Source organism: Kitasatospora sp. NPDC017646 (assembly GCF_044329365.1).
Taxonomy (GTDB): Bacteria; Actinomycetota; Actinomycetes; order Streptomycetales; family Streptomycetaceae; genus Kitasatospora.
Window position 1 is genome coordinate 127,811 of sequence record NZ_JBIRJC010000013.1, and the last position, 54,433, is coordinate 182,243.

At 69.9% G+C, this 54,433-nt stretch carries 63 protein-coding genes (1 of these 63 only partly in view); 7 read left to right on the plus strand and 56 right to left on the minus strand.

Annotated elements, in window-relative coordinates:
• Window positions 1-124: 124 nt before the first annotated feature.
• The 37 genes from glmM to ACH4J0_RS21850 form a co-directional block, all read right to left on the minus strand.
• Window positions 125-1,489, minus strand: coding sequence for a phosphoglucosamine mutase (glmM, locus tag ACH4J0_RS21670; protein ID WP_396242168.1), 1,365 nt, complete (start codon window positions 1,487-1,489; stop codon window positions 125-127).
• A 162-nt stretch (window positions 1,490-1,651) separates the two neighbouring features.
• Window positions 1,652-2,161, minus strand: coding sequence for a 30S ribosomal protein S9 (gene rpsI / locus ACH4J0_RS21675; RefSeq protein ID WP_380418026.1), 510 nt, complete (start codon window positions 2,159-2,161; stop codon window positions 1,652-1,654).
• A gap of 45 nt (window positions 2,162-2,206) precedes the next feature.
• Window positions 2,207-2,650 (minus strand): 50S ribosomal protein L13, encoded by a 444-nt coding sequence (gene rplM, locus ACH4J0_RS21680; RefSeq protein WP_030055846.1) that lies wholly within the window; start codon window positions 2,648-2,650, stop codon window positions 2,207-2,209.
• A 232-nt stretch (window positions 2,651-2,882) separates the two neighbouring features.
• A complete protein-coding gene (locus ACH4J0_RS21685; protein WP_396242169.1) occupies window positions 2,883-4,541 on the minus strand; it encodes an ABC-F family ATP-binding cassette domain-containing protein in 1,659 nt (552 codons plus the stop codon).
• A 41-nt stretch (window positions 4,542-4,582) separates the two neighbouring features.
• Entirely contained in the window at window positions 4,583-5,494 is a 912-nt protein-coding gene (truA, locus tag ACH4J0_RS21690; protein ID WP_396242170.1) for a tRNA pseudouridine(38-40) synthase TruA, read from the minus strand.
• Between the two features lie 89 nt (window positions 5,495-5,583).
• Window positions 5,584-6,063: a 50S ribosomal protein L17 gene (gene rplQ, locus ACH4J0_RS21695; RefSeq protein WP_380418021.1), complete on the minus strand. Its 480-nt coding sequence runs from the start codon at window positions 6,061-6,063 to the stop codon at window positions 5,584-5,586.
• A gap of 127 nt (window positions 6,064-6,190) precedes the next feature.
• The gene (locus ACH4J0_RS21700; protein ID WP_030055844.1) at window positions 6,191-7,213 is read right to left on the minus strand and encodes a DNA-directed RNA polymerase subunit alpha; all 1,023 of its coding nucleotides are present in this window, start codon (window positions 7,211-7,213) and stop codon (window positions 6,191-6,193) included.
• Window positions 7,214-7,361: 148 nt separating this feature from the next.
• Window positions 7,362-7,769 (minus strand): 30S ribosomal protein S11, encoded by a 408-nt coding sequence (gene rpsK / locus ACH4J0_RS21705; RefSeq protein ID WP_014136257.1) that lies wholly within the window; start codon window positions 7,767-7,769, stop codon window positions 7,362-7,364.
• A gap of 72 nt (window positions 7,770-7,841) precedes the next feature.
• A complete protein-coding gene (gene rpsM, locus ACH4J0_RS21710) occupies window positions 7,842-8,222 on the minus strand; it encodes a 30S ribosomal protein S13 (protein ID WP_097237495.1) in 381 nt (126 codons plus the stop codon).
• A gap of 177 nt (window positions 8,223-8,399) precedes the next feature.
• Window positions 8,400-8,513 (minus strand): 50S ribosomal protein L36, encoded by a 114-nt coding sequence (rpmJ, locus tag ACH4J0_RS21715; protein ID WP_003956441.1) that lies wholly within the window; start codon window positions 8,511-8,513, stop codon window positions 8,400-8,402.
• Between the two features lie 33 nt (window positions 8,514-8,546).
• Window positions 8,547-8,768: a translation initiation factor IF-1 gene (gene infA / locus ACH4J0_RS21720; RefSeq protein WP_003956442.1), complete on the minus strand. Its 222-nt coding sequence runs from the start codon at window positions 8,766-8,768 to the stop codon at window positions 8,547-8,549.
• Window positions 8,769-8,962: 194 nt separating this feature from the next.
• A complete protein-coding gene (gene mscL, locus ACH4J0_RS21725; protein WP_396242171.1) occupies window positions 8,963-9,388 on the minus strand; it encodes a large conductance mechanosensitive channel protein MscL in 426 nt (141 codons plus the stop codon).
• A 131-nt stretch (window positions 9,389-9,519) separates the two neighbouring features.
• A complete protein-coding gene (gene map, locus ACH4J0_RS21730) occupies window positions 9,520-10,359 on the minus strand; it encodes a type I methionyl aminopeptidase (RefSeq protein WP_207810345.1) in 840 nt (279 codons plus the stop codon).
• 116 nt (window positions 10,360-10,475) lie between these two features.
• On the minus strand, window positions 10,476-11,129 hold the full coding sequence (locus ACH4J0_RS21735) for an adenylate kinase (protein ID WP_396242172.1): 654 nt from the start codon (window positions 11,127-11,129) through the stop codon (window positions 10,476-10,478).
• On the minus strand, window positions 11,129-12,439 hold the full coding sequence (secY, locus tag ACH4J0_RS21740) for a preprotein translocase subunit SecY (RefSeq protein WP_033352689.1): 1,311 nt from the start codon (window positions 12,437-12,439) through the stop codon (window positions 11,129-11,131). The genes ACH4J0_RS21735 and secY overlap by 1 nt, the downstream gene beginning before the upstream one ends.
• A gap of 338 nt (window positions 12,440-12,777) precedes the next feature.
• Window positions 12,778-13,230, minus strand: a complete 453-nt coding sequence (rplO, locus tag ACH4J0_RS21745) for a 50S ribosomal protein L15 (protein ID WP_030280790.1) — start codon at window positions 13,228-13,230, stop codon at window positions 12,778-12,780.
• Between the two features lie 2 nt (window positions 13,231-13,232).
• Window positions 13,233-13,415: a 50S ribosomal protein L30 gene (gene rpmD, locus ACH4J0_RS21750; RefSeq protein WP_030055835.1), complete on the minus strand. Its 183-nt coding sequence runs from the start codon at window positions 13,413-13,415 to the stop codon at window positions 13,233-13,235.
• Window positions 13,415-14,035, minus strand: a complete 621-nt coding sequence (gene rpsE / locus ACH4J0_RS21755; RefSeq protein ID WP_207810342.1) for a 30S ribosomal protein S5 — start codon at window positions 14,033-14,035, stop codon at window positions 13,415-13,417. Before rpsE ends, rpmD begins: the two co-directional genes overlap by 1 nt.
• 48 nt (window positions 14,036-14,083) lie before the next feature.
• A complete protein-coding gene (gene rplR / locus ACH4J0_RS21760; RefSeq protein WP_030280785.1) occupies window positions 14,084-14,467 on the minus strand; it encodes a 50S ribosomal protein L18 in 384 nt (127 codons plus the stop codon).
• 3 nt (window positions 14,468-14,470) lie between these two features.
• Window positions 14,471-15,010, minus strand: coding sequence for a 50S ribosomal protein L6 (gene rplF, locus ACH4J0_RS21765; protein ID WP_030280782.1), 540 nt, complete (start codon window positions 15,008-15,010; stop codon window positions 14,471-14,473).
• A 22-nt stretch (window positions 15,011-15,032) separates the two neighbouring features.
• Window positions 15,033-15,440 carry a 30S ribosomal protein S8 gene (gene rpsH / locus ACH4J0_RS21770; protein ID WP_030280781.1) on the minus strand — a complete coding sequence of 136 codons (408 nt, stop codon included), beginning with the start codon at window positions 15,438-15,440 and terminating at the stop codon, window positions 15,033-15,035.
• Between the two features lie 287 nt (window positions 15,441-15,727).
• A complete protein-coding gene (locus ACH4J0_RS21775) occupies window positions 15,728-15,913 on the minus strand; it encodes a type Z 30S ribosomal protein S14 (protein ID WP_030055830.1) in 186 nt (61 codons plus the stop codon).
• 4 nt (window positions 15,914-15,917) lie between these two features.
• Window positions 15,918-16,487, minus strand: coding sequence for a 50S ribosomal protein L5 (gene rplE / locus ACH4J0_RS21780; RefSeq protein ID WP_030280779.1), 570 nt, complete (start codon window positions 16,485-16,487; stop codon window positions 15,918-15,920).
• A complete protein-coding gene (gene rplX, locus ACH4J0_RS21785; protein ID WP_030263484.1) occupies window positions 16,487-16,798 on the minus strand; it encodes a 50S ribosomal protein L24 in 312 nt (103 codons plus the stop codon). Before rplX ends, rplE begins: the two co-directional genes overlap by 1 nt.
• A gap of 15 nt (window positions 16,799-16,813) precedes the next feature.
• The gene (rplN, locus tag ACH4J0_RS21790) at window positions 16,814-17,185 is read right to left on the minus strand and encodes a 50S ribosomal protein L14 (protein WP_030232481.1); all 372 of its coding nucleotides are present in this window, start codon (window positions 17,183-17,185) and stop codon (window positions 16,814-16,816) included.
• A gap of 99 nt (window positions 17,186-17,284) precedes the next feature.
• The gene (gene rpsQ / locus ACH4J0_RS21795) at window positions 17,285-17,557 is read right to left on the minus strand and encodes a 30S ribosomal protein S17 (protein WP_030280777.1); all 273 of its coding nucleotides are present in this window, start codon (window positions 17,555-17,557) and stop codon (window positions 17,285-17,287) included.
• The gene (gene rpmC / locus ACH4J0_RS21800) at window positions 17,557-17,781 is read right to left on the minus strand and encodes a 50S ribosomal protein L29 (RefSeq protein ID WP_030232478.1); all 225 of its coding nucleotides are present in this window, start codon (window positions 17,779-17,781) and stop codon (window positions 17,557-17,559) included. Before rpmC ends, rpsQ begins: the two co-directional genes overlap by 1 nt.
• Window positions 17,781-18,200, minus strand: coding sequence for a 50S ribosomal protein L16 (gene rplP, locus ACH4J0_RS21805; RefSeq protein WP_030300385.1), 420 nt, complete (start codon window positions 18,198-18,200; stop codon window positions 17,781-17,783). The genes rpmC and rplP overlap by 1 nt, the downstream gene beginning before the upstream one ends.
• A gap of 5 nt (window positions 18,201-18,205) precedes the next feature.
• Window positions 18,206-19,030 carry a 30S ribosomal protein S3 gene (gene rpsC / locus ACH4J0_RS21810; protein ID WP_396242173.1) on the minus strand — a complete coding sequence of 275 codons (825 nt, stop codon included), beginning with the start codon at window positions 19,028-19,030 and terminating at the stop codon, window positions 18,206-18,208.
• On the minus strand, window positions 19,030-19,377 hold the full coding sequence (rplV, locus tag ACH4J0_RS21815) for a 50S ribosomal protein L22 (protein WP_030280773.1): 348 nt from the start codon (window positions 19,375-19,377) through the stop codon (window positions 19,030-19,032). The genes rpsC and rplV overlap by 1 nt, the downstream gene beginning before the upstream one ends.
• A 55-nt stretch (window positions 19,378-19,432) precedes the next feature.
• Window positions 19,433-19,714 (minus strand): 30S ribosomal protein S19, encoded by a 282-nt coding sequence (gene rpsS, locus ACH4J0_RS21820; RefSeq protein ID WP_030280772.1) that lies wholly within the window; start codon window positions 19,712-19,714, stop codon window positions 19,433-19,435.
• Window positions 19,715-19,725: 11 nt separating this feature from the next.
• A complete protein-coding gene (gene rplB, locus ACH4J0_RS21825; protein WP_030280770.1) occupies window positions 19,726-20,562 on the minus strand; it encodes a 50S ribosomal protein L2 in 837 nt (278 codons plus the stop codon).
• A 46-nt stretch (window positions 20,563-20,608) separates the two neighbouring features.
• Window positions 20,609-20,926, minus strand: a complete 318-nt coding sequence (gene rplW, locus ACH4J0_RS21830) for a 50S ribosomal protein L23 (protein ID WP_030280768.1) — start codon at window positions 20,924-20,926, stop codon at window positions 20,609-20,611.
• Window positions 20,926-21,603, minus strand: coding sequence for a 50S ribosomal protein L4 (gene rplD / locus ACH4J0_RS21835; protein ID WP_270146474.1), 678 nt, complete (start codon window positions 21,601-21,603; stop codon window positions 20,926-20,928). The genes rplW and rplD overlap by 1 nt, the downstream gene beginning before the upstream one ends.
• A gap of 5 nt (window positions 21,604-21,608) precedes the next feature.
• Window positions 21,609-22,256, minus strand: a complete 648-nt coding sequence (gene rplC, locus ACH4J0_RS21840) for a 50S ribosomal protein L3 (RefSeq protein ID WP_207810335.1) — start codon at window positions 22,254-22,256, stop codon at window positions 21,609-21,611.
• Window positions 22,257-22,270: 14 nt separating this feature from the next.
• Window positions 22,271-22,579, minus strand: a complete 309-nt coding sequence (gene rpsJ, locus ACH4J0_RS21845) for a 30S ribosomal protein S10 (protein ID WP_012785157.1) — start codon at window positions 22,577-22,579, stop codon at window positions 22,271-22,273.
• Between the two features lie 392 nt (window positions 22,580-22,971).
• Window positions 22,972-24,771, minus strand: coding sequence for a hypothetical protein (locus tag ACH4J0_RS21850; RefSeq protein ID WP_396242174.1), 1,800 nt, complete (start codon window positions 24,769-24,771; stop codon window positions 22,972-22,974).
• 320 nt (window positions 24,772-25,091) lie between these two features.
• Here ACH4J0_RS21850 and ACH4J0_RS21855 point away from each other — a divergent pair, with 320 nt between their 5' ends.
• The gene (locus ACH4J0_RS21855) at window positions 25,092-26,852 is read left to right on the plus strand and encodes a hypothetical protein (RefSeq protein WP_396242175.1); all 1,761 of its coding nucleotides are present in this window, start codon (window positions 25,092-25,094) and stop codon (window positions 26,850-26,852) included.
• A 75-nt stretch (window positions 26,853-26,927) separates the two neighbouring features.
• Here ACH4J0_RS21855 and ACH4J0_RS21860 read toward each other — a convergent pair whose 3' ends face one another.
• The 6 genes from ACH4J0_RS21860 to rfbB all read right to left on the minus strand — a co-directional run bounded on the left by ACH4J0_RS21860 (window position 26,928) and on the right by rfbB (window position 32,226).
• Complete coding sequence (locus ACH4J0_RS21860) at window positions 26,928-27,830, minus strand: glycosyltransferase family 2 protein (RefSeq protein WP_396242176.1); 903 nt, start codon at window positions 27,828-27,830, stop codon at window positions 26,928-26,930.
• A 5-nt stretch (window positions 27,831-27,835) separates the two neighbouring features.
• On the minus strand, window positions 27,836-28,234 hold the full coding sequence (locus tag ACH4J0_RS21865; RefSeq protein ID WP_396242177.1) for a DUF2304 domain-containing protein: 399 nt from the start codon (window positions 28,232-28,234) through the stop codon (window positions 27,836-27,838).
• Window positions 28,231-28,920, minus strand: a complete 690-nt coding sequence (locus tag ACH4J0_RS21870; RefSeq protein ID WP_396242178.1) for a glycosyltransferase family 2 protein — start codon at window positions 28,918-28,920, stop codon at window positions 28,231-28,233. Before ACH4J0_RS21870 ends, ACH4J0_RS21865 begins: the two co-directional genes overlap by 4 nt.
• Before the next feature lie 68 nt (window positions 28,921-28,988).
• Window positions 28,989-30,320: a lipopolysaccharide biosynthesis protein gene (locus tag ACH4J0_RS21875; RefSeq protein ID WP_396242179.1), complete on the minus strand. Its 1,332-nt coding sequence runs from the start codon at window positions 30,318-30,320 to the stop codon at window positions 28,989-28,991.
• Entirely contained in the window at window positions 30,317-31,252 is a 936-nt protein-coding gene (gene rfbD, locus ACH4J0_RS21880) for a dTDP-4-dehydrorhamnose reductase (RefSeq protein WP_396242180.1), read from the minus strand. The genes ACH4J0_RS21875 and rfbD overlap by 4 nt, the downstream gene beginning before the upstream one ends.
• The gene (rfbB, locus tag ACH4J0_RS21885; protein ID WP_396242181.1) at window positions 31,249-32,226 is read right to left on the minus strand and encodes a dTDP-glucose 4,6-dehydratase; all 978 of its coding nucleotides are present in this window, start codon (window positions 32,224-32,226) and stop codon (window positions 31,249-31,251) included. The genes rfbD and rfbB overlap by 4 nt, the downstream gene beginning before the upstream one ends.
• A gap of 83 nt (window positions 32,227-32,309) precedes the next feature.
• Here rfbB and rfbA point away from each other — a divergent pair, with 83 nt between their 5' ends.
• Both rfbA and rfbC read left to right on the plus strand, forming a co-directional pair.
• Complete coding sequence (gene rfbA / locus ACH4J0_RS21890; RefSeq protein ID WP_396242182.1) at window positions 32,310-33,185, plus strand: glucose-1-phosphate thymidylyltransferase RfbA; 876 nt, start codon at window positions 32,310-32,312, stop codon at window positions 33,183-33,185.
• Window positions 33,182-33,781: a dTDP-4-dehydrorhamnose 3,5-epimerase gene (rfbC, locus tag ACH4J0_RS21895; RefSeq protein WP_396242183.1), complete on the plus strand. Its 600-nt coding sequence runs from the start codon at window positions 33,182-33,184 to the stop codon at window positions 33,779-33,781. Before rfbA ends, rfbC begins: the two co-directional genes overlap by 4 nt.
• Before the next feature lie 88 nt (window positions 33,782-33,869).
• Here rfbC and ACH4J0_RS21900 read toward each other — a convergent pair whose 3' ends face one another.
• From ACH4J0_RS21900 to ACH4J0_RS21940, 9 genes are all read right to left on the minus strand, one after another.
• Entirely contained in the window at window positions 33,870-34,295 is a 426-nt protein-coding gene (locus tag ACH4J0_RS21900; RefSeq protein WP_396242184.1) for a GtrA family protein, read from the minus strand.
• Window positions 34,292-35,251 (minus strand): glycosyltransferase family 2 protein, encoded by a 960-nt coding sequence (locus ACH4J0_RS21905; RefSeq protein ID WP_396242185.1) that lies wholly within the window; start codon window positions 35,249-35,251, stop codon window positions 34,292-34,294. Before ACH4J0_RS21905 ends, ACH4J0_RS21900 begins: the two co-directional genes overlap by 4 nt.
• A 193-nt stretch (window positions 35,252-35,444) precedes the next feature.
• On the minus strand, window positions 35,445-37,496 hold the full coding sequence (locus ACH4J0_RS21910) for a hypothetical protein (protein WP_396242186.1): 2,052 nt from the start codon (window positions 37,494-37,496) through the stop codon (window positions 35,445-35,447).
• A gap of 184 nt (window positions 37,497-37,680) precedes the next feature.
• On the minus strand, window positions 37,681-38,874 hold the full coding sequence (gene tuf, locus ACH4J0_RS21915; RefSeq protein WP_030280743.1) for an elongation factor Tu: 1,194 nt from the start codon (window positions 38,872-38,874) through the stop codon (window positions 37,681-37,683).
• Between the two features lie 219 nt (window positions 38,875-39,093).
• Window positions 39,094-41,199 carry an elongation factor G gene (fusA, locus tag ACH4J0_RS21920; RefSeq protein ID WP_396242187.1) on the minus strand — a complete coding sequence of 702 codons (2,106 nt, stop codon included), beginning with the start codon at window positions 41,197-41,199 and terminating at the stop codon, window positions 39,094-39,096.
• A 39-nt stretch (window positions 41,200-41,238) separates the two neighbouring features.
• Window positions 41,239-41,709, minus strand: a complete 471-nt coding sequence (rpsG, locus tag ACH4J0_RS21925) for a 30S ribosomal protein S7 (RefSeq protein ID WP_030055803.1) — start codon at window positions 41,707-41,709, stop codon at window positions 41,239-41,241.
• Between the two features lie 2 nt (window positions 41,710-41,711).
• Window positions 41,712-42,083 (minus strand): 30S ribosomal protein S12, encoded by a 372-nt coding sequence (gene rpsL, locus ACH4J0_RS21930; protein ID WP_014144289.1) that lies wholly within the window; start codon window positions 42,081-42,083, stop codon window positions 41,712-41,714.
• Between the two features lie 375 nt (window positions 42,084-42,458).
• Window positions 42,459-44,060, minus strand: a complete 1,602-nt coding sequence (locus ACH4J0_RS21935; protein WP_396242188.1) for a DUF2142 domain-containing protein — start codon at window positions 44,058-44,060, stop codon at window positions 42,459-42,461.
• A 730-nt stretch (window positions 44,061-44,790) separates the two neighbouring features.
• Entirely contained in the window at window positions 44,791-45,345 is a 555-nt protein-coding gene (locus ACH4J0_RS21940; protein WP_396242189.1) for a DUF1707 and DUF4190 domain-containing protein, read from the minus strand.
• Window positions 45,346-45,607: 262 nt separating this feature from the next.
• Between ACH4J0_RS21940 and ACH4J0_RS21945 the strand changes: the two genes are divergently transcribed.
• The 4 genes from ACH4J0_RS21945 (at window position 45,608) to ACH4J0_RS21960 (ending at window position 50,690) form a co-directional block, all read left to right on the plus strand.
• Window positions 45,608-46,444 carry an ABC transporter ATP-binding protein gene (locus ACH4J0_RS21945; RefSeq protein ID WP_396242190.1) on the plus strand — a complete coding sequence of 279 codons (837 nt, stop codon included), beginning with the start codon at window positions 45,608-45,610 and terminating at the stop codon, window positions 46,442-46,444.
• A gap of 73 nt (window positions 46,445-46,517) precedes the next feature.
• The gene (locus ACH4J0_RS21950) at window positions 46,518-48,134 is read left to right on the plus strand and encodes a transporter (RefSeq protein WP_396242191.1); all 1,617 of its coding nucleotides are present in this window, start codon (window positions 46,518-46,520) and stop codon (window positions 48,132-48,134) included.
• A gap of 90 nt (window positions 48,135-48,224) precedes the next feature.
• The gene (locus ACH4J0_RS21955; protein ID WP_396242192.1) at window positions 48,225-49,526 is read left to right on the plus strand and encodes a DUF2786 domain-containing protein; all 1,302 of its coding nucleotides are present in this window, start codon (window positions 48,225-48,227) and stop codon (window positions 49,524-49,526) included.
• A gap of 48 nt (window positions 49,527-49,574) precedes the next feature.
• The gene (locus ACH4J0_RS21960; RefSeq protein WP_396242193.1) at window positions 49,575-50,690 is read left to right on the plus strand and encodes an ADP-ribosylglycohydrolase family protein; all 1,116 of its coding nucleotides are present in this window, start codon (window positions 49,575-49,577) and stop codon (window positions 50,688-50,690) included.
• A 6-nt stretch (window positions 50,691-50,696) separates the two neighbouring features.
• On the opposite strand, the gene ACH4J0_RS21965 is transcribed toward ACH4J0_RS21960, so the two are convergent.
• The 4 genes from ACH4J0_RS21965 to ACH4J0_RS21980 form a co-directional block, all read right to left on the minus strand.
• Complete coding sequence (locus ACH4J0_RS21965; protein ID WP_396242194.1) at window positions 50,697-52,022, minus strand: serpin family protein; 1,326 nt, start codon at window positions 52,020-52,022, stop codon at window positions 50,697-50,699.
• A gap of 49 nt (window positions 52,023-52,071) precedes the next feature.
• Window positions 52,072-53,070 (minus strand): ADP-ribosylglycohydrolase family protein, encoded by a 999-nt coding sequence (locus ACH4J0_RS21970; protein ID WP_396242195.1) that lies wholly within the window; start codon window positions 53,068-53,070, stop codon window positions 52,072-52,074.
• A 19-nt stretch (window positions 53,071-53,089) separates the two neighbouring features.
• Window positions 53,090-54,304, minus strand: a complete 1,215-nt coding sequence (locus tag ACH4J0_RS21975) for a cytochrome P450 (RefSeq protein ID WP_396242196.1) — start codon at window positions 54,302-54,304, stop codon at window positions 53,090-53,092.
• Between the two features lie 67 nt (window positions 54,305-54,371).
• Window positions 54,372-54,433, minus strand: partial view of an SIR2 family NAD-dependent protein deacylase gene (locus ACH4J0_RS21980; protein ID WP_396242197.1) — the final stretch only. Its footprint extends 679 nt past the window's final position; 62 of the gene's 741 nt are visible here — the last part of the coding sequence; its start codon lies off the right edge, out of view; the stop codon is at window positions 54,372-54,374.

Genomic DNA, 54,433 nt, shown 5'->3' on the forward strand with positions numbered 1-54,433 from the left:
CCCCGGTGCGCCGCTGGGGGTGCCCCCCCCGCGGCGCGGGGGCCTGGGCGCCCAACCCGGGGCGGGCCCCCCCCGCCCCCCCCCCCCCCCCGCGGGGGGGGGGGCCCCCCCCCCGCGCCGGGGCTCAGCCCAGGTGGGTGCGCACCGCCTCGGCCAGTCGCTGGGCGACCGTCTCGGCCTGCGCCGGGTCGGCGGCCTCGACCATGACCCGCACCAGCGGCTCGGTGCCGGAGGGACGCAGCAGCACCCGGCCGGTGGCGCCCAGCTCGGTCTCGGCCGCGGCGACGGCGGCGGCCAGCTCGGTGCTGGTCCTCACCCGGCTCTTGTCGACGCCCTTGACGTTGACGAGCACCTGCGGCAGACGGGTCATCACGGCGGCCAGGTCGGCCAGCGGCTGCTTGGTGGCGGCCAGTCGGGCGCCCAGCATCAGACCGGTCAGGGTGCCGTCGCCCGTGGTGGCGTGGTCCAGCAGGATGACGTGGCCGGACTGCTCGCCGCCCAGCGCGAAGCCGTGCTCCTTCATCGCCTCCAGCACGTAGCGGTCGCCGACGGCGGTCTCCACCAGGTCGATGCCCTCGCGCTCCATCGCCAGCTTGAAGCCGAGGTTGGACATCACGGTGGCCACCGCGGTGTTGCGGCGCAGGGTGCCGGCCTCCTTCATGGCGACGGCGAGGATGGCGATGATCTGGTCGCCGTCCACCTCGTTGCCCTCGGCGTCGGCGGCCAGGCAGCGGTCGGCGTCGCCGTCCAGGGCGATGCCGAGGTCGGCCTCGTGCTCCTTCATCGCGGCGCGCAGCCGGTCGAGGTGGGTGGAGCCGACACCGTCGTTGATGTTGAGGCCGGTGGGCTCGGCGCCCAGGGTGTGCACGACCTCGGCGCCGGCCCGCGCGAAGGCCTCGGGGGCGACGTAGGCGGCGGCGCCGTGGGCGCCGTCGATGACGACCTTGATCCCGTCCAGGCGGTTGGGCAGCACGCCGATCAGGTGGGCGACGTACTTGTCGAAGCCCTCGGTGTACTCGCGCACCCGGCCGACGGCCGCGCCGGTCGGACGGTTCCAGTCCTCGCCGCCGACGGTGTGCTTGTGGTAGTGCGCCTCGATGGCGTCCTCGATCCGGTCGTCCAGCTTGTGGCCGCCGCGGGCGAGGAACTTGATGCCGTTGTCCGGCATGGCGTTGTGGCTGGCGGACAGCATCACGCCGAAGTCGGCGCCGAGCGCGCCGGTGAGGTACGCGACGGCGGGGGTGGGCAGCACGCCGACCCGCAGGACGTCGACGCCGGAGCTCGCCAGGCCGGCGATGACCGCGGCCTCCAGGAACTCGCCCGAGGCACGGGGGTCACGGCCGACCACCGCGACCGGCCGGTGCCCGTCGAACGCGCCGGCCTCGCCGAGCACGTGGGAGGCCGCCACCGACAGGCCGAGCGCCAGCTCCGCCGTCAGGCCCTCGTTGGCCACACCGCGTACGCCGTCCGTACCGAAGAGTCGTCCCACTGTCCCGTCCTCCATCACCATGCTCGGAACCCACCGATGATCCCGGCCGCCGCACGTTAGCCGGGGAACACGTCGCCCCGGAGTACACGAGGTACTCCGGGGCGACGGTTTGCGCAACCAGGGGGTGCGCCGCCAGGGCGGACCGCACCCCCGGGGACGCGATTAGCGCTTGCTGTACTGCGGCGCCTTGCGGGCCTTCTTCAGACCGGCCTTCTTGCGCTCGACGGCGCGGGCGTCACGGGTCAGGAAGCCGGCCTTCTTGAGGGCGCCGCGGTTGTTGTCCACGTCGGCCTCGTTCAGGGCACGGGCCACGCCGAGGCGCAGCGCGTAGGCCTGGCCGGAGACGCCGCCACCGCTGATGCGGGCGACGACGTCGTAACGGCCGTCCAGCTCCAGGAGCTTGAAGGGCTCGTTCACGGTCTGCTGGTGCACCTTGTTCGGGAAGTAGTCCTCGAGGGTGCGACCGTTGATCTTCCACTGGCCGGTGCCGGGGACGATGCGCACGCGGGCGATCGCCTCCTTGCGACGGCCGAGGCCGGCGCCCGGGGTGGCCTCGCCGAAGCGGCCGGCCAGCGACTCGGAGGTGTAGCTCTCCTCGGAGGTGTACTCGCCCTCGACGGCCTCAACGGCCTCGTCGAAGTCGACCTCAAGGGTTTCAGTGGTCTCGGCCACGGTGTTCCTCAGCTCTTTTCAGTGTTGGGGGGCTTGGTGGCCGAATTACTGCGCGACCTGGGTGATCTCGAACGGCACCGGCTGCTGGGCAGCGTGGGGGTGCTGGTCGCCCGAGTAGACCTTGAGCTTCGAGAGCATCTGACGGCCCAGGCTGTTCTTGGGGATCATGCCCTTGATGGCCTTCTCGACGGCCTTCTCCGGGTTGTTCGCCAGCAGGTCGTCGTAGCGCACCGAACGGAGACCGCCCGGGAAGCCCGAGTGGCGGTAGGCCAGCTTCTGGGTCTTCTTGTTACCGGACAGGTGCACCTTGTCGGCGTTGATGATGATGACGAAGTCACCAGTGTCAACGTGCGGCGCGTAGATCGCCTTGTGCTTGCCCCGGAGGAGGTTGGCGGCCTGGGAAGCCAGGCGGCCGAGCACGACGTCGGTCGCGTCGATGACGTGCCACTGACGCTGGACGTCGCCGGGCTTGGGGCTGTACGTACGCACGGTCGTAGCCTTCGCTTTTCAGTGAGTGAGTCCTGACAGGAGCACCCGGACGGAAGAGCAGCCTGGCCAACCTTGGACGCAATTCAAGGGGGACCGCTGGTCGTCGACCTGATGTCTCCGGCGTACCGACCTCTCACGTGAGATAGAGCGAGCCAATACGCACATCAAGCGTCCAGGTTACCGGGCGGGCGGGAAGCGGTCAAAAATCGCCCGCCGCCCCTCCCGCCGTCACTCAGCGTTCGCGTTCGACCCGGGTGACGTCCCAGACCGGCTCGGGCGACTCGAAGACCCGCCCGTCCGCGCCGAACACCAGGAAGCGGTCGAAGGTCCTGGCGAACCAGCGGTCGTGGGTGACGCACAGCACCGTGCCGTCGAAGGCCTCCAGCCCGGCCTGCAGCGCCTCGGCGCTCTCCAGGTCCAGGTTGTCGGTCGGCTCGTCGAGCAACAGGGCCGTCACACCGGAGAGTTCGAGCTTGAGGATCATCAGCCGGGCCTGCTGCCCGCCGGACAGCGACTCGAACTTCTGCTCCTCCTGGCGGTCCAGCTCGTACCGGCGCAGCGCGCCCATCGCGGCGCCGCGGCTGAGCGCGTGCTCCTCCTCGACGATCGACCGGACGGTGCGGCCGAACAGCTCCGGGTGGGCGTGGGTCTGCCGGAAGTGACCGGGGACGACCCGGGCGCCGAGCTTCCAGTCGCCGGTGTGCTCGACGGTGGTGTCACCGGCCAGCAGCCGCAGCAGGTGCGACTTGCCGGCGCCGTTGGCACCCAGCACCGCGACCCGCTCGCCGTAGAAGACCTCCAGGTCGAAGGGCTGCATCAGGCCCGTGAGCTCCAGCCGCTCCATGGTGAAGGCGCGCACCCCGGTGCGCCCGCCCTTGAGCCGCATGGTGATGGTCTGCTCGCGCGGCGGCGCCTCCGGCGGGCCGGCGTCCTCGAACTTCTTCAGCCTGGTCTGGGCGGCCGCGTAGCGGGAGGCCATCTCGTGGCTGACGGCGGCGGCCTGGCGCAGGGTGACGACCAGCTTCTTGAGCTTGGCGTGCTCCTCGTCCCAGCGGCGGCGCAGCTCCTCGAAGCGCTCGAAGCGGGCCTTGCGGGCCTCGTGGAAGGTGTCGAAGCCGCCGCCGTGCACCCAGACGCTGCTGCCGGCGCCGCCGGACTCCACGCTGATGATCTTGTCGGCGGTGCGGGAGAGCAGCTCGCGGTCGTGCGAGATGAACAGGACGGTCTTCGAGGTGGCCTTGATGGCCTCCTCCAGCCAGCGCTTGGCCGGGACGTCCAGGTAGTTGTCGGGCTCGTCGAGCAGCAGCACCTCTTCGGGGCCGCGCAGCAGCGCCTCCAGCACCAGCCGCTTCTGCTCGCCGCCGGAGAGGGTGTTCAGACCGCGCCACTGGGCCTTGTCGAAGGGCACGCCCAGGGCGGCCGTGGTGCAGACGTCCCAGTCGGTCTCGTAGTCGTAGCCGCCGACGTCCGCCCAGTCGGAGAGCGCCTGGGCGTAGGCCATCTGCGTCTTCTCGTCGTCCTGGGCGATCATCGCCAGCTCGGCCGCGTCCACCGCGCGGGCCGCCCTGGCGATCCGCTCGGGGGCGACCGAGACCAGCAGGTCGCGCACCGAGGCGTCGGCCGGCAGCGCGCCCGGGGTGGCGGACTGGTCCTCTCGGCCGGTGGTGCCGACGAACTGGCGCATCACGCCCAGCCCGCCGCTGATCGTCACCGAGCCGCCATGCGGCTGGATGTCCCCCGCGATCATGCGCAGCAGGGTGGTCTTGCCCGCCCCGTTGGCGCCGACCAGGGCGACCGCGGCGCCCTCGCCGACCCGGAAGGACGCGTCGTCGAACAGCACCCGCCCGTCCGGCAGGTAGTACTCCAGGTGCGAAATCTCGACGTGTCCCATGGGAAGGATTGTCCCAAGCGCACGCCCCGGGCCAAAACGGATTACGAAGCGGCGGGCTGACCGGGCAGGGTGCGCATCCGCCGGGCCTGGCGGTTCCGCTCGGCGAGCTGGTCGTCCGGCGGGTAGCCGACCTCCTCCAGGGTCAGCCCGTACGGCCGGATCACGTTGACGGCCGAGTTGCGGACCCCGCCGGCCAGCACCTCGCCGGGGAACTCCACCGGCCGGTGCCCGTCGCCGACCAGCAGCATCGCGCCGACCAGCGCCCGGACCATGTTGTGGCAGAAGGCGTCGGCCCGCACGGTCGCCACCGCGAGGGTGCCCTCCTGGCTCGCGTAGGTGTCCACCGGGACGCGGTCCCAGTGCAGCTCCAGCAGGGTGCGGATGGTGGTGGCGCCCTCGCGCTTCTTGCAGTACGCGGCGAAGTCGTGCTCGCCGAGCAGCAGCTCCGCGGCCGCGTTCATCCTCTCCACGTCCAGCGGCCGGTCGTGCCAGAGCACGTGCCCGCGCAGCAGCGGGTCGACCCCGCCGGGGTGGTCGGCGACCCGGTACGCGTACCGGCGCCAGATCGCCGAGAAGCGGGCGTCGAACCCGGCGGGCGCCTCGCCGACCCGGTAGATCCGGACGTCCCCGGGCAGCCGCCCGGCCAGCCGGCGCAGCAGCTTCTCCCGGTGCGCCTCCCACAGCTCGGCCGGCAGGTCGACGTGGGCGACCTGGCCGCGGGCGTGCACCCCGGCGTCGGTGCGCCCGGCCACGGTCAGCGGGAAGAGCTCCGGGCTGCGGGTGACGATCTGCAGCGCGGTCTCGATCTCCTCCTGGACCGTCCGGCGGCCGCCCTTCTGGCGGGCCCAGCCGGAGAACTCGGCGCCCTGGTAGGCGAGGTCGAGCCGGACCCGGACGTACCCGTCGGCCGGGCCGTCCTTCACCGGCGGCTGCTCGGCGCAATCGTTGACCACTGCTTCTCTTCTCCCGGGGACCTCGGAAACAAGGAACGGGCCCGCTCCCCCGGTGAAGGGAGAGCGGGCCCGCGACACACCTAGAGGTGTCAGGCCTGCTCGGCGGCCTCGGCCTCGTCGGCCTTGGTCTCCACGGCGGCGGCCTCGTCGGCCTCCTTGACGGCGCGCTTGGTGGCGGCCTCGGCCTCGCCGACGGCGGTCTGCGCGACGGTCAGCGCCTCGACCAGCTCGATCACGGCCATCGGGGCGTTGTCGCCACGACGGGGACCGATCTTGGTGATGCGGGTGTAGCCACCCGGGCGGTTCTCGTAGCGCGGCGCGATCTCGGTGAAGAGGGTGTGCAGCACCGAGACGTCGGTGATGGTCTTGCGCACCAGGCGACGGTTGTGGATGTCGCCCTTCTTCGCCTTGGTGATCAGCTTCTCCGCCAGCGGGCGCAGGCGGCGGGCCTTGGCCTCGGTGGTGGTGATGCGGCCGTACTGGAACAGCTCACGGGCCAGACCGGCGAGCAGCAGCGGCTCGTGGTGCGGGCCACCGCCCAGACGGGCACCCTTGGTGGGACGCGGCATGGAATTACTCCTCGAATCTCCGACTGCGGCCGTACCAGGTACCGCAGCGGGCGTACGGGCACTGTGCCCGTACGGCTTTCACGACGACGGGGGCGGTTCCGGGGAACCGCCCCCGCGGTCAAGTCTCTCAGTACTGCTCGGTCTCCGCGTAACCCGCGTCGTCCAGGTCGTCGGCGCCGAAGGCGTCGGCGGCGGCGGTCGGGTCGAACCCGGGCGGGCTGTCCTTGAGGGCCAGGCCCATGCCGGCCAGCTTCGCCTTGACCTCGTCGATCGACTTCGCACCGAAGTTGCGGATGTCGAGCAGGTCGGCCTCGGAGCGGGCGACGAGCTCACCCACGGTGTGGATGCCCTCGCGCTTGAGGCAGTTGTAGGAGCGGACCGTGAGCTCCAGCTCCTCGATCGGCAGCGCCAGGTCGGCGGCCAGGGCGGCGTCCGTCGGGGACGGGCCCATGTCGATGCCCTCGGCGTCGATGTTCAGCTCGCGGGCGAGGCCGAACAGCTCCACCAGGGTCTTGCCGGCCGAGGCCATGGCGTCGCGCGGACGCATGGCGGGCTTGGTCTCGACGTCGACGATCAGCTTGTCGAAGTCGGTCCGCTGCTCGACACGGGTGGCCTCGACCTTGTAGGTGACCTTCAGCACGGGGCTGTAGATCGAGTCGACCGGGATGCGGCCGATCTCCTGGCCCGAGGCCTTGTTCTGGACGGCGGAGACGTAGCCGCGACCGCGCTCGACGGTCAGCTCCATCTCCAACTTGCCCTTGCCGTTGAGGGTGGCGAGGACCAGCTCGGGGTTGTGCACCTCGACACCCGCCGGCGGGGCGATGTCGGCGGCGGTGACGACACCCGGGCCCTGCTTGCGCAGGTACATCACGACCGGCTCGTCGTGCTCCGAGGAGACGACCAGCTGCTTGATGTTGAGGATGAGGTCGGTCACGTCCTCCTTGACGCCCGGCACGGTGGTGAACTCGTGCAGGACGCCGTCGATGCGGATGCTGGTGACAGCGGCACCCGGGATCGACGACAGGAGCGTGCGGCGCAGGGAGTTGCCGAGGGTGTAGCCGAAGCCCGGCTCCAGCGGCTCGATCACGAACCGCGAGCGGAACTCGTCGACGACCTCTTCGGTCAGCGAGGGACGCTGAGCGATAAGCATGAGGGGATTTCCTCCAGTTGTCTTCGGCACCCACTATTTGATGCCGACAGGACCAAGAGTACGGGGTCCCGCACGCAGTGTCTGAACCGACTGCTGTGGGACCCCGTACCAGGTTTCAAGCGTTACCCGCGTGCCCGAAGGCGCTGCGTCAGACGCGGCGGCGCTTCGGCGGACGGCAGCCGTTGTGCGGGGTGGGGGTGACGTCCTGGATCGAGCCGACCTCCAGGCCGGTGGCCTGGAGCGAACGGATCGCGGTCTCGCGGCCGGAGCCCGGACCCTTCACGAAGACGTCGACCTTGCGCATGCCGTGCTCCTGCGCGCGACGGGCAGCGGCCTCGGCGGCCATCTGCGCGGCGAACGGGGTGGACTTGCGCGAGCCCTTGAAGCCGACGTGGCCGGCGGAGGCCCAGGAGATCACGTTGCCCGAGGGGTCGGTGATCGAGACGATCGTGTTGTTGAACGTGCTCTTGATGTGCGCGTGGCCGTGAGCGACGTTCTTCTTTTCCTTGCGGCGGATCTTCTTCGCGCCGGCAGCCTGACGACCCTTGGGGGGCATAAGTCTGTTCTCCTACTGAGGTGGTCGGTCCGCTGACCCGCGGGCCGGAGGGATGTCCGGTTACGGGACGGACTACTTCTTGCCCGGCTTCTTCTTGCCGGCGATCGCGCGACGCGGGCCCTTGCGGGTACGCGCGTTGGTGTGGGTGCGCTGGCCGCGGACCGGCAGGCCACGGCGGTGACGCAGACCCTCGTAGCAGCCGATCTCGACCTTGCGGCGGATGTCGGCGGCCACCTCACGGCGGAGGTCACCCTCGACCGTGTAGTTGGCGTCGATGTACTGGCTCAGCTTGACCAGGTCTTCCTCGGAGATGTCGCGAACGCGGACATCCGGGTTGACGCCGGTCTCGGCGAGGGTCTGCTGGGCGCGGGTACGGCCGATGCCGTACACGTAGGTGAGGGCGATCTCGATCCGCTTCTCACGGGGGAGATCAACGCCGGCGAGGCGTGCCATTCAAGGCTCCTGTGGTTCTTCAGAGGTCTGGCGTGCCACCTACTCCTTCGCCTCTCGACGATGGAGCCCCGGCCTCTGACCGGGGGCGGCAGTCCGTCCCGCTTCGGGACGGATCGGGTGACCCGCTTATGACGTTTTCGCGTCGCGCGAAGTACTACGAGAAATGCTGGGGAGAGATCAGCCCTGGCGCTGCTTGTGGCGCAGGTTGTCGCAGATCACCATGACCCGGCCGTGGCGGCGGATCACCTTGCACTTGTCGCAGATCTTCTTGACGCTCGGCTTGACCTTCATGTTTCAGGTTCTCCGGGTCTAGATCTGACGTTCTTACTTGTAGCGGTAGACGATCCGGCCGCGCGTGAGGTCGTAGGGGCTGAGCTCCACGACGACCCGGTCGTCCGGCAGGATGCGGATGTAGTGCATGCGCATCTTGCCACTGATGTGCGCGAGGACCTTGTGACCGTTCTGCAGCTCGACCTTGAACATCGCGTTCGGAAGAGACTCGATCACGGTGCCCTCGATCTCAATGGCGCCTTGCTTCTTAGCCATGAACTGCGAGATCCACCTTCCGGGACCGGCTACCGTATGCGGAACGCTCGTGCGAACCTGGGTTCACCCCAGCCCCGAGGGGAAGAGGGCGTGCTGAAGCACGCTACGAGTGAGCCGACGGTCCATCCTACGCCAGCGCGCCCCGCGGTCCAAAACGGGGGTACCGGAAGGAGTCCGCCGTCACACCGCGCGCCTCAGACGCCGGTGGAGACGGTCAGCGGCTCGACGTGGGCGGTGCAGGCCGAGCAGCGGCGGGCGGCCTGGGGGATCTCGGTCAGGCATTCGGGGCAGGGGCGCTTCGGGGCCTTCGGCTTCTTCGGCAGGTAGCGCTCGGTGGCCTTGGTGATGGGCAGCACGACGCAGAAGTACAGCACCGCGGCCGTCATCACGAACGCGATCACCACGTTCAGGAACTGGCCGTACGGGAAGGTCACCCCGGCGACGGTCGCCTTGTACGAGCTGAAGTCGCCGGCCGCGCCGACCACCACGCCGACCAGCGGGGTGAGGAACGCGGACACGAAGCCGGTCACCACCGCGGTGAACGCGGCGCCGATGACCACACCGACGGCCATGTCGACGACGTTGCCGCGCATCATGAAGTCGCGGAATCCCTTGAGCACGTGCTCTCTCCTGCTCGCTCGTAAGCCGTTGCTGCCACTACCAGCCGATAAAAATAGGACAAAAGCCCCGGGGGCCCAAACCCCCAGGGCCCTGATCCCCTGTCAGGAACGGCGGTCCGCCGCCGCGACGACTAGGCCAGCGGGTCCGGAGCCGCGGTGATACCCAGCTTGGCGAGTTCGGCCTTGCCGCCGTCGAAGGCGGTCAGCACCAGCGGGCCCTGCTCGGTGACGGCCACCGAGTGCTCCCAGTGCGAGGCCCAGGTGCCGTCGTTGGTGACGACCGTCCAGTCGTCCTCCAGGACGGTGGTGTGCGGGGTGCCCAGCGAGACCATCGGCTCGATCGCCAGCACGGTGCCGGGGACGAGCTTCGGGCCCTTGCCGCGGCCGCGCTCGACGTAGTTCAGCACGTGCGGCTCCATGTGCATCGCGGTGCCGATGCCGTGGCCGCCGTAGCCCTCGGTGATGCCCCACTTGCCCTTGGGCGGCAGCGGCTGGCGGCGGATGTAGCCCTCGATCGCCTTGGAGACGTCCACCAGGCGGTTGTTCTTCTTCATCTGGGCGATGCCGGCCCACATCGAGCCCTCGGTCACCCGGCTCAGCATCTCGACCTCCGGGCGGACCTCGCCGACCGCCACGGTGATCGCCGAGTCGCCGTGCCAGCCGTCCAGGATGGCGCCGCAGTCGATCGAGATGACGTCACCCTCCTGCAGTACCCGGTCGCCCGGGATGCCGTGCACGACCTCGTTGTTCACCGAGGCGCAGATCACCCCGGGGAACCACAGGCCACCGTGGTGGGCGCGGAAGTTCGAGGTGGCGCCGTGGTCGGTGATCACCTTGTCGGCGATGTCGTTGAGCTCCTGGGTGGTCACCCCGGGAGCGACCGCCTCGCGGCAGGCCTTCAGGGCCTCGGCGACGACCAGCCCGGCCGCTCGCATCTTCGCGATCTGCTCGGGGGTCTTGATCTCCACCATCAGGGTCACGCCTTCCAAGTCCGGATTACCACTGCCTACCACCGTACGACGCCGAAACGGCCGGGCCGCCCGCTCCACGGGCGCCCCGGCCGTACGTCGTACCTCGCTGAGGGACCTCAGCCGTTCTGCTTCAGCGCCTCGATCGCGCGCTGGGTGACCTCGTCCACCTTGCCGAGGGCCGGAATGGTCACCAGGAGGCCCTGCTCCTTGTAGTAGCCGATGATCGGCTCGGTCTTGGAGTGGTACTCCTCCAGCCGGACCCGCACGGCCTCCTCGGTGTCGTCCGAGCGCTGGTAGAGCTCGCCACCGCACTCGTCGCAGACGCCCTCGACCTTCGGCGGGTTGTAGGCGACGTGGAAGACGTGGGTGTCGTTCTTGCGGCACAGGCGACGGCCCGCGATCCGCTTGACGACCTCGTCCTCGGGGACCTCCAGGTCCAGCACACCGTCCAGCTTGATGCCCTGCGCGGTGAGGAACTCGTCCAGCGCCTCGGCCTGGCCCAGGTTGCGCGGGAAGCCGTCGAGCAGGAAGCCGTTGGCGGCGTCCTCCTGGAGCATCCGGTCCTCGGCCATCCCGATGGTCACCGAGTCCGGGACCAGCCGACCGCCGTCGATGTACGACTTCGCCTCGAGCCCCAGCGGGGTGCCCTGGCTGATGTTCGTACGGAACAGGTTGCCGGTGGAGATATGGGGGATGGACAGGGTCGCGGCGAGCAGGTGCGCCTGAGTACCCTTCCCGGCCCCGGGAGGACCAACGAGGACGATACGCATCAGCGGAGGAACCCTTCGTAATTGCGCTGCTGGAGCTGGCTCTCGATCTGCTTCACAGTTTCGAGTCCGACGCCGACGACGATGAGCACGCTGGTGCCGCCGAACGGGAAGTTGGTCTGCTGTCCGAAGGCGACCAGGGCGATCATCGGGATCAACGCGATCAGGCCCAGGTAGAGCGAACCCGGCCACGTGATACGGGTCAGCACGTAGTTCAGGTACTCGGCCGTCGGCCGGCCGGCCCGGATGCCCGGGATGAAGCCACCATACTTCTTCATGTTGTCGGCAACTTCTTCGGGGTTGAAGGAGATGGCGACGTAGAAGAAGGCGAAGAAGACGATCAGCAGGAAGTACGTCGCCATGTAGATCGGGTGGTCGCCCTTGACGAAGTTCTGCTTGATCCACACCGCCCAGCCCGCCTGGCTGTTGGTCAGCTGGACCACCAGGGCGGGGATGTACAGCAGCGACGAGGCGAAGATGACCGGGATGACACCGGCCTGGTTCACCTTGAGCGGGATGTAGGTCGAGGTGCCGCCGAACGCACGGCGGCCGATCATCCGCTTCGCGTACTGGACCGGGATCCGGCGCTGGGCCTGCTCGACGAAGATGACCAGCATCACGACGATGACGCCGACCGCGACCACGGAGAGGAACTCGACCCAGCCGCCGCCGATGGTGCCGGACTGCTTGATGGCCCACATCGAGGACGGGAACTGCGCGGCGATCGAGGTGAAGATCAGCAGCGACATGCCGTTGCCGATGCCGCGGTCGGTGATCAGCTCGCCCAGCCACATGATGACCGTGGTGCCGGCCGTCATCGTGACGACCATGACCGCGATCCGGAACACCGAGGTGTCCGGCACGATCTGGTTGGCCAGCGGGCAGCCCGAGAACAGCGCACCGCTGGAGGCCGTCGCCACGATGCCGGTGCCCTGGAGCACGGCGAGCGCGATGGTCAGGTAGCGGGTGTACTGGGTGATCTTCGCCGTGCCGGCCTGGCCCTCCTTCTTCAGCGCCTCGAGTCGCGGGATGACGACGGTGAGGAGCTGGAGGATGATGCTCGCCGTGATGTACGGCATGATGCCGAGGGCGAAGATCGTCAGCTGGAGGAGCGCGCCACCGCTGAACAGGTTGACGAGTCCGAAGAGGCCGTTGTTCTTGGTCTCCTTCACGCACTCGTTCACGGCCGTGAAGCTCACGCCCGGGATCGGAATGTGCGAGCCCAGCCGGAACAGCACCATGATGCCCAGCGTGAACAGCAGCTTCTTGCGCAGGTCGGGCGTCTGGAACGCCCGCGCGAACGCACTGAGCACGGTGCCTCCTGCGCCTCCCGCGCGTCGTCGGCGGGAGGGTCGGTCCTGGAATGGGGAGTTTGCGGTTCGGGCTCCCGTACAGACGGCACAGGCGAGCCTACGCGCAGCCTACAAGGGAACTCCACGGACTCTAACAGTGCGCGGCCACTCGAAAGAAGCGCGTACGGCCGCTCCCCCACTCACGGGGGTACGGGATGCCCGGTTTTGCCACACAAAAGAACGAGGGCCGGTGCCGCCGGATTTCGGCTCCGGAGTGAAAGGGCCGGTAAAAGCACGAGCCCCGCACCTCCCGGAGGAGGTGCGGGGCTCGAAGCCGGTTGTCGGCGGGTTCAGCGGGCTCAGACGAGCTCGGTGACCGTACCGCCGGCGGCCTTGATCTTCTCGGCGGCGGAGCCGGAGACGGCGTCGACCGTCACCTGCAGCGCAACCGAGACCTCGCCGGTGCCGAGCACCTTGACGAGGGAGTTCTTGCGAACCGCGCCCTTGGCGACCAGGTCCTCGACCGTGACCTCGCCACCCTGCGGGTAGAGCTCGGCCAGCTTGTCCAGGTTCACGACCTGGAACGTGATCTTGAACGGGTTCTTGAAGCCCTTCAGCTTCGGCAGACGCATGTGGAGCGGCATCTGGCCACCCTCGAAGCGCTGCGGAACCTGGTAGCGGGCCTTGGTGCCCTTGGTACCACGACCGGCGGTCTTACCCTTGGAGCCCTCACCACGACCCACGCGGATCTTGTCGGTCTTGGCACCCGGGGCGGGACGCAGGTTGTGGATCTTGATCGGGTTGTCGCCCATGATCAGTCCACCTCCTCAACCGTCACCAGGTGACGGACCGTGTGGGCCATCCCGCGGATCTCGGGACGGTCCTCCTTCACCACGACGTCGTGCATGCGCTTGAGACCGAGCGAACGCAGGGTGTCACGGTGGTTCTGCTTGCTGCCGATGTACGACTTGGTCTGCGTGATCTTCAGGCGAGCCATCAGGCGCTCACCCCAGCAGCACGCGCCCGCAGCAGAGCGGCGGGGGCCACGTCCTCCAGCGGCAGGCCACGACGGGCGGCGATCTCCTCGGGGCGGACGAGGCCCTTCAGAGCAGCCACGGTGGCGTGCACGATGTTGATCGCGTTGTCCGAGCCGAGCGACTTCGACAGGATGTCGTGGATGCCGGCGCACTCCAGGACGGCACGCACCGGACCACCGGCGATAACACCGGTACCGGGGGCGGCGGGCTTCAGCAGCACGACGCCGGCGGCCTTCTCACCCTGAACCGGGTGGGGGATGGTGCCCTGGATACGGGGGACGCGGAAGAAGTTCTTCTTGGCCTCCTCAACACCCTTGGCGATGGCGGCCGGAACCTCCTTCGCCTTGCCGTAACCGACACCCACGGTGCCCTCGCCATCGCCCACCACGACGAGCGCGGTGAAGCTGAAGCGACGGCCACCCTTGACAACCTTGGCGACACGGTTGATCGCGACGACGCGCTCGACGTAAGCGGTCTTCTCGACAGCCTGGGCGTTGCCCTGACCGTCACGCTTACGGTCGCGCCGCTCGCCACCCGTGCCGCGACCGGCGCCGCCTTCGCGGCGCTGGGGTCCAGCCATTGGAATTACCTCTCTCGTTTACGTCCGTCGACAGAGTCGACGAGCGGCTTAGAAGTCGAGCCCGGCCTCGCGGGCCGCGTCCGCCAGGGCGGCGATGCGGCCGGCGTACCGGTTGCCCGCGCGGTCGAAGACGACCGACTCGATGCCGGCGGCCTTGGCGCGCTCGGCGACCAGGCTCCCGACCTTCTTGGCCAGCTCGGTCTTGTCGCCCTCGGCGCCCTTGATGGACACGTCGAGGGTGGACGCCGACGCCAGGGTGTGACCCTTGGCGTCGTCGATGACCTGGGCGACCATGTGACGGTTCGAGCGCGTCACGACGAGACGCGGACGCACCTCGGTGCCGACGACGCGCTTGCGAACGCGGATCGCGCGGCGCTTGCGAGCGGCGCTCTTGTAGGCGTTGCCCTTGCCGATCTTGACAGAGACACTCATCGCTTACTTACCACTCTTTCCGACCTTGCGGCGGATGACCTCGCCCGCGTACTTGACACCCTTGGCCTTGTACGGGTCGGGCTTGCGCAGCTTGCGGATGTTCGCGGCGATCTCGCCGACCTTCTGCTTGTCGATGCCGTCCACGTGGAACTTGGTGGGCGACTCGACGACGAAGGAGATGCCCTCCGGCGCGGTGATCAGGATCGGGTGGCTGTAGCCCAGCGCGAACTCCATGTCGGAGCCCTTCGCCGTGACTCGGTAGCCGACACCGCTGATCTCCAGCGACTTGCGGTAGCCCGCGGTCACGCCGGTGATCATGTTCGCCACCAGCGTGCGGGTCAGGCCGTGGAGGGCCTTCGAGCGACGCTCGTCGTTCGGGCGGGTGACGAGCACGGTGCCGTCCTCGCCCTTGCCGATCTCGATCGGCTCAGCGACAACGTGGGTGAGGGAACCCTTGGGGCCCTTCACCGCGACCGTCTGGCCATCGATGGTGACGTCCACGCCAGCGGGGACCTGGATGGGCAGCCGTCCAATGCGCGACATTGCTGTACCTCCGTTTCCCGAATTACCAGACGTAGGCGAGAACTTCTCCGCCTACGCCCTTCTTGGCGGCCTGCTTGTCGGTCAGGAGGCCGGACGACGTGGAGATGATCGCCACGCCCAGGCCGCCGAGCACCTTCGGCAGGTTGGTGGACTTTGCGTAAACGCGCAGACCCGGCTTGCTGATGCGCTTGATGCCGGCAATGGAGCGCTCACGGTTGGGGCCGAACTTGAGCTCGATGGTCAGCTTCTTGCCGACCTCGCCCTCAGCGGGCTCCTCAACCTTGTAGGAGGAGATGTAACCCTCCTGCTGCAGGATCTGGGCGACGTGCGCCTTGATCTTGCTCGCCGGCATCGCCACGGAGTCGTGGTACGCCGAGTTCGCGTTACGCAGACGCGTGAGCATGTCTGCGATGGGGTCGGTCATGGTCATGATGGCCTCAGGCCTCTCTCGCCGTGGTTTCTCCGCGCCAGGTCCCCCTTCCGCACTCTCGCGAGTTCGTCAGGGGCACAAGCGCAGGGGACCTGCGACGTAGTAAGACTGGGTGCGAGCCCTCCCTGAAGAGGGCCACGGACGTCCATGGGGAAGCCGTGGCAGGGGGCCCGACCCCACTACCTTACGGGAATCCGTACGGCAGCCCAAAAACGGGCCGTGTGGGATCGGGCACCTCTGCTTCGCTGGCTGTGTGCCTAGAGTTCTGGCCCTCTACGGGGAGAGGACTACCAGGAGCTCTTGGTCACGCCCGGCAGCTCGCCGCGGTGCGCCATCTCACGGAGGCAGACACGGCAGAGGCCGAACTTGCGGTACACCGAGTGCGGACGGCCGCAGCGCTGGCACCGGGTGTAGGCCCGGACGCCGAACTTCGGCTTGCGCTCGGACTTCGCGATGAGGGACTTCTTCGCCATTGGCTCACGCCTCCTTGAACGGGAAGCCCAGAGCGCGCAGGAGCGCCCGGCCCTCGTCGTCGGTCTGAGCGGTGGTCACGACGGTGATGTCCATACCGCGCTGACGGTCGACCTTGTCCTGGTCGATCTCGTGGAACATAACCTGCTCGGTCAGACCGAAGGTGTAGTTGCCACGGCCGTCGAACTGCTTCGGGGAGAGACCACGGAAGTCACGGATTCGCGGCAGGGCCAGCGAAACCAGACGGTCCAGGAACTCCCACATGCGGTCACCGCGGAGGGTGACGTGGGTGCCGATCGGCTGGCCCTCGCGCAGCTTGAACTGCGCGATGGACTTGCGAGCCTTGGTCACGGCCGGCTTCTGACCGGTGATCGCGGTCAGGTCGCGGATCGCGCCCTCGATCAGCTTGCTGTCACGGGCGGCCTCGCCGACACCCATGTTGACCACGACCTTGACCAGGCCGGGGATCAGCATGACGTTCTCGTACGAGAACTGCTCCTGCAGCTGGCCCTTGATCTCGGAGTTGTAACGCTCCTTGAGGCGGGGGGCCACCTTCTCAACAGTCGTCTCAGACATCAGATGTCCTCACCGGTCCGCTTGGCAACGCGGATCTTGTTGCCCTGGTCGTCGAAGCGGTAGCCGACGCGGGTGACGACCTTCTTGCCGTCCTTCTCCACGACCAGCTGGACGTTGGAGACGTGCACCGGGGCCTCGACGGTCACGATGCCACCCTGGGTACCCGGACCGGGCTTGGTGTGCTTCTTGACCCGGTTGACACCCTCGACCAGGACCTTGTTCTCAGCCGGCATGGCCTGGATGACCTTGCCCTGCTTGCCCTTGTCCTTGCCGGTGATGACCTGGACCAGGTCACCCTTCTTGATCTTCATGCTGTTCGCCATGGGTTAGAGCACCTCCGGCGCCAGCGAGATGATCTTCATGAACTTCTTGTCGCGCAGCTCGCGGCCGACCGGGCCGAAGATGCGGGTGCCACGGGGGTCACCCTCGGTGTTCTTCAGCACGACAGCGGCGTTCTCGTCGAAGCGGATGTACGAGCCATCCGGACGACGACGCTCCTTGACGGTGCGGACGACGACGCACTTGACGACGTCACCCTTCTTCACCGAACCACCGGGGATCGCGTCCTTGACGGTCGCGACGATGACGTCCCCGATTCCGGCGTAGCGGCGACCGGAGCCACCGAGAACACGGATGCAAAGGATCTCCTTGGCACCAGTGTTGTCGGCAACACGCAGTCGCGACTCCTGCTGGATCACAGCTTTCTCCTGATCGTCAACGAGAGTCGACGGGCCGGCCGCTGCTCACACCGGCGTCCTGGGACCCGGTGCACATACGGCCGTACCACATCGGCTTCGTTACTTGGCCTTCTCGAGGATCTCGACGACGCGCCAGCGCTTCGTCGCGGACAGCGGGCGGGTCTCCGCGAGGAGGACCCGGTCGCCCACGCCGCACGCGTTCTGCTCGTCGTGCGCCTTCAGCTTGTTCGTACGGCGGATGACCTTGCCGTACAGAGCGTGCTTGACGCGGTCCTCGACGGCGACGACGACGGTCTTGTCCATCTTGTCGCTGACGACGAGACCCTCACGGGTCTTGCGGAAACCGCGCGTCTCGTTGGTGTTCTCAGTCATCAGGCGTTCTCCACCGTCTCGATGCCCAGCTCGCGCTCGCGCATCAGGGTGTAGATCCGCGCGATGTCCTTGCGGACGAGCTTGAGCCGTCCGTGGTTGTCGAGCTGCCCGGTCGCCGCCTGGAAGCGGAGGTTGAACAGCTCCTCCTTGGCCTCGCGCAGCTTGGCAACGAGACCCTCGTTGTCCAGCGAGCGAAGCTCAGCAGCCTTGGTAGCGGCCGACATCAGCTCTCACCGTCCTCGCGCCGGACGATCCGGCACTTCATCGGCAGCTTGTGCGCGGCGCGGGTGAGCGCCTCGCGAGCAACCTTCTCGTTCGGGTACGACAGCTCGAACATGACCCGACCCGGGTGCACGTTCGCGATCCACCACTCCGGCGAACCCTTACCGGAACCCATGCGGGTCTCGGCCGGCTTCTTGGTGAGCGGGCGGTCCGGGTAGATGTTGATCCAGACCTTGCCGCCACGACGGATGTGACGGGTGATCGCGATACGAGCGGACTCGATCTGACGGTTCGTCACGTAGGCCGGGGTCACGGCCTGGATGCCGAACTGGCCGAACGCCAGCTCGGTGCCACCCTTGGAAGCGCCACGGCGCTTCGGGTGGTGCTGCTTGCGGTGCTTGACCCGACGGGGGATCAGCATTGGGGTCAGGCCTCCGTTCCGGTGTTCTCAGCAGCCGGAGTCTCGACGGCCGGAGCCGCGGGGGCCTCGGCAGCGGCGGGACGACGGCCACGGCCACCGCGCTCGCCACCACGGCGCTCGCCACCGCGGGCGGGACGACCACCCTCGGGACGGGCCGGGCGGTTGCCCGAGCGGGCAGCGGCGTTCTCAGCGCGGACCTCGGCGATGTTCTTGACGTCGCCCTTGTAGATCCAGACCTTCACGCCGATGCGGCCGAAGGTGGTCTTGGCCTCGAAGAAGCCGTAGTCGACGTTCGCACGCAGGGTGTGCAGCGGCACGCGACCCTCGCGGTAGAACTCCGAACGGCTCATCTCGGCGCCGCCGAGACGACCGGAGCACTGGACCTTGATGCCCTTGGCGCCGGACTTCATGGTGCCCTGCATCGACTTGCGCATGGCACGACGGAAGGAGACGCGGGAGGACAGCTGCTCCGCGACGCCCTGAGCCACGAGCTGGGCGTCCAGCTCGGGGTTCTTGACCTCGAGGATGTTCAGCTGGACCTGCTTGCCGGTCAGCTTCTCGAGGTCGCCGCGGATGCGGTCGGCCTCGGTGCCACGGCGACCGATGACGATGCCGGGGCGGGCGGTGTGGATGTCGACGCGGACGCGGTCGCGGGTGCGCTCGATCTCGACCTTGGAGATGCCGGCGCGCTCCATGCCCTTCGTCATCATGCGACGAATGGCAACGTCTTCCTTGACGTAGTCCTTGTACAGCTTGTCGGCGTACCAGCGGGACTTGAAGTCCGTGCTGATGCCGAGGCGGAACCCGTGCGGGTTAACCTTCTGGCCCATTACCGGGTCCCTTCCTTGCTGCTGACGACCACGGTGATGTGGCTGGTCCGCTTGCGGATCCGGTAGGCACGGCCCTGGGCACGCGGGCGGAACCGCTTCAGGGTCGGACCCTCGTCAACGTACGCCTCGGAGATGTAGAGGTCGTCCACGTTGGAGTGGTTGTAGTTGTGCGCGGCGTTGGCGATGGCGCTGTCGAGCACCTTGCCGACCGGCACGGTGGCTGCCTGCGGAGCGAAACGCAGGACGGCCTGGGCCTCCGTGGCATTCATGCCACGGATGAGGTCCACCACGCGGCGGGCCTTCATGGGCGTCACGCGGATGTACCGCGCCTGTGCCCTGGCTTCCATGGTTGTCCCCTTAATGGAGTAAGTCATTGAGTCTTTTTGGCGCGCAAGCTCAGGCTTAGCGACGCTTCGACTTCCGGTCTTCCTTGACGTGGCCGCGGAAGGTGCGGGTCGGAGCGAACTCGCCGAGCTTGTGGCCGACCATCGACTCGGTGACGAACACCGGGACGTGCTTACGGCCATCGTGAACCGCGATCGTGTGGCCGAGCATGCTCGGGGAGATCACGGAACGACGGGACCAGGTCTTGATGACGTTCTGGGTACCCGCCTCGTTCTGAGCGTCCACCTTCTTGATGAGGTGGCCGTCGATGAAGGGGCCCTTCTTGAGACTGCGCGGCATCTGACCTGCTCCTAGCGCTTCTTGTTGGTCTTGCGGCGGCGCACGATGAGCTTGTCCGACGCCTTGTTCGGGCGACGGGTACGGCCCTCGGGCTTACCCCACGGCGAGACCGGGTGGCGACCACCGGAGGTCTTACCCTCACCACCACCGTGCGGGTGGTCGATCGGGTTCATGGCGACACCACGCACGGTCGGGCGGACGCCCTTCCAGCGCATGCGGCCGGCCTTGCCCCAGTTGATGTTCGACTGCTCGGCGTTGCCGACCTCGCCGACGGTGGCGCGGCAGCGCGCGTCCACCAGGCGGATCTCACCGGAGGGCATGCGCAGGTGCGCCATGCGCCCCTCACGGGCGAGCAGCTGGATGCCGGAACCGGCGGAGCGGGCCAGCTTGGCACCGCCACCGGGACGCAGCTCCACCGCGTGGATGGTGGTACCGACCGGGATGTTGCGCAGCGGCAGGTTGTTGCCCGGCTTGATGTCGGCGCCAGCGCCGTTCTCGATCCGGTCACCCTGCGCGATGCCGCGCGGCGCGATGATGTAGCGCTTCTCGCCGTCCGCGTAGTGCAGGAGCGCGATGCGCGCGGTGCGGTTCGGGTCGTACTCGATGTGCGCGACCTTGGCCGGCACGCCGTCCTTGTCGTGACGACGGAAGTCGATCACGCGGTAGGCGCGCTTGTGACCGCCACCCTGGTGGCGAGCGGTGACACGACCGGCGTTGTTGCGGCCGCCCTTGCTGTGCAGGGGGCGAACCAGCGACTTCTCCGGGGTGGACCGCGTGATTTCTACGAAGTCGGCCACGCTGGAGCCACGACGGCCCGGCGTAGTCGGCTTGTACTTGCGGATGCCCATTTGGCTCTCTCGTCCTCGTCCTAATCGACGATCACGATCTCCTGATTCAGGAGACCGGACCACCGAAGATGTCGATGCGGTTGCCCTCGGCCAGCGTCACGATGGCGCGCTTGGTGTCCTTGCGCTTGCCAAAGCCCGTCTTGGAGCGCTTGCGCTTGCCCTGACGGTTGATCGTGTTGACAGCCTCGACCTTGACCGAGAAGACCGCCTCGACGGCCTGCTTGATCTGGGTCTTGTTGGCGCCCGGCGACACGATGAACGTGTACTTGTTCTCGTCGAGGAGCGAGTAGCTCTTCTCGGAGATGACCGGCTTCACCAGGACGTCACGGGGGTCCGTGAACGTCTTGCTCGTAACGTCGCTCATCAGGCGGCGCTCCCTTCGAGCTCGCCCTCAGCGGCAACGGCCTTGGCGGACGCGGCCGGACCGGCCACGAAACGCTCGAAGGCGGCCTGGGTGAAGACCACATCGTCGGAGACGAGCACGTCGTAGGTGTTCAGCTGACCGGCGTCCAGGATGTGCACGTTCGGCAGGTTGCGAGCGGACTTGAGGCCCAGCTCGTCCGAACGCTCGACGACCAGGAGGACGTTCTTGCGGTCGGTGATCTTGCCGAACAGGCCCTTGGCGGCCTTGGTCGACGGCGCCTCGGTCGCGGTCACGCCGGTGACGACGTGAATGCGGTTGTGGCGGGCCCGGTCGGTGAGCGCACCGCGCAGGGCGGCGGCGATCATCTTCTTCGGGGTCCGCTGCGAGTAGTCGCGCGGCACGGGACCGTGCACGACGCCACCGCCGGCGAACTGCGGCGCACGGGTCGAGCCCTGACGGGCGCGGCCGGTGCCCTTCTGGCGGTACGGCTTCTTGCCGCCACCGCGGACCTCGCCGCGAGTCTTGGTCTTGTGGGTGCCCTGACGGGCCGCAGCGAGCTGCGCCACGACGACCTGGTGCATCAGCGGAACGCTGACCTTCGCGTCGAAGATCTCGGCCGGCAGCTCGATGCTGCCGGTCTTGTCGCCAGCCGGCGACAGGATGTCAATGGTGCTCATATCCTTCACAGCCCCTTCGCCGCGGTGCGGACGAGGACGAGGCCGCCGTTCGGGCCCGGGACGGCGCCCTTGATGAGCAGCAGACCCTTCTCCGCGTCGACCGCGTGCACGGTCAGGTTCTGGGTGGTCACACGCTCGTGGCCCATCCGACCGGCCATGCGCAGGCCCTTGAACACACGGCCCGGGGTGGCGCAGCCACCGATGGAACCGGGCGAGCGGTGCTTGCGCTGGGTGCCGTGACCGGCGCCGAGACCCTTGAAGTTGTGACGCTTCATGACACCGGCGAAGCCCTTGCCCTTGGAGGTGCCGGTCACGTCGACCTTGACACCCGCCTCGAACAGCTCGGCGGTGATCTCCTGGCCCAGGGTGTACTCGGACGCGTCCGAGGTACGGATCTCGACCAGGTGGCGGCGCGGGGTGACACCGGCCTTGGCGAAGTGGCCCGCGAGGGGCTTGTTCACCTTGCGGGGGTCGATCTCGCCGAAGCCGAGCTGGACGGCGCTGTAGCCGGCCGGGCTGTCGGCGGTGTGGACCTGGGTCACGACATTCGGCCCGGCCTTGACGACGGTCACCGGGACGACCCGGTTGTTCTCGTCCCAGACCTGGGTCATGCCGAGCTTCTCGCCCAGGATGCCCTTAATCTGCTTAGCCATCTTCGGTGCGCCTCTCAGAGCTTGATCTCGATGTCGACGCCGGCCGGCAGGTCGAGACGCATGAGCGAGTCAACCGTCTTCGGCGTGGGGTCGAGGATGTCGATCAGACGCTTGTGAGTACGCATCTCGAAGTGCTCGCGCGAGTCCTTGTACTTGTGCGGCGAGCGGATGACGCAGTACACGTTCTTCTCAGTGGGCAGCGGCACCGGGCCCGCGACCTGCGCACCAGTACGGATCACCGTCTCGACGATCTTCTTCGCCGAGGAGTCGATGACCTCGTGGTCGTAGGCCTTGAGCCGGATGCGGATCTTCTGTCCCGCCATGGCTACTCAGTAGTCCTTTGTCCTTAGTCACTTCACGACCCCCCTCCGACCCCCGCGCTCGGGCGTGTCGCACTCGCGCTTGCAAAAAACCGGCGAAGTACTTCGTCGGTTTCGAACTTTCGGGGTGGGGGGCAGCCGGGTCGAGGCCCCGCACACGCTTCCCGGAAGATTCCCGTACTTTCGCCCCGCAGCTGCCGTGGCGTAGAACTCACGCTTGACGGCCATCACGGGAACGACGAGTACATGGGACTCGCTTCCAGTCCTCCCGGCGGGAGGCGCGCAGCATCGGCACTCAACCGAGCAACTTGGACATACTGCCACATGGAGCAGTCCGGATGCCAATCGGGGCCGGTGAGGCGTACCTCACCGGCCCCGACCGCCGCTGCTGCGGATTACTTCTTCTCGCCGGTCAGCCAGGGGGCCTGCCGGCCGCAGACCGTCGGCCAGTCCTCGGTGGTCACGTTGGCGCACCAGATGAAGCGCGTGTCGGGGTTCGGCTTCCAGTCCTTGGTGATCGGATCCGCGCACTTCGCCACCGGAGAGAACTTCGGGCAGGTGCCGTCCTTCTTCTTGATCGTGTGCGCCCGCCAGGCGTCCAGGCCCATGCTGTTGCTGGACTCCGGCTGCGGCATGTAGCGGTCCACCGACCAGGAGGCGCCCATGGTCGCGAACAGCGCCAGGGCGCAGATCAGGCCGGCCGTCAGCTGCTTGACCACCCGGTGCGGGATCACCGGCCCCGCGGAGGGGGCGCGGCCGCTGGAACGGAACAGCCGCCCCAGCCAGCCGACGCCGCGCTCCAGGCCGGTCATCAGCCCGACGACCGCGAGGATCAGCAGGCAGTACATGATGATCCAGGTGGTCCGCGGGTAGAGCTGGATCATCTGGGAGTGCGCCATGTGCGAGGCGAACCAGAACCGCATCAGCCAGGCACCGGCCAGCACCGCGGCGGCGAGCCGGACCATCAGGTTGCGCAGGCCCAGGCCCACCCCGATGCCGACCGCGACGATCAGCATGACCGCGAATCCGGTCTGGCCGGCCAGCTCACCCGCCTGCGGCCAGTTGTGGTAGGTCGAGGTGCCGTTGCGGTCGGACATCCAGCCCAGCACGTAGGCGGGGTCGACGTAGGTGGCGATGTAGGCGTACCGGTCCGGGGTGTCCGCCCCCAGCCTGACGATGTTGTAGAGCAGCGGCGAACCGATCGCCCCGGCGGTGGCCAGCACGACCCCCACGAACAGCAGGGCACGGCGGATGGTCCGCCGGCCGGCGCGCCAGGGGAAGAGGAACAGGGTCAGCAGGAAGACGCCCGGTGCCGCCCAGAGGTACCAGCCCGAGTACCAGAGGAAGAGGATCCCGAACACAGCCCCGAACCCGAGGCCGCGCAGCCACAGCGAGCGGGTCGACAGCTCTCCCGCCCGGCGCAGCTCGCGCAGGCAGGCCGCCAGCAGCGGCAGCAGGACGATCATCGTGACGTGGCTGTACGGGCGGATCGGGTCGAGGAAGACGAGCGCGGACGGCACCGCGATGGCCAGCGCCCAGAACGGCCTCAGCATCAGCCGCCAGGCCAGGTAGCTCATCGGCCCGACCAGCGCGCTGCAGACGATCTGGAGGTCGTGCAGGGCGAAGCCGGCGCCGCCGACCCCGCCGTAGTGCAGCTCGGACCAGAGCGCCATCGCGGCCGGGAACAGCGGCGGGTAGACGCCGGAGATCCCCTTGCCGTGCATCATCGACGTCGCCATGTCGATCAGGACGCTCGGGTCCCCCTCCTGACCGCCGAGCGGCCACGGGGTGCCACGGAGCGCGACCACGACGCCGCCGGCCACCACGCCGGTCGCCAGGCCCGCCAGGGCGGCGCAGGCCAGCCGCTGGACGATGCCGTGCCGGCGCAGCCCGCCGCGGTAGGCGGTGTACACCAGGACCGCGAGGATCGGCAGCCCGAGGATCGCCACGTACTGCTGGATCTTGGCCAGGCCGCTGACCTGACCGATCCGGTTCAGCGGGTTCACGCTGATGTGGCGGCAGAGCAGCGTGAAGCCGAGCGCGGCCACCACGCTGACGAGGATCTCCCCGGCCACCAGCACCCGGCGCTGCTCGAACCACCGGTGAGCGGCCGCCTGGCCGACGGAACGGGCGCCGCCGTCCGCTTCTGGTCTCGCATCCGGTCCGCTGAGCCGGTCGGTTGCCAGATCGGTCATGTCGCTTCACTTCCGTAGGACTGCGGACTTCCACAGGGCTGGTCCGGACACCCGGCGCCTTGGAGACACTACCTCGCCCCGGTGAGCGCCAACGGCCCTGCTGTCCAAGGATTCAGCGCTGTTGCGGCCCCGGTCGGTCCCTTTCCAACGGTTTGATCACGGTCGAGCATCACCCGCATCGGATATCCGCACGTGTGTCCGATCCGGGAGCAAACGGGTTACCGCCCCCCTGGCAGAATCGGTCGAGCAGTTGAGCGACCGGAACCGGGCGCTCGGACAGTTCGCCCACCATCCACGGCCCGGCCCCGAAGGACCACGCAGTGACCAGCCTCCAGACCGCGGCTCTCCCCACCGACCACATACGAGGTCCCGTACGGCCGCCGGGGTCGAGCAGACCGGCCCGCAACGGCTTCCTGCTGTGGGTCCTCGAAGGCCTGGTCGCCCTGGGCGCCAGCCTGCTGATGACCGCCCTAGCACGGTTCGTCCACCTCGACCCGATGTCCCGGATCGGCCAGGTCAGCGGCCTGGCCGCACTGCAGCTCCAGCTGGTGCTCCTGCTCGGCCTCGTCCTGGTGGTCTGCCTCCCCGCGATGCGCCGCTGGCCGGAGGCCCCGCTGCGGTTCGCGGCGGCAGCCGTCGCCGGGCTCGCCTCCGGCGTCGTGGCGGCCGGCGTCTCACTCGCCCTGCGCGACACCTTCTGGCCGCTGTACGCCCAGGGCGGCGACTCCGGCACGCTCCAGGCGTGGGCCGGGGCCCTCATGCACGGCAGGCCCCTCGACGGCGCCTACCCCCCGGTGTTCCCGCACCTGGTCGCCTGGACCGCCGAGGCCTTCACCGGGGGCGACGTCGGCTACGCGATGAAGCTGCTCTCCCTGCTCTTCACCGGGCTGCTGGGCCCGGTCGCCTACCTGGCGTGGCGACTGCTGCTGCCGCCGCTGTGGGCGCTGGGCGTCGGTGTCACCGCGTCGCTGCCGATGATGCAGCCCTACAAGCCGTACACCACCCTGGTCCTGGTCGCGCTGGTGCCGGTCCTCGGCAAACTCGTCCAGCTGCTCCAGCGCTCCAAGGAACTCCCCCGCCGCCGCGCCGCGTGGCAGGGCGCCGGCCTCGGCCTGGTCATCGGCCTGCTGTTCGTCCTCTACTCCGGCTGGTTCGTCTGGTCGGCGCTCGGCGTGGTCGCGCTGACCGCACTGGTCCTCGTCCGGGTCCGGAAGGACGGCGGGACCCGGGCGCTGGTCACGGCCGCGACGACCCTCGCGGTGACCACCGCGGTCTTCCTCGCGGTGGCCGGCAGCTACCTGGTGCGGATGCTCGGCTCGGCCGGATCCACCGTCGACCGGTACTGCTACTTCGACACCTACGTCGAACCGACGTACTTCGCGATGTGGCGGGACGACCTCCCCGGCACCGACGCCTGGAGCACCTGGCCGATCCCCGGTGAGCTGGGCGGGGTCGGGCTGTTCTCCGTCGTCCTGCTCGCCGGCCTCGGTTTCGCCCTGGCGCTCGGCATCAACCGCGCCTCCGTCCTGGTCACCGCCGCCTGCGCGGCCAGCGCCCTGCTCATGCGGTACTGGTACGCCTCCCACATGGAGCGGGACCAGGCGGTCATGCTCTACCCCCGCACCAGCGCCCAGCTGCTGTACTGCACGCTCGTGCTCGTCGGCCTCGCCGGCTACCTGGCCGCCCAGCGGTACGGCGCCCGGCGCGACGCGGCCGGCGGGGCCGCGCCCGTCCGCGCGTTCCCCCGGCTGACCCCGCGCGCGGTCGCCACGGGGGCGCTCTGCGCCCTCGGCCTGCTGTACGGGATGGCCGGCTCCGCCACCGCCGACCGCTTCATGCCCACCACCCAGACCGACACCGGCCACCTCGCCCTGGCGTCGCAGACGACCGAGAGCCTCAACGGGCACTGCTCCAAGTACGCGCCGAACAACAAGTGCTCCAAGCCTGGCGACCTGTCCGGCCGGCTCGTCCAGGGCCCGGACCAGGGCACGCTGGGCTGCTCGCCGAACGACCCGTTCCCCGTCCGCCCGAAGGCCTCCGGCGCCCTCCGCAGCGTGCTGACGACCCTGTCCGCGGGCTGACCGGCCGCGAATGAAGGAGCCCGGCCCCCTGCTGAGCAGGGGGCCGGGCTCCTTCATTCGCGCGGGGCCCGCGCGTCAGTGGCGCTGACCCGCGGTGAACGCGTGCTTGGCCAGCACCTTGACACCGGCCGTCTGGCCGCGGCGCAGGGCGCCGGGGAGCATCGTGAGCGCGTGGAAGCGGGAGGCGCTGCGGACCCGGGCCGCGCGGGCGGCCTTGGGCCAGCCGCGGGCGTCCATCCGCTCGGCCACCGCGTTGAAGTAGCGTTCCGCCTCGGTGAAACGGGTGCCGGAGAACGCCTGCACCGATGACTCGCTGACGGCGTGGCGCCGGTACTGGAAGACCACCGTGGTGTTGTCGATCATCATCGACTCGCCCCGCTCCAGCAGGTCGACCACCAGCGCCAGGTCCTGGATCACCGAGTACTCGTCACGGAAGTTGACCGCCCGCAGGGCGTCACCGCGCCAGCAGATCGACGGGAAGTAGAGCCAGTTGCCGCGCAGCACGCTGGCCGCGAGTTCCTCGCCGCCCATCAGGCGCCGGCCCTTGACGGTCGGGGCGTACAGCTTGCCCTTCACGTTGTCGGCCAGGCCCGAGCTGACCACGCCGTCACCGTCGATCACCTCGACGCCCGGCTGCACCATGCCCAGGCCGGGGTTGGCCGCCAGGATCGCCCGGACGGTCTCCAGGTAGTGCGGGTGCAGCAGGTCGTCGCAGCCCATGATCACGACGTGGTCCGCGGTGGACAGCTCCACGCACTTCTGGAAGTTCTTGGTGATCCCCAGGTTCTGCTCGTTGCGCAGGTACCGGACCCGCTCGTCGCCGAGCTCGGCGAACCAGCCCGGGACGTCCGGCTCCTTGCCGTCGTCGATGACGGTCAGCCGGAGATCCGGGTCGGTCTGTCCCAGGATGCTGCGCACGGCGGCCTGCATCAACGCCACGTCGCCGTAGTACGGCAGCATGAACTCGAAGGTGGCCATGTGGCTCAGACTCCGTCGCTCTTCACCGGGGCGGAGACCGGCAGGTCCAGGTCGAAGCGCTCCCCGTTCAGCCGGGCGCCCTCGTTGATCGCGACGGTGCGGGCCAGGTCGGTGAGCTTCTTCTCCAGCGAGCGGAACCGCAGGAAGGTGTTCAGGGTCAGGAAGCCCATGGCCAGGACCATGACGTACAGCACCAGGTCGGTGCCGCGGCCGACGCCGAGCTTGTGGGCCACCCAGGTGACATCACTCGGACGCAGGATCGCGTAGATGTTCGCGATCACGAAGACGGAGAACGCGATGCGCTTCCAGGCCCGGGTGTTCGCCGCGTCCCAGCGCCGGATGAACATGAACGCGAGGGTGACCGCACCCACGATCAGCACCAGCTGGATCCAGAAGTAGTTCATCGGCGGCCACGCTCCCGAAGCGAGATGTCGAAGATGATGTTGACGCCGTTGATCAGGGACTGACCCTTGGCGCGTGAGTAGTCGGTGTAGAGGATGTCCACCGGGAGTTCGGCCACCCGGAGCTCAGCGCCGGCCAGGAAACTGACGATCTCCGAGGCGTGGGCCATGCCGTTCATGGTGATGCGGATCCGGCTCGCGGCCTCGCGGTTGAGCACGCGCAGGCCGTTGTGCGAGTCGGTGAGCTTGAGCTTGCGCGCCGTCGGGCTGACCGTCGCGGCGGTCCTCAGCACCACACGCTTGATCCACGGCACCTGGCCGTTCTGCTCGATGAAGCGCGAACCGAGGACCACGTCGGCCTCGCCCGTGCGGAGGAGGGCGACCATCTTCTCGACGTCGGCCGTCTGGTGCTGACCGTCCGCGTCGAAGGTGGCGAAGTACTGGGCCCCGGGCTGGGCGAGCGCGTAGGCGAGGCCGGTCTGCAGCGCGGCGCCCTGACCGAGGTTGACCGGGTGCCGCACCAGGTGGGCGCCCGTCGTCATGATGTGCTTGGCGGAGTCGTCCGCGCTGCCGTCATCGACCACAACGATGTTCGGGAACGTCTTGCGCGCTCCCTCCACAACGTCGGCGATCACCTGACCTTCGTTGTAGGCCGGGATCACCAGCCAGACGTCGTCGTACTGGGACACGGGGGCTCCATGTTCGAGGTGTCTCCCGCGCTCGTGCGCGGCAATCTGTGTGTTGCTGGACGGTGCGGTCATTCGCCGACCGCCCCGGCACTTGCGGAGGGTACGGCCTGCTCCGATGTGCTCCGCGCGGTATCGGTCGCCGTCGAACCGGGGAAGCTGCGCCTGAGTGCAGCCAGCATACCGAGCACGGTGACCACCGACCCGGCCGTGTAGGCCACCACCACGCGGGTGGCCACGTCGCCGGGCAGGAAGGTGACGCCGGCGAGGAGCGCGGTCCCGACCGCCCAGCAGAGCAGCTGCAGGTTGTGACGCTTGAATACCATCAGCGCCTGACCGAGCACCATCGCGAACATGTACGCCACGGTGCCGGCGGACATCCAGAAGAAGTCGAGGCAGCCGAGCACCGGCTTGGCGCCGAAGAGCACCTGGATCAGCCAGGGGCCGAGTGCCACCGCCGGGATGCCGCCGAGCACTCCGAGCCCACCGACCACGAGGCCGATCCGGCGGAGCATACCGGTGAAAGCCGCCCGGTCGCCGACCGCGATCGCCGAGGACAGCCCGCTCAGCAGCGAGGCCTGGAGCGATCCGAAGACGAACAGCGGGACCCGGGCCAGCACCAGTGCGTTGAGCAGGGCGGCGATCAGGGCGGAGTTCGAGGGAGCGAGCAGCTTGGTGCTCACCACGGCGGCGTTCACCACGACCTGGGAGAGCAGGGTCGAGCAGATCAACAGGCCGAGCCCGGAGCAGAGCTCCGACCACGGCACCCGCGGGCCGGGCCGGACGGCCCGGAACAGCGGCGGCAGGGTCAGCAGGGTGGCCGCGACCGGCGCGACGGCCAGGATCAGGCTGAACGCCAGCGCCGAGTGCACGCCGCCGACCGCGGCGCCCGCGGCGAGCCCGATCCGCAGGCCGCCGTCGATGCCGAGCTGGGTGCCGTACGCACCGAACCGGCCGAGGCCTGCCAGGACGCCGCGGGTGAGGTAGCAGACCGCCATGCCGAGGAAGGCGCCGCCCAGTGCCAGCACCAGCGAGCGGTCCCCGTGGAACATGGCGTCGGCGATCGGCCGCGCCCCGATCCCGAGCACCAGCAGCACCGCGGCGAGGATCCCGCCCGTCAGCAGGGTGGCACGGCGCAGCACCGGAGCGGCACCGTGGCCGAGCGCGGCGCGGGCCGCGACGATCCGGGTCAGCTCCTGTTCGATCGGGAAGAAGACGCCGATGCCGACGGACATCACGATGGTCCACAGCAGGGACACGTTCGCCATGTCGTCGACGGAGAGGCTGTGGCCCGCCACGCCGAGGTGGATGTACGAAGCCGCGCCGAGCACGACGGTGCCGCCCGCCACCGCCAGGGTTCCCGGCGGCAGCGCGGCGGCCACCTTGGTCAGCGGATTCCTCACTGCGTTCTGTCGCTCTCGGGTGTCCGGGCCTTGACGGCCAGCTCGGTGAACACGGGGGTGCCGAGCGCCTCGGCGAGCTGCTCGCGCCAGTCCGGCTGCGGGCTGAGGCCCGCCGCGGCCCACCGGTCGTGGCCCAGCACGCTGAACGCGGGCCGGGCGGCGGGCGTGACGTACGCCGCGGAGGTGGTCGGACGGATCCGCTCCGGGGCGAGACCGCTCAGTCGGTAGGCCTCGCGCGCCAGTCCGCACCAGGTCGTCCGGCCGGCCGCCGTGCCGTGGTAGACCCCGGCCGGGGCGCGCCCGGCGAGCGCGGCGGTGCCGAGCTCGACGAGCTGCCGGGCCAGGGCCAGCGACCAGGTCGGCTGGCCCTGCTGGTCGTCGACGACGTCCAGCGTCTCCCGCTGGGCGGCGAGCCGCAGCATGGTGGCGACGAAGTTCTTGCCGTGCTCGCCGTACAGCCAGGCGGTGCGCACCACGTAGCCGTGCTGCGGGAGCAGCTCCGCCACGGCCTGCTCGCCGACCAGCTTGCCGCGGCCGTACGCGTTGACCGGGCCGGTCGGCGCGGTTTCGGCGTACGGCTCGGTGGCGTCCCCGGGCAGCACGTAGTCGGTCGACACCTGGAGCAGCCGGGCGCCGGTCTTGGCGCAGGCGGTGGCGAGGTGGCGCACACCCGTGCCGTTCACGGCGGTGGCGGCCTCCTCCTCGGTCTCGGCCGCGTCGACCGCGGTCCAGGCGGCGCAGTTCACCACGATGTCGTGGCCCTCCACGGCGGCCAGCACGGCCTCCGCGTCGGTGATGTCGAGGTCGCCGCGGCCGAGGGCGGTCACTTCGGCCGTCGAATCGCCGGCCAGGACCGTCAACAGGTCCTGGCCGAGCATGCCGGCGGCGCCGGTGACGAGCCAGCGGACCCGGCCCGAGGAGGTGTCGCTCACTTCTGCAGCGCCGCCTTCTGCTTCAGCGGCTCCCACCACGCGCGGTTCTCGCGGTACCAGGCGATGGTCGCGGCGAGGCCGTCCTCGAAGCGGACCTGCGGCTCGTAGCCCAGTTCCTCGCGGATCTTGCTGATGTCCAGGGAGTAGCGCAGGTCGTGGCCCTTGCGGTCCTCCACGTGCTCGACCATGTCCCAGCCGGCTCCGGCGGCCTCCAGCAGCAGGCCGGTCAGCTCCTTGTTGGTGACCTCGGTGCCGCCGCCGATGTTGTACACCTCGCCGGAGCGGCCACCGCGCATGACCAGCTCGATGCCACGGCAGTGGTCCGAGACGTGCAGCCAGTCACGGATGTTGCCGCCGTCGCCGTACAGCGGGACCTTCTTGCCGTCGATCAGGTTGGTGGTGAAGAGCGGGATGACCTTCTCGGGGAACTGGTAGTGACCGTAGTTGTTGGAGCAGCGGGTCACCACGACGTCCATGCCGTGGGTGCGGTGGTAGGCCAGCGCGAGCAGGTCGGAGCCGGCCTTGGAGGCCGAGTACGGGGAGTTCGGGGCCAGCGGCCAGGTCTCGGTCCACGAGCCCTCGCTGATCGAGCCGTACACCTCGTCGGTGGAGACGTGCACGAAGCGGCCCACGCCGTGCTTGCGGGCGGCGTCCAGCAGGACCTGGGTGCCCACGACGTTGGTCAGCACGAACGGGCCGGCGCCCGCGATCGACCGGTCCACGTGGGACTCGGCCGCGAAGTGCACGACGACGTCGTGCCCGGGCATCACCTGGTCGACGGCGTCGGCGTCGCAGATGTCACCCCGGACGAATGAGTAGCCGCTGTGACCCGCCACCGGAGCCAGGTTGGCCTCGACGCCCGAGTAGGTGAGCTTGTCGAAGACCGTGATCTGGTCAGTGGAGTCGGCGCCCAAGAGCTGGCGGACGAATTCAGAACCGATGAAGCCGGCACCGCCGGTCACGAGGATGCGCATAATGCGCCGTAGTCTACCGGCGCGTCGGAGACCCGCCGACCCAGGCCTCACCCGCCCCTCCGGACTCGAATAGGGTGCACTCCATGCGTGGAATCCTTCTGGCCGGCGGCACCGGCTCGCGGCTCTGGCCGCTGACCCGAGCGGTGTCGAAGCAGCTCCTCCCGGTCTTCGACAAGCCGATGATCTACTACCCCCTCTCGACCCTGGTGATGGCGGGGATCAGCGAGATCCTGATCATCACGACCCCCAACGACAGGGACCAGTTCGAGCGCCTGCTGGGCGACGGCTCCCAGTTCGGCCTCCGCCTGGAGTACGCCGTCCAGGAGCGCCCCGAGGGCATCGCCCAGGCGTTCCTGCTGGCTGCCGACTTCATCGGTGACGAGCCCGTGGCGCTGATCCTCGGCGACAACATCTTCCACGGCAGCGGTCTGGGCACCCGACTCTCGGAGCACACCGACACCAAGGGCGGGCGGGTGTTCGCGTACCCGGTGGCCGACCCGACGGCGTACGGCGTGGTCGAGTTCGACGAGGACGGCCAGGTCATCTCCATCGAGGAGAAGCCGACCGAGCCCAAGTCCCGGTACGCCGTCCCCGGCCTGTACTTCTACGACAACCGGGTGGTCGAGATCGCCCGCGGCCTGAAGCCGAGCGCCCGCGGCGAGCTGGAGATCACCGCCGTCAACGAGGCCTACCTCGCTTCCGGCGACCTTCACGTGACCATCCTCGACCGCGGCACCGCTTGGCTGGACACCGGCACCTTCGTCTCGATGGTGCAGGCGTCGGAGTTCGTCCGGGTCATCGAGGAGCGCCAGGGCTTCAAGATCGGTTGCATCGAGGAGGCGGTCTGGCGGGCCGGCCTGATCGACGACGCACAGCTGCGCGACCTCGCCGAGCCGCTGCTGAAGAGTGGCTACGGCCAGTACCTGCTCGCGCTGCTCGAGGAGGAGGCGGCCCGGTGAAGTTCCGTGAGCTCTCCATCGAGGGCGCCTTCGAGATCACCCCGCAGGTGCACGGCGACCCGCGCGGCCACTTCACCGAGTGGTACCGCTTCGACCTGCTCGCCGACGCGGTCGGGCACCCGCTGAACCTGGCGCAGGCCAACCTGTCGCTCTCCGCCAAGGACGTCGTGCGTGGCATCCACTTCGCCGACGTCCCGCCCGGCCAGGCCAAGTACGTGGCCTGCACCCGCGGCGCGGTGCTGGACGTCATCGTGGACCTGAGGGTCGGCTCGCCGACGTTCGGCCGCTGGGAGGGCGTGCGCCTGGACGACACCGAGCGCAAGGCCGTCTACATCCCCGAGGGGCTCGGCCACGGCTTCTGCGCGCTCACCGACGACGCCACGCTGACCTACCTCTGCTCGGCGACGTACAACCCGACCGGCGAGCACGGCGTGCACCCGCTGGACCCGGACCTGGGCATCGAGTGGCCCGCCGAGGCTCCGCAGCTGTCCGCCCGCGACGCGGCGGCGCCCTCCCTCAAGGAGGCCATCGCGTCCGGTCTGCTCCCGACGTACGAGGCGTGCAAGGCCTACACGGACTCGCTCAACGAGCGGTAGCGGCCACGCAGGACCGACCGGAGGGGGCGCGTGCACCGGCACGCGCCCCCTCCTTCGCACGCGTCGGGGCGCGCCGGTCCGGTCCCGCTCAGCGGTTCCGGAACACCCACAGCTTGAGCAGCACGAACCGGGCCAGCGTGGCCAGACCGTTCGCCACGACGAGCCCGGCCACCTCGACCATCCGGGACGCGTGCGGCGCCGCCAGGTCGAGCAGTGCCAGTGCACCGCTGCTGAGGCCGAGCCCGATCAGGAACGCCACCGCCCCCTGAAGCTGGTCGCGGACCATGCCCTCGGAACCGACGACCCCGAAGGTGAAACGACGGTTGGCCGCCGTGTTGGCCACCGCGCTGACCGCCAGCGCGATCAGGTTCGCCGCCTGCGGGTCGGTGAACCACCGTGCGGCGACGAACAGTCCCAGGTAGAAGAGGGTGCTCAGGACGCCGATGACCAGGAAGGACGGCAGTTGTCGCCGGGTCTTCGGGGCGGATCCGGCGGACTCCTCGGTCGAGGTCACCGGCCCGGGTCCCGCTCGTCGTCCTCCGCCGAGTCGTACCCGACGAAGTAGGCCGGGCGGGCCTGCACCGCCGAGTAGATCCGGCCCACGTACTCCCCCAGCAGCCCGACGCAGATCAGCTGCACGCCGCCGAGGAACAGCATCCCGATGAACAGCGAGGACCAGCCGGGCACCGTCGAGCCGAGCGCGTACGAGACGGTGGCGTGGATCGCGAGCCCGATGCAGACCACGAAGCTCACCAGGCCCAGGTAGGTGGCCAGCCGGAGCGGGGCGGCGGAGAAGTTGGTGATGCTGTCCAACGCGAGCCGGACCATCTTGGCCAGCGGGTAGTGGGTGGCGCCCGCCACCCGTTCCTCGCGGACGTAGACCACCTCGCCGCTGGGGAAGCCCAGCCACGGCACCAGGAGCCGGTAGACCGGCTGGTGCTCGGGCAGCGCCTTGAGCGCGTCCACCGCGGCCCGGCTGAGCAGGCGGTAGTCGCCGGCCTGGTTGGGCATCCGCTTGCCGACGAGCTTGCGCATCAGCCAGTAGTACGCGCCGGCCGTGCGCCGCTTGAAGGAGCTGTCGCTGCCGCGGTCCCCGCGGACGCCGTAGACGATGTCGAGCTGCTCCTCCCGGGCGAGCGCGAGCATCTCCGGGATCTTCTCCGGCGGGTCCTGGAGGTCCGCGTCGATGCTCACCACGTAGTCGCCGAAGGCCCGGTCCAGGCCCGCCTTGAGCGCGGCCTGGTGGCCGGAGTTGCGGGAGAAGCGGATGATCCGGAACTCGGGCCAGTCCTGCCGGATCTTCTGCATCAGCACCGGAGTGGCGTCGGTGCTGCCGTCGTCGACGCCGACCACCTCGTAGTCGACTCCGAGTCCGTCGAGGATCGGCCGCAGCCGCTCGACGGTCAGCGGAAGCGCCTCCTGCTCGTTGTAGATCGGCATGACGACCGACAACTGAGGCGCTGTCGACATGAGTTGGTCCCGCTTTCCACTGGTGGGGCTGGATTTCGGCGACAATAGCAGCTGGTCGTGAGCCCCCGATGAAACCGGATGAGCACGGGGTGAGAGCCGTCCGACGGGCCGACGGGGACGGAAACCGACGGGGCACCGCCCGGTTCGAACGATGCCCCGCCCATGGTGTCACCCGGCGTCGCCGGGTCGCGGATCAGTCCCCGGGGAAGCTCTGGTTCCACGGCGCGACCCAGTTGTTGCCCGGCTTCTCGACCACGGTGATCCGCGGCTGGAAGCCGGCGAGCTCCTTGCGCAGCCGGTCGCCGGTGGCCCGGTCGGCGACCACCACGGTCATCGGCCGGCCCAGCTTCTGCGCGGCCGTCTTCACGTGGGCCAGCGCCGCGTCGTGCTCCGCGTCCTTCCGCGGCTCGGCACCGATGTTCACCCAGTGCGTCTCGTAGAGCGCCCGCATGTCACCGCCGCGCCCGCGCAGCAGGGCCGCCACCCACGTCGACTTCAGGTTCTTGTAGTCGTCGTTGGAGTACAGCACCATCATCGGCTCGTCGATGCCGTCGAGGTCCCCCATGACGGTGGCACCGCCGCGCGGACCGATGTCGCTCCAGGAATCGCCTCGGCTCCAGGCCATCAGGGAGTTTTGGTGCCAGGCCGTGGGCGCCGCCTTGAAGGACTCCATCCCCCACTGCACCCCGGCGAACAGGCTGAGCGCGGTCGCCACCGAGAGCACCGAGAGCACGCCGTCAGCGATCCGGCGGCGCAGCACCGGGACCCGGACGGGCGGGGTGGCCCGCAGGAGCGGTCCGATCGCACCGATCGAGATCAGCGCGATCACCACGCCGGTGCCGGCCAGCTTCTCGAAGTAGTACGAGACGTGCCCGATGGTGTGCATCTGCCAGCCGGCGAAACCGCAGATCACCACGCCGGTGCCGATCACCACGGCCAGGTGCGCCTGCCCGGTGCCGGTGCGCCGGTTGGCCGGCACGGCCGCGGCCAGCAGGGCCAGCAGCAGGCCGCCGACCAGGATCGTCCGGTCGGCCCCGACACTGGGGCCGCCCAGGTTGGACGTGCCGGCGACGTCCAGGTCGGAGAGCACCGAGACCACGCTCGGCAGGGCGGCCAGGCCCAGTGTGACGGCCCCAACAAGGACGTACAGCAGCCAGCGCGAGCGGCGCAGACGCCGCCGGTGCACCACTAGTGCGGCGACCAGGCCGATCCCGGCGACGGCACCGAACAGGTTGTAGACGTAGGTGACGGTGATCAGGCCGGCCCCGGCGAGCACCAGGAAGTCCGGCGTCCGCAGCGCGGGGCGGATCAGGAAGGCGGCCAGCAGGGCCACCATCAGCAGACCGATGACCGTCGAGTCGAAGCCGTGCGTGACCAGGTCGGTGTAGTTGCTGGAGAACACCAGCGCCGCGACCGTCCCGCACACCGCCGCGGTGCGCCAGCCGCGCAGTCGCGGGCCGCCGATCCAGCGGGCCGCCCAGACCAGCGCCACGCCGAGCAGCGCGTAGGCGGCCAGGACGTAGAGCAGGTAGCGGTTCATGGTGTCCAGCGGCGACCCCAGGTCCGCCGAGGAACGGAACAGCGAGTCGATCCAGGCCAGCAGGAAGTGCGAACCCTGCGGGTACACCCCCTCGCCCGACATCATGTACGCCTTGGCGGCCTCCTGGTGCAGGAAGTCGTAGCCACCGACGTGCTCTATGCCGACGAAGTAGGAGAAGTGGTTGAGCCGGTCCTCGGAGGTGGTGAGGAACTCCAGCCGCTCTCCGGGCCCCTTGCCCGCCAACGGCTTGTGCAGGTAGTGCCACATCACGTAGCCGGTGCCGACGACCATCAGGTCCGAGGGCCGGAAGCGCATCGGCAGCCTCGGCGCGCGACGGCTCAGCCAGCCGGTCAGGGCCACCACGGTGAACAGCACACCGGAGGTCGGGACGGGGTCGATCCCCCACGGCCAGAGCGAGAACAGCAGGCCGGACACCAGCACGCCGCCGGCGATGACCAGTGCGGCCGCCACCAGCCGGTCGAACAGCCCTCCGCCGACCCGGAGGATCGCGGCGACCGCCAGCACCAGGAGCGGCAGGACCAGGAAGCCGAGGCCCACGGAGATCAGCGCGGTGGGGACCAGCCAGGACCCGAGCAGCGCACCGGCCAGGAGCGGCAGGCTGCGGGCCGGCCTGTGGGCTGCGGGGGGAGATCCGGGACCGCTGCCCGGCGCTGGGTCCTCGGACGAGGAAGGCGTGACCGCCATGGTGCGGAGAGTGTCCATCGAGAGGCCGAAATCCCATCCCCTGTTTCGGGCGCGGTCCGGCGCCCGGCTTCGCTCCGGCTTACGCCGCGAGCATAGATGAAGAGCTAGTGACACAACGAAGGAGGGCTTGACGAAGATCCGGGGATCTCCATCAAGCCCTCCTCGGCCAGAGGCCAGACGTCAATTACTTGACGATCTTGGTGACCTGGCCGGCGCCGACGGTGCGGCCACCCTCACGGATGGCGAACTTCAGGCCCTCCTCCATGGCGACGGGCTGGATCAGCGCGACGGTCATGGCGGTGTTGTCGCCCGGCATGACCATCTCGGTGCCCTCGGGGAGGGTCACGACGCCGGTCACGTCCGTGGTACGGAAGTAGAACTGCGGGCGGTAGTTGTTGAAGAACGGGGTGTGGCGGCCACCCTCGTCCTTCGACAGGATGTAGGCCTGGGCCTCGAAGTCGGTGTGCGGGGTGACCGAACCCGGCTTGATGATGACCTGGCCGCGCTCGACGTCCTCGCGCTTGATGCCACGGAGCAGCAGACCGACGTTCTCACCGGCCTGGCCCTCGTCGAGCAGCTTGCGGAACATCTCGATGCCGGTGACCGTGGTGGTGGTCTTCTCGGTCTTGATGCCGATGATATCGACGGTCTCGTTGACCTTGAGGATGCCGCGCTCGATACGACCGGTGACGACGGTGCCACGACCGGTGATCGTGAAGACGTCCTCGATCGGCATCAGGAACGGCTGGTCCACGGCGCGGGCCGGGGTGGGGATGTTCTCGTCGACCGCGTGCATGAGGCCGAGGAGCTTCTCGCCCCACTCCTTGTCGCCCTCGAGGGCCTTCAGGGCGGAGACACGGACGACCGGCAGGTCGTCGCCCGGGAACTCGTACTCGGAGAGCAGCTCACGGACCTCGAGCTCGACGAGCTCCAGGATCTCCTCGTCGTCCACCATGTCGGCCTTGTTCAGGGCGACGACGATGTAGGGGACGCCGACCTGGCGGGCCAGGAGGACGTGCTCCTTGGTCTGCGGCATCGGGCCGTCGGTGGCGGCGACCACCAGGATGGCGCCGTCCATCTGAGCGGCACCGGTGATCATGTTCTTGATGTAGTCAGCGTGACCCGGGCAGTCGACGTGGGCGTAGTGACGCGCCTCGGTCTGGTACTCGACGTGCGCGATCGAGATGGTGATACCGCGCTGACGCTCCTCCGGGGCCTTGTCGATCTGGTCGAACGGCGTGAAGGGGTTGATCTCCGGGTACGCGTCGTGCAGCACCTTGGTGATGGCCGCGGTCAGCGTGGTCTTGCCGTGGTCGATGTGACCGATGGTGCCGATGTTGACGTGGGGCTTCGTCCGCTCGAACTTCGCCTTGGCCACTGAGTCCTCCTGAGGACAGTTCCTGTACGCCGTGCTGACGTCAGTTGGTCTTTGATCGGGCCCGGTCCGGGTGCCGTGAGCACCTCGCACCGGCCCGTGGGTGGGGGCCGGAGGCCCCGGGAGAATCCGGACGGATCCTCCCGGGTCGCCTCCTAATAGCCTAAGGGGTGTGAATCATCCCGAATGTCGGACTGATTCCGGGGCCGGCAGAGCCGGACCTCACTCGCCCTTGGACTTGGCGATGATCTCCTCAGCCACGGCCTTGGGGACCTCGGCGTACGAGTCGAACTGCATCGAGTAGCTCGCGCGACCAGAGGTCTTGCTGCGCAGGTCACCGACGTAGCCGAACATCTCGGAGAGGGGCACCAGCGCCGTGACGACGCGGGCACCGTGACGCTCGTCCATGGACCGGATCTGGCCACGGCGAGAGTTGATGTCGCCGATCACGTCGCCCATGTAGTCCTCGGGCGTGGTGACCTCGACGGCCATCATCGGCTCGAGGAGGACCGGCTTGGCCTTCCTCGCGCCTTCCTTGAAGGCCATCGAACCGGCGATCTTGAACGCGAGCTCGGAGGAGTCGACGTCGTGCGACTGGCCGTCGAGCAGCTTCACGCGGACACCCTGCAGCGGGTAGCCGGCGAGAACACCGAACTCCATGGCCTCCTGGCAACCGGCGTCGACCGACGGGATGTACTCCCGCGGCACGCGGCCACCGGTGACCAGGTTGACGAACTCGTAGCCCTCGGCCTGCTCGAGCGGCTCGATCGCGATCTGCACCTTGGCGAACTGACCGGAACCACCGGTCTGCTTCTTGTGGGTGTAGTCGATGCGCTCGACGGCCTGACGGATCGTCTCGCGGTACGCGACCTGCGGCTTGCCGACGTTGGCCTCGACCTTGAACTCACGGCGCATACGGTCGACGAGCACCTCGAGGTGCAGCTCGCCCATACCCGCGATGATGGTCTGGCCGGTCTCCTCGTCCGTGTTGACCTGGAAGGACGGGTCCTCCTCGGCGAGACGCTGGATGGCGACACCCAGCTTCTCCTGGTCACCCTTGGACTTGGGCTCGATGGCGACGCGGATGACCGGGGCCGGGAAGTCCATGGACTCCAGGATGACCGGGTTCTTCTCGTCGGCCAGCGTCTCACCGGTGGTGGTCTGCTTCAGGCCCATGACGGCGACGATGTCGCCGGCGCCCACCGACTCGATCTCCTCACGCTTGTTCGCGTGCATGCGGTAGATCTTGCCGATGCGCTCCTTCTTGCCCTTGACGGCGTTCAGCACCGAGGTGCCGGACTCCAGGCGGCCGGAGTAGATCCGGACGAAGGTGAGCTTGCCCAGGTGCGGGTCGGACATGATCTTGAACGCCAGCGCGGCCAGCGGCTCGTCGTCCGAAGCCTTGCGGGAGATCGTGGTCTCCGGGTCGTTCGGCTTGGTGCCCTCGATGGACTCGATGTCCAGCGGCGACGGCAGGTACTTGACGACCGCGTCGAGCAGGGGCTGAACGCCCTTGTTCTTGAAGGCGGTACCGCAGAAGATCGGGGTGAAGTCCGAGTTCAGGGTGCCCTTGCGGATCGCGTCCTGCAGCAGCTCGACCGGGATCTCGGCCTCTTCGAGGGCGAGCTCCATGATCTCGTCGCTGACGTTCGACACGGTGTCGATCAGCTGGGTGCGGTACTCCTCGGCCTGCTCCTGCAGCTCGGCCGGGATGTCGACGACGTCGTACATCTCGCCCTTGGCGGCCTCGGCGGACCAGACCAGCGCCTTCATGCGGACCAGGTCGACGACGCCCTGGAAGTCCGCCTCGGCACCGATCGGCAGCTGCATCACCAGCGGGGTGGCGCCGAGGCGCTCCACGATGGTGTCGACGCAGAAGAAGAAGTTCGCGCCCGTGCGGTCCAGCTTGTTGATGAAGCAGATGCGCGGGACGCCGTAGCGGTCAGCCTGCCGCCACACGGTCTCGGACTGGGGCTCGACACCGGCGACACCGTCGAACACCGTCACGGCACCGTCGAGGACGCGCAGCGAACGCTCCACCTCGACGGTGAAGTCGACGTGACCCGGGGTGTCGATGATGTTGATGGTGTTGTCGACGCCGTCGACCGTCCAGTGACAGGTCGTCGCGGCCGACGTGATCGTGATGCCGCGCTCCTGCTCCTGCTCCATCCAGTCCATGGTGGCAGCGCCATCGTGGACCTCACCGATCTTGTACGAGACACCGGTGTAGAACAGGATCCGCTCGGTGGTGGTGGTCTTGCCCGCGTCGATGTGCGCCATGATCCCGATGTTGCGGACCCTGGCGAGGTCAAGGGAGGTTGCAGCCATGGTGGCTCGTTCTCTCTCTGTCTAGTGACGGGGTACGGACTACCAGCGGTAGTGCGCGAAGGCCTTGTTGGACTCGGCCATCTTGTGGGTGTCCTCGCGACGCTTCACGGAAGCGCCCAGGCCGTTGCTGGCGTCGAGGATCTCGTTCATCAGGCGCTCGGTCATGGTCTTCTCGCGACGGGCGCGCGAGTAACCGACCATCCAGCGCAGCGCCAGGGTGCTGGCGCGGCCCGGACGGACCTCGACCGGAACCTGGTAGGTCGCGCCACCGACACGGCGGGACTTGACCTCGAGGGCCGGCTTGACGTTCTCCAGCGCGCGCTTCAGCGTGACGACCGGGTCCGAGCCGGTCTTCTCGCGGACGCCCTCGAGGGCGCCGTACACGATCCGCTCGGCGGTGGAGCGCTTGCCGTGCAGCAGGATCTTGTTGACCAGCTGGGTGACGACCGGGGAGCCGTAGACCGGGTCGATGATGACCGGGCGCTTCGGGGCGGGGCCCTTACGAGGCATTCTTACTTCTCCTTCTTGGCGCCGTAGCGGCTGCGGGCCTGCTTGCGGTTCTTGACACCCTGGGTGTCGAGCGAACCGCGGATGATCTTGTAGCGGACACCAGGAAGGTCCTTCACACGACCACCGCGCACCAGCACGATGGAGTGCTCCTGCAGGTTGTGGCCCTCGCCCGGGATGTAAGCGGTGACCTCGATCCCGCTGGTGAGGCGCACACGGGCGACCTTGCGGAGAGCCGAGTTCGGCTTCTTCGGGGTGGTCGTGTACACACGCGTGCAGACCCCACGGCGCTGCGGGGAGCCCTTCAGCGCGGGAGTCTTGTTCTTCTCGACCTTGTCCTGCCGGCCCTTTCGGACCAGCTGCTGGATCGTAGGCACCGTTTCTCCGTTTTCTGTGTGCCAAGGCTTGGTGGAACTAACCTGCGGTGTCTCCCTCGCACACGACCCCGTGGTCGACCCACGCGGTCGGGTGTGTTGGGCTTTTCCGTCACGGAATCCCATGGCTGATGTACAGCGACGGCGCTCTACGCGCGGTGCGCTGGAGGGCGCTCCGGCTCGGCGCGGCGACCGGTGTGCATGCACGCACAAGGACCCGGGGACACCCCAGGCACAAGGTCAGAGCGTACCTAGCGCATGGGGCGCGGTCAAAACAAATGCAACGCCGCAGGTCGCGGAGCTCGCACCGGGAGCGTGCCGGGAGCCGGCCCGGGCCGGGGATCCCTATCACATCCGGGCGCTCCCCGCACCGCGACCCTACGCCTCCGAGTGGGTCCCGGCGAGTCGGGGAGAACCCTCCGCGGCACCCTTCCCGACCGCCCCGGACGACTGCGGCAGCGGACGCTCCCGCCGGTCCGACACCGCTACGAGCAGCGAGAGGCCGAACGCGGCCACGGTGTACACCGCCAGCCACAGCGCCCAGCCGCCGGGCGGGGCCCACAGGGCCGGGCTGATCAGCAGCGGGCCGCCGGAACCGACCGTGTTGCGGCGCAGGGCCCAGAGGAAGGCGGCCGCGTTGACCAGGGCGAGCGAGAAGCCGGAGATCACCAGCAGCCGGCGCCAGGCGAACCCACCCCAGGGCAGCCGCTCGTGGCAGATCGCGGCGCACATGATCGGCAGCCCGACCGCGAACGGCATGAGGTACCGGCCCTGCCAGATCATGCCCAGCTTGGGCGCCTGCGTGGCCTGGGCCACTATCGGTATCACGACCATTCCGACCACCGCGCCGGCGACGGCCAGGGCGTCCCTGAACCGCGCGTAGCACAGCGCCACCATCGCCAGGGCGATCGCCACCCCGCACCAGACCAGCAGGGTCGCGGCCGGCGCCAGGGCGTCCAACCAACCGAAGTAGCCGATCATTTGCTTCATGTACATCATGCCGTTGTCGAAGGTGGCGCGGGCGGCGTACATCGGGGTGAGGTCGCTCGGGGTGTCGATCACCGAGTGGTCCGGATGGCTCGACGACCAGGCCAGGGCCGAACCGGTCGCCGCCAGCGCCAGGACGCCCCAGAGCCAGGTCATCCGGCGGCGGAGCACTTCGCGCAACGCCCCCTTCCTGCTCAGCAGCAGTGCGAAGAACACGGCACCGGCGAACCAGATCAGACCCAGCGGGCGGATGTTGATCAACACCAGTGCGCCGATGCCGAGTCGGGCCAGCCGGCGGTTCAGCAGGTACGGGTCGGGGTTCATCAACAGCGGCAGCCCGGCGCTCCAGACCAGGATGCCCGCCGCGATCTCCGGACCGCTCGGGTTGACCACGCCGAACATGAACAGCGCCATCGGGGTGGCCGCGGTGATCGTCCCGAGCAGGGTGAAGGACCGCCGCCGCCACTCCGCCGCCGAGACCACCGCGCTCGCCACCAGGGCCGAGCAGATCAGCGCCGACATCAGGCGCATCAGGTAGAAGGCGTTCTCGCCGTGGACGACCAGGCTGGGCCAGCCGACCGCGAAGTAGTAGGCCGGGTGGTAGCGGCCCGCCGCCGTGGTGACGAGGGTCGTCCCGGGCTTCTCGTGGAGCGCCGGGGCGCAGTCGGCCGCCTTCTCCGGGTGGAAGACGTAGCACTCGTTGACGGTCTTCAGGTCCTGGTAGATGGGCGGGAGCTCGACACCGGTCTCGGCGAACTCCGCCTTGATGTACCCGACCACGTGCGGGACCATGACCTCCTTGCCGTCGACCTGGCCCCGGGCGACGGCCGCGGCCCGGATCAGGTGCGCGTACTCGTCCGGTGAGGCGCCGGTCGGGCTGGCGAGCGACCAGGACGCGCTCAGCGCGAACAGGAGGGCGAACGCGGCCAGCCACAGCCGCCTCGGCGAGGAGGCCAGCCGGTCGGCGAGGCTCTTGACGGCCTTGGTCATCATCTGGAGTGGGCCTCCGGGTCGGCTCGGGCTCATCGGGCGGGAACCGATCGCCTGATCATGCTCTGCCACGACTCGTCGCCCTTTTCGGAGCACTGCCCCGCGGATGCGGACTTCGGGCAGCTGTCGTCGAACTTCTGCCGGTGTGCGACACCCGCGGCAGGATGCGGCAGGCGTTCTCCTCCGTCAGCAGGTACCGGTCGGACATCGACGACGGGACCGTGCCGAGCAGGAACAGAAGAGCGAACAGCGTACCCAGGGCGGCGGCCCACGGACCGGGCAGACCCGCCACCGCGGTCCCCCCGGTTTCCGCGGACCGGCGTCGGGCCGTCGGACGGAGCGAGCCCGGATGGGCGACCAGCGCGCACAACAGGCGCCCGAAGTAAGGAGGTTGACTGTCGGTCCGGCGGTAGAGCCGGACCGTCCGGGTCCCGTGGGCGATGGACATCCGCATCGGCCATGCGCTCGCGCGCACGCGTCGCACCGTGACGGCGACGGAACTCCGGCGCCCTGTTGGCCATGACTGTCACTGATCCGGTCCTCAGCTCGTGGTCGTTCGGCCCGTACGGTCCCCCGTGTTCCGGCCGTGACGGTGCCCACTGCTGTCAGATGTGCGGCGGCGGCTCCAGGGAATCATAGGTCCCTCACGATCCGAACATGCCGTCGACACAATGGCCGGAGGGGTCCGGCGGCACCGTTCCCGACCCGCGCCGAGGTCGCGTCGGACCGCCCGCTACGCGACGGCCAGCAGGAACAGCAGGGCCCAGAAGGCGGTCCCCAGGTAACCGAGCACCAGGCCGAGGACGGCCGCCCAGTCGCCGTCCATGTTGCGCTCGCGGATCTGGGAACGGGCGATGTGGCCGGTGATCACCGCGGGCAGCGCCGGCAGCGCCAGGAAGCCGGTCAGGCCGCACACCAGGGAGACCACCGCCAGCACGTTGGTGGGCCTGGCCTGCGGCACCGGCGGCGGCACCAGGAAGGTCGCCGGGACCGGCTGGGCGGACTGGAGCGGCGCCGCCATCGGCCCGGTCGGCAGGTCGGCCACCAGCGCGACCAGTTCGCCGTAGGTCAGTGCCCGGGCCGCCGCCTCGTGGCGCTGCTCGTACTCCTGGGCGGACAGCCGGCCCTCGGCGAACCCGGCCTTCAGCACGTCCACCGTCCGGTCGCGGTCCGCGTGGCTCGCCCGCATCGCCGCCTGCGGTGACGGCGCGGGCTGCCAGCCGGCGCCCCCCGGCCGGTGGCCGTGCCGATGGGCGGGACCGGACTCGCCCCACGGTTGAACGGACATCCGCCACCTCCCGGCCGCGCGGCTCCCCGCGCGCTCACTGGTCCTCATAGTGCAGGACGAACGAGGGAACTGAGTAGTTGCGGGATCGGACCGGCGACCGCCGGAACCCGGCCACCGGGGCGGCACGCCCCACCCGGTCGACGGGCACGCTCAGGGGACGCTCAAAACGCGCGACAGCCCGTTGCCGCGGTGACAGGCTGGGCCCCGGAGCGACCGTTCGCCCACCCGTTCGTCCACCCACGACCACAGACAGAAGGCCGCCATGCAGGCGTCAGCACCGTCGCCCTCCGAACCCGGCCCGGCCGGCCACGGCGGACCGGGCACCCCGTCCGCCGTCAGCATCCGGGGGCTGTGGAAGCACTTCGGCAGCCAGGCCGCCGTGGCCGGGCTCAGCCTGGAACTGCCCGCCGGGGCGTTCATCGGCCTCGTCGGGCCGAACGGCGCGGGCAAGACCACCACGCTGTCCATGGTCACCGGCCTGCTCCGGCCCGACCAGGGCGCCGTACTGGTGCACGGCACCGACGTGTGGGCCGACCCGGTCACGGTCAAGGCCCGGATCGGCATCCTCCCCGAGGGCCTGCGGATGTTCGAGCGGCTCAGCGGGCGCGAACTGCTCCAGTACACCGGCCGCCTGCGCGGCCTGCCCGCCGCCGAGGTGGACCGCCGCGCCGAGGAGCTGCTGGCCGTCCTGGACCTCGCCCGGGACGCCGACAAGCTGGTCGCCGACTACTCCACCGGCATGCGCAAGAAGATCGGCCTGGCCGCCGCGCTGCTGCACAACCCCGACGTGCTGTTCCTGGACGAACCCTTCGAGGGCGTCGACCCGGTCTCCGCCCAGACCATCCGCGGCGTGCTCAAGCGGTACGCCGCGGCCGGCTCCACGGTGGTCTTCTCCAGCCACGTGATGGAACTGGTCGAGCAGCTCTGCGACTGGGTGGCCGTGGTCAACGCGGGCCGGGTCATCGCCCAGGGCCCGCTGGACTCCGTCCGCGACGGGCGCAGCCTCCACGAGGCCTTCCTGGAGCTGATCGGCGTCCGCGAGGACGACGGCCAGGCGCTCGGCTGGCTCGGCGGCGGGAACTCCGGGAGCGCCCGGTGACCGGGCGGCGCGAGGTCACCACCAGGAGGTGCGGACGGGCGGATGCCCCTGCCGGGCGGAGCGAGGTGGGCGCATGAGCACGGCGGCGGTGCCCGACGGGCGGACGGTGGTGCGCGGCCTGGTCGCGCTCAAGCTGCGGCTGCTGCGCAACGGGCTGCGCCGCAGCCCCGGCCGGACCGTCGTGTACGTGGTCGGCGGCGTCCTCGGCCTGCTCCTCGCCGGTGGCGTGGCCCTCGGCATGGCGGTGCTGAACGGGCGCTACGCCGGGTCCGGGGACACCGGGGTGATGCTGCTCGGCGTGCTCACCCTGGGCTGGGCGGCGCTGCCGCTGTTCCTGTTCTCCAGCGACGAGAGCGCCGACCCGACCAGGCTCACCATGCTGCCGCTGCGGCCCGGCCCGCTGCTGCGCGGTTCGCTGCTGGCCTCGCTGATCGGGCCCGGTCCGCTGATCAGCCTGGTGCTGGTGACCGGCGCGGTGCTGTCCGGCGCGGTGGGCGGCGCCTCGGCCGCGGCCGCGGTGGTCGGGGTGCCGCTCGCACTGCTCTGCCTGGTCACGCTGTCCCGGGCGGTCGCGGCCGGGAACGCCCGGATGCTCTCCAGCCGCCGCGGCAAGGACTTCGCGATCTTCGGCGGACTGGCCTTCGCCCTGCTCGTCCAAGCCGCCAACGTCGGCTCGCAGAGCATCTTCGGCCGCCGGCACGACCAGGACATCGACCTCAGCCCGCTGAGGCCGATCGCCGCGGTGCTGCGCTGGATCCCGCCGATCAGCGCGGCGGACGCCCCGCGCACCGTCGGCGAGGGCCACTACGCGCTCGGACTGCTCCAGCTGGCCGCGGCCGGCGCGCTGCTCGTCCTGCTGCTGCGCTGGTGGCGCGGCAGCCTCCAGGCGCTGATGGTCACCGCCGACGCCTCCACCGTGGAGGTGGCGCGCGGGGTGCAGAGCACGGGCGGCTGGCGCTTCCTGCCCGGGGGCCGCACCGGCGCGGTGATGCAACGCCACCTGCGGTACGCCTGGCGCGAGCCGCGGGCCAAGGCCGCGCTGTTCACCAGCATCGGGATGACGCTGGTGATCTGCGTGCTGTCGGTGGTCCAGGGCTGGTCGAGCGTCTACCTGCTGGCGATGACCGGGACCTTCCTCGGGCTGCAGATGCTCAACCTGTTCGGCATGGACGGCTCGGCGTTCTGGATGGTCGCCGCCACCCTGCGCACCCCGGCCGACGCCCGGGACGAGCTGCGCGGCCGGGCGTACGCGGTGCTGTCGTACGCCGTCCCGGTCACGGTGGTGCTCGGGCTGGTGCTGGCCGCCGTCACCGGCGACTGGGCCGCCCTGCCGTCCGCGGTCGGCCTGGCGGTGGCGGTGCTCGGCTGCGGCATCGCGCTCGGCTCGGTGTTCAGCGTGCTCGCGCCGTACACCATGCCGGCCGACAGCAACCCGATGCGCAACGCCGCCCCGGGGCAGGGCGGGCTGATCCTGCTCAACCAGTTCGGCTCGATGGTCGGCGTCGCGGTGCTCGCCCTCCCGGTCGGCGGCTACCTGTTCTGGGCGCTCGGCTCGGACGGGCCGACCTGGCCCCTGCTGCTGCTCGGCCCGCTGTACGGCGGCCTGATCGCCACCCTGGGCATCCGGCTGGCGGCCTCCCGGCTGCTGGACCGGATCCCGGAGATCATGGCCAAGGCCATCGAGCGGTAGGACCGGACAGGCCCTGGACCCGTCTCCCCGGCCCCCTCCGGCATCATGGGCCGGAGGGGGCCGAACCGTCGAGGAGAGCAGGGACACACCGTGGGCAAGCGCGCACAGCGGCAGGGCGACGGGAACGCCGGGCCGCTGCTGGAGCAGGCGGTGCGGTCGGTGCTCACCGTCCCCGAGGAGGGGCTGGACCTCGCACTGGACACCGGAGCCTCGCTGCTGGCCGCCTCGGCCGGGCAGTGGCCGGCGGTCAGCCGGGCGCTGCTGGGGTACGCGGACACCGCGGTGGGCCGCTGCTGGTCGGCCGGGTGGCGCCCGGCGGACCTGGTGCGGGTGGTGCGGCGCGGGCTGAAGCCCGTCCACCTGGCGCTCGCGGTGGACCTGATCGCCGCCGAGGGCCGCCGCCACCCCGCCGCCGCCCTGGACCGGCGCTGGCAGGAGCAGCTGCGCGAGCTGGAGACCGAGGTCTGGTGGTCGGCCGACGAGCAGTACCTCGGGGCCTTCGCCCACCGGCACCGGCTGGACCGCTTCGCGCTCGCCACCGCCGTCCTGGAGCTGCTGCGCAGCTGGGGCCGGCTGCCCCCGATCGCCCCGGTCGGCCCCGCGCCGGGGCAGGCGGGCCGGTCCGTACCGGCCGGGCACCCTGCCGGGCCGCGGCATCCCGGGGCATCGGCCGGCGAGCCGCGGATGCTGGCCAGGATCCGGGCGCTGCTGGCCAAGGCCGAGTCCACCGAGTACCCGGAGGAGGCCGAGGCGCTGACCGCCAAGGCCCAGCAGCTGATGGCCCAGCACAGCATCGACGAGGCGCTGGTGGCCGCCGCCACGGCCGCCCGGGACACCCCGGCGGCGCTGCGGATCGGCGTGGACAACCCGTACGAGGGCCCCAAGACGATGCTGCTGGACGCGGTCGCGGCGGCGAACCGGTGCCGGGTGGTGTGGGCGAAGGAGTTCGGCTTCTGCACCGTGATCGGCTTCGACGGCGACCTGGACGGCGTGGAGCTGCTCTACACCTCACTGCTGGTGCAGGCCACCCACGCGCTCAACAAGGCCGGCTCCGGCAAGGACTCGCGCAGCAAGGCGTTCCGGCAGTCCTTCCTGGTCGCGTACGCGGCGCGGATCCGCGAGCGGCTGACCACCGCCACCGAGCGGACCACCAGCGCCGCCGCGGCCGGCCGCCACCTGCGCGAGGACGGCACCGAGGAGCAGCTGCTGCCGGACGCGCGGCTGCTTCCCGCGCTGGCCGCCCGCTCGGCGGCGGTGGACGAGGAGGTCGGCCGGCTGTTCCCCAAGCTGGTCTCGCAGCGGGTCCGGGTCAGCGACGGCGAGGGCTGGGCCGCCGGGCGGGCCGCGGCCGACCGCGCCGCGCTGCACGGGCGGGGCGAGATCCACGACTGACGGCCCGCCTGATAGAAACGACCCGCCACGAACGAAGGGGGATTCGACGTGACGGAGTCCGCGGCGGAGTCGGGATACCCGGACCGGGTGCGCGGTGCGCTGCTCGGCGGCGCGATCGGCGATGCGCTGGGCTGGCCGGTGGAGTTCCAGCAACTGCACCAGATCCAGGACAGGTTCGGACCGCAGGGCGTGACCTCGCTGCCGGCCGGGAACGGCGGACCGGTGGAGGTCACCGACGACACCCAGATGACGCTGTTCACCGCCGAGGGCCTGATCCGCGGCTTCGTCCGCGGCTGGAGTGGCGGCGGCGGCTCGGTACCGGAGGCCGTGCACGGCGCCTACCGACGCTGGCTGCGCACCCAGTACCAGCACTCGCCGGACACCGAGCCCCAGCCCCGCCCGTACGACGGCTGGCTGCTGGGCCGGCCGTTCCTGTACGCGCGGCGGGCGCCGGGCAACGCCTGTCTGAGCGGGGTGTCCGAGCACCCGGAGTTCGAGGCGCCGTCCGCGATCGGGCTGCCGGGGCCGATCAACCCGGGCTCCAAGGGCTGCGGCACGGTGATGCGCTCGGCGCCGTTCGGGCTGGCCCGGCTGGGTGTGGAGCAGTCCTTCGGACTGGCCGTGCAGTGCGCCCAGCTCACCCACGGGCACCCGACCGGCTACCTCGCGGCGGGCGCCTTCGCGGCGCTGGTCGAACGGCTGGCGGCCGGGACGGAGCCGTGGGCGGCGGTCGGCGAGACGGTGGAGCAGATCCGCGAGCTGCCGAGTTCCAAGGAGACCGTCCAGGCGCTGGCCCGGGCGGTGCGGCTGGCCCAGGAGGCCGAGCCCGTGGCGGAGACGGTGGAGCGGGTCGGGCTCGGCTGGATCGCCGAGGAGTGCCTCGCCATCGCGGTGTACTCGCTGCTGGCGGCCACCCTCGACCCCGACCCGGTGCGCACCGCGCTGCTGCTGTCGGTGAACCACTCCGGGGACAGCGACTCCGCCGGCGCGGTCTGCGGCAACCTGGTCGGGGCCGCGTACGGCGCCTCGGCGCTGCCCGGCGAGTGGGTCCGGGCGATCGAGGGACGGGCCGAGCTGCTGACGGTCGCGGACGACCTGCTGGTGCTGTTCGGCAGCCGCGACCCGGCCCACCCGGCGCTCGGCGGGCGCTACCCGGCCTGGTGAACCCTCCTACTGCGCCTGCGGGTCGGTGACCTGACCGAGGAACAGCGGCCGCCCGCCGGCGGTGTCCCGGATGAGGAACAGGAACGGCCGGTCGATGTGCAGCTGGGCGGCCTGACGCGGGGCCGGCGCCGCCGCGAGGCCCGCCACGACGCCGCTGCCGGCCGCCGCGACCGTCCCCTCCTCGTCGACCTGCACGGTGGCCTTCTGGACGACCGTGCTGACGGCCAGCGGCGGCTCCTTGGCGATGCCGCTGAGGTCCGCGTCGTCGAAGACCGAGTGGACGCCGAGCGAGCGCAGCGCGGGGGTGAGCTCGTTGGACGTGTCGAAGTGGAAGCGCGGCAGCTGCAGGTCGACGGGCTGCGCGCTGAGGGCGCCGAGGATCCGGTCGAGCTGGGGCTGGTCCAGGCCCTTGGTGAAGGCAGCGAAGCCGCCCTGTGCCGGGACGATCAGGTCCATCGCCAGGTTGCCTTCCGCGTAGGGGAGTTCGACGGCCTGCCAGGGCTCGCCGACGATCCCGCCGGAGCCGTCGGCGTACTTGAACTCGCCGGTCTGGCTCATCGTGGAGACGTTCGGGGTGGTGCCGTCCAGTTTGTGGAACGGGCGGTCGGCGGTGTGCCCGGGCTTGAACTCGGAGGCCCACTTCGCCTTGAGGTAGAGCGCGTCGGTGAGGACCAGCCGGGTGTCCGGGTTGATCGCCTTCGGGGCGAAGAGGTCCTTGATCCGGCCCTCGGTGGCCTTCTCCACGGCCGCGTTGACCGCCTTGCGGCTGCCCTCCGGGTCCTTCTTGAAGTCGGTGGTGTGCACTCCGGCGTCGAAGGCGGCTGCGAGGGTCGCCAGGTAGTCCGGCTCCACCGGGAAGCCCTGCTGCGTCCAGACCCCGTCGGCCTGGTGCAGGGTGAGCTGATCCCCGTTCTTCGTCCGCTGGTCGAGCGCGCCGACGGCGAGCGCGTACTGCTTCGGGTCGAGTCCGGTGTGCAGGGCCTTGGCCAGTTCCTCGGCGGTCGCACCCCGCGCGCCGGGCATCAGCATCCCGAGCACGGTGGCCAGCCCGACGGGCGAGACCACGGTGTTGCGCCCGGCGGCGTCCGGCGTGGCGGTGAGCGTCTTCAGCAGGTCCAGGCCGAAGGCGTCGGTGGCCTCGGCGGTGGCGGCCAGCTGGGCCGGGTCCACGGTGGGCCGGGCGGCCGGTGCGGAGGCCCGCAGCTCCCCGGTGGCGGCGGCTCCGGTGCTGCCGCAGCCGGTGAGCAGCGGCGTGGCGAGGGCGGCGGCGAGGAGCAGCGCCGCCGGGCGGCGGGGGGCGCGACGACGGGTTCCGGTGCGACTGTTCGTCATGGCCCTTCGACGCACCGTCCCGGGATCGGGTTCCGGGGCGGCGACGCTCTCAGTCCCAGAGCGCGCCGAACTCCAGCAGCTCGTCCCGGTGCTCGATCCGCTCGACCCACTCCCCCGGCCAGATCACCTCGCCGTGGTACGCGCCGGCGAAGGCGCCGGTCAGGCAGGCGAGCGAGTCGGAGTCGCCGGAGCTGTACGCGGCCCGGCGGACGGCGGCCACCGGGTCGTCCGGCAGCAGCAGGAAGCAGAGCAGGCCGGTGCCGAAGGCCTCCTCAGCGACCCAGCCCTCGCCGGTGGCCAGGCATGGGTCCGCCTCCGGGTCGGGTGCGGCGAGCGCGGCCTGGAGCTGGTCGAGGACCTTGAGGCAGTCGTCCCAGCCGCGGGCGAGCACGGCCTGTGGCGACGCGCCGTACCAGCGGTCGGCGAGGTCGCCGAGCCAGAACTCGTCGTAGCGCTCGCGGCTCGCCAGCGCGTACGCCCGCAGCACCGCGGGCAGCCCGGCGGGCGGGACGCCGTCGGCGAGCTTGCGGACGGCGTAGGCGGTGAGGTCGCCGGCGGCGAGGGCGGTGGGGTGTCCGTGGGTGAGCGCGGACTGGAGCTGGGCGGCGCCCGAGAGCTGTCGGGCGTCCAGTTCGCGGACCAGCCCGATCGGGGCGACCCTCATGTTGGCGCCGCAGCCCTTGGAGCCCACGTCGCTGGCCTGCTGCCAGCGGTACTCGTCGTGGCTGAGCCGCTCGCAGGCGCGCAGGCAGGTCATGCCGGGGGCGCGGTTGTTCTGCGGGGAGCGCCACCAGTCGACGAACTCCTCACGGACCGGGCGCTCCAGGCGCAACGGCGTCAGTGGCCCGCTCGCCAGGGCGGTGCGCAGGCCGCGGGCGAGGGCGAGCGTCATCTGGGTGTCGTCGGTGACCAACGCCCGCTCGGGCAGCGGGAGCTGCCGCCAGTCCGGGTGGTCGGCGGCGATCTCCACGACGCTCCTGAACTCGGTCACCCGGCCCAGCGCGTCGCCGATCGCCAGCCCCAGCAGCGCCCCCGTCGCCTTGCCCACGGCAACTCCCCCCCGGTTGTCAGACCTCGACCAGCAGTTCCTTGAGCCCGCGGATCACGTAGCCCGGGTTCCACTCGGGCTCGCGGACCAGCCGCAGGCCCGGGGCCCGGCGCAGCAGCGTTCCGTAGGACTCGGTGAGCTCCATTCTGGCGAGCGGCGCGCCCAGGCAGAAGTGGATTCCGGCGCCGAAGGTGATGTGCGGGTTGTCGGTGCGGCCGAGGTCGAGGCGGTCGGGATCGGCGAAGCGCTCCGGGTCGCGGTTGGCGGAGCCGAAGAGCAGGGCGATCTCGGCGCCGCGCGGGACGGTGACGCCGCGGACCTCGATGTCCTCCAGCACCCATCGCTCGAACATCTGCAACGGGGTGTCCCAGCGCATCAGTTCCTCGACGGCGGTGGGCAGCAGACCGTCCACGTCGCCGCGCAGCCGGGCGAGTTCGCCGGGGTTGCGGAACAGCGCCCACCAGCCGTTGCCGGTGGTGTTGACGGTCGCCTCGTGACCGGCGTTGAGCAGCAGCACGCAGGTGGAGACCATCTCCTGCTCGCTGAGCGCGTCGGAGCCCTCCTGGGCCTGGATCAGCGCGCTGATCAGGTCCTCACCCGGGTTCGCCCGGCGCTCGCGGATCAGGGCGCGCAGGTAGTCGGAGAACTCGGTGCTCGCGGCGACGGCCCGGCGGGCGACCTCCTCGCCCGGGTTGAGCTCGAACATCCCGGTGATGTCGGCCGACCAGGGGCGCAGCAGGTGCCGGTCGCCCTCCGGCACGCCGAGCATCTCGGCGATCACGGCGACCGGCAGCGGCTCGGCGACGGCGGCGATCAGGTCCCCGCCGCCGACCGCGAGCAGCCCGTCGACCAGCTCCCCGGCCAGGCGCCGGACGGTGGGCCGCAGCCCCTCGACCATGCGCGGGGTGAAGGCCTTGGAGACCAGGCGGCGTATCCGGGTGTGGTCGGGCGCCTCCAGGTCGAGCAGCCCGTGGTCGTTGAGGGTGTGGAAGGGCTCGTGCGCCGGGTCGGGTTCGGGGCGGCCGAACTCCTGGTGGCTGAACCGGTGGGTGTAGGTGCGGCCGAGCCGCCGGTCGCGCAGCAGGGCGCTGACGTCCTCGTGGCGCGAGACGAGCCACTGGTTCGTCGGCTCGTGGTACGTCACCGGCGCGTGCTCGCGCAGCTCGGCGTACGCGTCGTACGGGTGGGCCACGAACGCCGCCGACCAGGGGTCGAACTTCGCCGTCGTCGTCATCTGTCGATCACTCCAGGCCGGGAGGGGGAGCCGGAAGGATCATCGTATGCAGGCAGTACGTCCGTTTTTAAGCCTGTTCTGCGAGCAGTTTCCGCACCAGCGCCGGGAGAGCGGTGGAGATCGGCTCCC

Coding starts and splice junctions, on each gene's coding strand:
- ACH4J0_RS21685 (WP_396242169.1), bottom strand. CDS start 4,541: ATGGGACACGTCGAGATTTCGCACCTGGAGTACTACCTGCCGGACGGG.
- rplQ (WP_380418021.1), bottom strand. CDS start 6,063: ATGCCGCGTCCCACCAAGGGTGCCCGTCTGGGCGGTGGCCCGCACCAC.
- ACH4J0_RS21700 (WP_030055844.1), bottom strand. CDS start 7,213: ATGCTTATCGCTCAGCGTCCCTCGCTGACCGAAGAGGTCGTCGACGAG.
- rpsK (WP_014136257.1), bottom strand. CDS start 7,769: ATGCCCCCCAAGGGTCGTCAGGCTGCCGGCGCGAAGAAGATCCGCCGC.
- rpsM (WP_097237495.1), bottom strand. CDS start 8,222: ATGGCACGCCTCGCCGGCGTTGATCTCCCCCGTGAGAAGCGGATCGAG.
- rpmJ (WP_003956441.1), bottom strand. CDS start 8,513: ATGAAGGTCAAGCCGAGCGTCAAGAAGATCTGCGACAAGTGCAAGGTG.
- infA (WP_003956442.1), bottom strand. CDS start 8,768: ATGGCTAAGAAGCAAGGCGCCATTGAGATCGAGGGCACCGTGATCGAG.
- map (WP_207810345.1), bottom strand. CDS start 10,359: ATGGTGGAGATCAAGACCCCCGAGCAGATCGCGAAGATGCGAGCGGCC.
- ACH4J0_RS21735 (WP_396242172.1), bottom strand. CDS start 11,129: ATGCGTATCGTCCTCGTTGGTCCTCCCGGGGCCGGGAAGGGTACTCAG.
- rplO (WP_030280790.1), bottom strand. CDS start 13,230: ATGGGCGACAACCCGATCAAGATCCACAACCTGCGTCCCGCCCCGGGT.
- rpmD (WP_030055835.1), bottom strand. CDS start 13,415: ATGGCTCGCCTGAAGATCACGCAGACCAAGTCGTACATCGGCAGCAAG.
- rpsE (WP_207810342.1), bottom strand. CDS start 14,035: ATGGCTGGACCCCAGCGCCGCGAAGGCGGCGCCGGTCGCGGCACGGGT.
- rplR (WP_030280785.1), bottom strand. CDS start 14,467: ATGAGTGTCTCTGTCAAGATCGGCAAGGGCAACGCCTACAAGAGCGCC.
- rplF (WP_030280782.1), bottom strand. CDS start 15,010: ATGTCGCGCATTGGACGGCTGCCCATCCAGGTCCCCGCTGGCGTGGAC.
- rpsH (WP_030280781.1), bottom strand. CDS start 15,440: ATGACCATGACCGACCCCATCGCAGACATGCTCACGCGTCTGCGTAAC.
- ACH4J0_RS21775 (WP_030055830.1), bottom strand. CDS start 15,913: ATGGCGAAGAAGTCCCTCATCGCGAAGTCCGAGCGCAAGCCGAAGTTC.
- rplE (WP_030280779.1), bottom strand. CDS start 16,487: ATGTCTGAGACGACTGTTGAGAAGGTGGCCCCCCGCCTCAAGGAGCGT.
- rplX (WP_030263484.1), bottom strand. CDS start 16,798: ATGAAGATCAAGAAGGGTGACCTGGTCCAGGTCATCACCGGCAAGGAC.
- rpsQ (WP_030280777.1), bottom strand. CDS start 17,557: ATGACTGAGAACACCAACGAGACGCGCGGTTTCCGCAAGACCCGTGAG.
- rpmC (WP_030232478.1), bottom strand. CDS start 17,781: ATGTCGGCCGCTACCAAGGCTGCTGAGCTTCGCTCGCTGGACAACGAG.
- rplP (WP_030300385.1), bottom strand. CDS start 18,200: ATGCTGATCCCCCGTCGGGTCAAGCACCGCAAGCAGCACCACCCGAAG.
- rpsC (WP_396242173.1), bottom strand. CDS start 19,030: ATGGGCCAGAAGGTTAACCCGCACGGGTTCCGCCTCGGCATCAGCACG.
- rplV (WP_030280773.1), bottom strand. CDS start 19,377: ATGGAAGCCAGGGCACAGGCGCGGTACATCCGCGTGACGCCCATGAAG.
- rpsS (WP_030280772.1), bottom strand. CDS start 19,714: ATGCCGCGCAGTCTCAAGAAGGGCCCCTTCATCGACGGCCACCTCATC.
- rplB (WP_030280770.1), bottom strand. CDS start 20,562: ATGGGCATCCGCAAGTACAAGCCGACTACGCCGGGCCGTCGTGGCTCC.
- rplW (WP_030280768.1), bottom strand. CDS start 20,926: ATGAGCGACGTTACGAGCAAGACGTTCACGGACCCCCGTGACGTCCTG.
- rplD (WP_270146474.1), bottom strand. CDS start 21,603: ATGAGCACCATTGACATCCTGTCGCCGGCTGGCGACAAGACCGGCAGC.
- rplC (WP_207810335.1), bottom strand. CDS start 22,256: ATGGCTAAGCAGATTAAGGGCATCCTGGGCGAGAAGCTCGGCATGACC.
- rpsJ (WP_012785157.1), bottom strand. CDS start 22,579: ATGGCGGGACAGAAGATCCGCATCCGGCTCAAGGCCTACGACCACGAG.
- ACH4J0_RS21850 (WP_396242174.1), bottom strand. CDS start 24,771: ATGACCGATCTGGCAACCGACCGGCTCAGCGGACCGGATGCGAGACCA.
- ACH4J0_RS21860 (WP_396242176.1), bottom strand. CDS start 27,830: ATGGCCACCTTCGAGTTCATGCTGCCGTACTACGGCGACGTGGCGTTG.
- ACH4J0_RS21865 (WP_396242177.1), bottom strand. CDS start 28,234: ATGAACTACTTCTGGATCCAGCTGGTGCTGATCGTGGGTGCGGTCACC.
- rfbB (WP_396242181.1), bottom strand. CDS start 32,226: ATGCGCATCCTCGTGACCGGCGGTGCCGGCTTCATCGGTTCTGAATTC.
- rfbA (WP_396242182.1), top strand. CDS start 32,310: ATGCGTGGAATCCTTCTGGCCGGCGGCACCGGCTCGCGGCTCTGGCCG.
- ACH4J0_RS21905 (WP_396242185.1), bottom strand. CDS start 35,251: ATGTCGACAGCGCCTCAGTTGTCGGTCGTCATGCCGATCTACAACGAG.
- ACH4J0_RS21910 (WP_396242186.1), bottom strand. CDS start 37,496: ATGGCGGTCACGCCTTCCTCGTCCGAGGACCCAGCGCCGGGCAGCGGT.
- fusA (WP_396242187.1), bottom strand. CDS start 41,199: ATGGCTGCAACCTCCCTTGACCTCGCCAGGGTCCGCAACATCGGGATC.
- rpsG (WP_030055803.1), bottom strand. CDS start 41,709: ATGCCTCGTAAGGGCCCCGCCCCGAAGCGCCCGGTCATCATCGACCCG.
- ACH4J0_RS21935 (WP_396242188.1), bottom strand. CDS start 44,060: ATGATGACCAAGGCCGTCAAGAGCCTCGCCGACCGGCTGGCCTCCTCG.
- ACH4J0_RS21940 (WP_396242189.1), bottom strand. CDS start 45,345: ATGTCCGTTCAACCGTGGGGCGAGTCCGGTCCCGCCCATCGGCACGGC.
- ACH4J0_RS21945 (WP_396242190.1), top strand. CDS start 45,608: ATGCAGGCGTCAGCACCGTCGCCCTCCGAACCCGGCCCGGCCGGCCAC.
- ACH4J0_RS21950 (WP_396242191.1), top strand. CDS start 46,518: ATGAGCACGGCGGCGGTGCCCGACGGGCGGACGGTGGTGCGCGGCCTG.
- ACH4J0_RS21965 (WP_396242194.1), bottom strand. CDS start 52,022: ATGACGAACAGTCGCACCGGAACCCGTCGTCGCGCCCCCCGCCGCCCG.
- ACH4J0_RS21975 (WP_396242196.1), bottom strand. CDS start 54,304: ATGACGACGACGGCGAAGTTCGACCCCTGGTCGGCGGCGTTCGTGGCC.